At 36.7% G+C, this 57671-nt stretch carries 41 protein-coding genes and 1 pseudogene (2 of these 42 running past the window's edge); 36 read left to right on the forward strand and 6 right to left on the reverse strand.

From position 1 onward, the window contains the following. The 6 genes from pelA to B1R93_RS15215 all read left to right on the forward strand — a co-directional run. Positions 1 to 419, forward strand: partial view of a pectate lyase gene (gene pelA / locus B1R93_RS23235; RefSeq protein ID WP_207634171.1) — the final stretch only. Its footprint begins 4738 nt before the window's first position; only the last 419 of its 5157 coding nucleotides appear in the window; the start codon falls outside the window, past its left edge; its stop codon occupies positions 417 to 419. A gap of 1349 nt (positions 420 to 1768) precedes the next feature. Beyond that, the gene (locus B1R93_RS15200; RefSeq protein ID WP_088104819.1) at positions 1769 to 2203 is read left to right on the forward strand and encodes a MarR family winged helix-turn-helix transcriptional regulator; all 435 of its coding nucleotides are present in this window, start codon (positions 1769 to 1771) and stop codon (positions 2201 to 2203) included. Between the two features lie 143 nt (positions 2204 to 2346). Next, complete coding sequence (locus B1R93_RS15205) at positions 2347 to 3369, forward strand: NADH:flavin oxidoreductase/NADH oxidase (RefSeq protein WP_088104820.1); 1023 nt, start codon at positions 2347 to 2349, stop codon at positions 3367 to 3369. A 122-nt stretch (positions 3370 to 3491) separates the two neighbouring features. Then, positions 3492 to 4910, forward strand: coding sequence for an MDR family MFS transporter (locus B1R93_RS15210; protein WP_088104821.1), 1419 nt, complete (start codon positions 3492 to 3494; stop codon positions 4908 to 4910). Beyond that, the gene (locus B1R93_RS23240; protein WP_207634172.1) at positions 4900 to 5046 is read left to right on the forward strand and encodes a pepsin/retropepsin-like aspartic protease family protein; all 147 of its coding nucleotides are present in this window, start codon (positions 4900 to 4902) and stop codon (positions 5044 to 5046) included. The genes B1R93_RS15210 and B1R93_RS23240 overlap by 11 nt, the downstream gene beginning before the upstream one ends. Next, positions 5043 to 5261 carry a pepsin/retropepsin-like aspartic protease family protein gene (locus B1R93_RS15215; RefSeq protein ID WP_088104822.1) on the forward strand — a complete coding sequence of 73 codons (219 nt, stop codon included), beginning with the start codon at positions 5043 to 5045 and terminating at the stop codon, positions 5259 to 5261. Before B1R93_RS23240 ends, B1R93_RS15215 begins: the two co-directional genes overlap by 4 nt. A gap of 367 nt (positions 5262 to 5628) precedes the next feature. On the opposite strand, the gene B1R93_RS15220 is transcribed toward B1R93_RS15215, so the two are convergent. Further along, positions 5629 to 6894 (reverse strand): FAD-binding protein, encoded by a 1266-nt coding sequence (locus B1R93_RS15220; protein WP_088104823.1) that lies wholly within the window; start codon positions 6892 to 6894, stop codon positions 5629 to 5631. A gap of 386 nt (positions 6895 to 7280) precedes the next feature. Here B1R93_RS15220 and B1R93_RS15225 point away from each other — a divergent pair, with 386 nt between their 5' ends. The 7 genes and pseudogenes from B1R93_RS15225 to B1R93_RS15265 form a co-directional block, all read left to right on the forward strand. Continuing rightward, a complete protein-coding gene (locus B1R93_RS15225) occupies positions 7281 to 7703 on the forward strand; it encodes a cell wall hydrolase (RefSeq protein WP_280949503.1) in 423 nt (140 codons plus the stop codon). Between the two features lie 24 nt (positions 7704 to 7727). Next, a complete protein-coding gene (gene gerQ / locus B1R93_RS15230) occupies positions 7728 to 8192 on the forward strand; it encodes a spore coat protein GerQ (protein ID WP_088104825.1) in 465 nt (154 codons plus the stop codon). 433 nt (positions 8193 to 8625) lie between these two features. Then, a complete protein-coding gene (locus tag B1R93_RS15235; protein ID WP_088104826.1) occupies positions 8626 to 10464 on the forward strand; it encodes a heparinase II/III family protein in 1839 nt (612 codons plus the stop codon). A gap of 469 nt (positions 10465 to 10933) precedes the next feature. Continuing rightward, positions 10934 to 11293: a hypothetical protein gene (locus B1R93_RS15240; RefSeq protein ID WP_088104827.1), complete on the forward strand. Its 360-nt coding sequence runs from the start codon at positions 10934 to 10936 to the stop codon at positions 11291 to 11293. A gap of 1104 nt (positions 11294 to 12397) precedes the next feature. Beyond that, the gene (locus tag B1R93_RS15255; RefSeq protein ID WP_088104830.1) at positions 12398 to 12667 is read left to right on the forward strand and encodes a hypothetical protein; all 270 of its coding nucleotides are present in this window, start codon (positions 12398 to 12400) and stop codon (positions 12665 to 12667) included. Positions 12668 to 12965: 298 nt separating this feature from the next. Continuing rightward, entirely contained in the window at positions 12966 to 13226 is a 261-nt protein-coding gene (locus B1R93_RS15260; RefSeq protein ID WP_088104831.1) for a hypothetical protein, read from the forward strand. Between the two features lie 70 nt (positions 13227 to 13296). Then, positions 13297 to 13428 (forward strand): annotated as a pseudogene (locus B1R93_RS15265) (transposase); the annotation flags it as partial. On the opposite strand, the gene B1R93_RS15270 reads toward B1R93_RS15265, so the two are convergent. From B1R93_RS15270 to B1R93_RS15280, 3 genes are all read right to left on the reverse strand, one after another. Next, positions 13385 to 14080 (reverse strand): IS3 family transposase, encoded by a 696-nt coding sequence (locus tag B1R93_RS15270; protein WP_088104832.1) that lies wholly within the window; start codon positions 14078 to 14080, stop codon positions 13385 to 13387. The pseudogene B1R93_RS15265 and the gene B1R93_RS15270 sit on opposite strands and share 44 nt — an antisense overlap. A 180-nt stretch (positions 14081 to 14260) precedes the next feature. Continuing rightward, positions 14261 to 14620, reverse strand: a complete 360-nt coding sequence (locus B1R93_RS22750) for a hypothetical protein (RefSeq protein WP_133058666.1) — start codon at positions 14618 to 14620, stop codon at positions 14261 to 14263. Between the two features lie 137 nt (positions 14621 to 14757). Next, positions 14758 to 15450: a hypothetical protein gene (locus B1R93_RS15280; protein ID WP_088104833.1), complete on the reverse strand. Its 693-nt coding sequence runs from the start codon at positions 15448 to 15450 to the stop codon at positions 14758 to 14760. 214 nt (positions 15451 to 15664) lie between these two features. On the opposite strand from B1R93_RS15280, the gene B1R93_RS15285 reads away from it, so the two are divergent. From B1R93_RS15285 to sda, 14 genes are all read left to right on the forward strand, one after another. Beyond that, on the forward strand, positions 15665 to 16132 hold the full coding sequence (locus tag B1R93_RS15285; RefSeq protein ID WP_165763839.1) for a VanZ family protein: 468 nt from the start codon (positions 15665 to 15667) through the stop codon (positions 16130 to 16132). A 99-nt stretch (positions 16133 to 16231) separates the two neighbouring features. Beyond that, entirely contained in the window at positions 16232 to 16483 is a 252-nt protein-coding gene (locus B1R93_RS15290; protein ID WP_088104835.1) for a hypothetical protein, read from the forward strand. 34 nt (positions 16484 to 16517) lie between these two features. Further along, positions 16518 to 16874, forward strand: a complete 357-nt coding sequence (locus B1R93_RS15295) for a retropepsin-like aspartic protease (RefSeq protein WP_088104836.1) — start codon at positions 16518 to 16520, stop codon at positions 16872 to 16874. 172 nt (positions 16875 to 17046) lie between these two features. Further along, the gene (locus tag B1R93_RS15300; RefSeq protein WP_088104837.1) at positions 17047 to 17262 is read left to right on the forward strand and encodes a pepsin/retropepsin-like aspartic protease family protein; all 216 of its coding nucleotides are present in this window, start codon (positions 17047 to 17049) and stop codon (positions 17260 to 17262) included. Positions 17263 to 17850: 588 nt separating this feature from the next. After that, positions 17851 to 18789 carry a carbohydrate ABC transporter permease gene (locus B1R93_RS15305; RefSeq protein ID WP_088104838.1) on the forward strand — a complete coding sequence of 313 codons (939 nt, stop codon included), beginning with the start codon at positions 17851 to 17853 and terminating at the stop codon, positions 18787 to 18789. 17 nt (positions 18790 to 18806) lie between these two features. Continuing rightward, positions 18807 to 19625 (forward strand): carbohydrate ABC transporter permease, encoded by an 819-nt coding sequence (locus tag B1R93_RS15310; protein WP_088104839.1) that lies wholly within the window; start codon positions 18807 to 18809, stop codon positions 19623 to 19625. Positions 19626 to 19664: 39 nt separating this feature from the next. Then, positions 19665 to 21032 (forward strand): ABC transporter substrate-binding protein, encoded by a 1368-nt coding sequence (locus B1R93_RS15315; protein ID WP_088104840.1) that lies wholly within the window; start codon positions 19665 to 19667, stop codon positions 21030 to 21032. 195 nt (positions 21033 to 21227) lie between these two features. Continuing rightward, complete coding sequence (locus B1R93_RS15320; protein ID WP_088104841.1) at positions 21228 to 23048, forward strand: sensor histidine kinase; 1821 nt, start codon at positions 21228 to 21230, stop codon at positions 23046 to 23048. Beyond that, positions 23029 to 24624: a response regulator transcription factor gene (locus B1R93_RS15325; RefSeq protein WP_088104842.1), complete on the forward strand. Its 1596-nt coding sequence runs from the start codon at positions 23029 to 23031 to the stop codon at positions 24622 to 24624. The genes B1R93_RS15320 and B1R93_RS15325 overlap by 20 nt, the downstream gene beginning before the upstream one ends. A gap of 283 nt (positions 24625 to 24907) precedes the next feature. Further along, the gene (locus B1R93_RS15330) at positions 24908 to 26035 is read left to right on the forward strand and encodes a glycoside hydrolase family 88 protein (RefSeq protein WP_088104843.1); all 1128 of its coding nucleotides are present in this window, start codon (positions 24908 to 24910) and stop codon (positions 26033 to 26035) included. A 104-nt stretch (positions 26036 to 26139) separates the two neighbouring features. Then, complete coding sequence (locus B1R93_RS15335; RefSeq protein WP_088104844.1) at positions 26140 to 28002, forward strand: DUF2264 domain-containing protein; 1863 nt, start codon at positions 26140 to 26142, stop codon at positions 28000 to 28002. 434 nt (positions 28003 to 28436) lie between these two features. After that, positions 28437 to 32066, forward strand: coding sequence for a glycoside hydrolase family 30 protein (locus B1R93_RS15340; RefSeq protein WP_088104845.1), 3630 nt, complete (start codon positions 28437 to 28439; stop codon positions 32064 to 32066). Positions 32067 to 32133: 67 nt separating this feature from the next. Next, positions 32134 to 33294, forward strand: coding sequence for an S-layer homology domain-containing protein (locus tag B1R93_RS15345; protein ID WP_088104846.1), 1161 nt, complete (start codon positions 32134 to 32136; stop codon positions 33292 to 33294). A gap of 124 nt (positions 33295 to 33418) precedes the next feature. Then, complete coding sequence (gene sda / locus B1R93_RS23055) at positions 33419 to 33571, forward strand: sporulation histidine kinase inhibitor Sda (RefSeq protein ID WP_165763840.1); 153 nt, start codon at positions 33419 to 33421, stop codon at positions 33569 to 33571. An 891-nt stretch (positions 33572 to 34462) separates the two neighbouring features. On the opposite strand, the gene B1R93_RS15350 is transcribed toward sda, so the two are convergent. After that, positions 34463 to 35773, reverse strand: a complete 1311-nt coding sequence (locus B1R93_RS15350) for a condensation domain-containing protein (RefSeq protein ID WP_088104847.1) — start codon at positions 35771 to 35773, stop codon at positions 34463 to 34465. Positions 35774 to 36446: 673 nt separating this feature from the next. Between B1R93_RS15350 and B1R93_RS15355 the strand changes: the two genes are divergently transcribed. The 8 genes from B1R93_RS15355 (at position 36447) to B1R93_RS15390 (ending at position 55994) form a co-directional block, all read left to right on the forward strand. Continuing rightward, a complete protein-coding gene (locus B1R93_RS15355) occupies positions 36447 to 38720 on the forward strand; it encodes an MMPL family transporter (RefSeq protein WP_088104848.1) in 2274 nt (757 codons plus the stop codon). A gap of 128 nt (positions 38721 to 38848) precedes the next feature. Continuing rightward, positions 38849 to 39592 (forward strand): thioesterase II family protein, encoded by a 744-nt coding sequence (locus tag B1R93_RS15360; RefSeq protein ID WP_165763841.1) that lies wholly within the window; start codon positions 38849 to 38851, stop codon positions 39590 to 39592. A 23-nt stretch (positions 39593 to 39615) separates the two neighbouring features. After that, positions 39616 to 45360, forward strand: coding sequence for a non-ribosomal peptide synthetase (locus B1R93_RS15365; RefSeq protein WP_165763842.1), 5745 nt, complete (start codon positions 39616 to 39618; stop codon positions 45358 to 45360). Then, positions 45357 to 46628: an ACP S-malonyltransferase gene (fabD, locus tag B1R93_RS15370; RefSeq protein WP_088104851.1), complete on the forward strand. Its 1272-nt coding sequence runs from the start codon at positions 45357 to 45359 to the stop codon at positions 46626 to 46628. The genes B1R93_RS15365 and fabD overlap by 4 nt, the downstream gene beginning before the upstream one ends. Positions 46629 to 46647: 19 nt before the next feature. After that, complete coding sequence (locus tag B1R93_RS15375) at positions 46648 to 53652, forward strand: HAD-IIIC family phosphatase (protein WP_088104852.1); 7005 nt, start codon at positions 46648 to 46650, stop codon at positions 53650 to 53652. A 174-nt stretch (positions 53653 to 53826) separates the two neighbouring features. After that, positions 53827 to 54768 carry a ketopantoate reductase family protein gene (locus tag B1R93_RS15380; RefSeq protein ID WP_088104853.1) on the forward strand — a complete coding sequence of 314 codons (942 nt, stop codon included), beginning with the start codon at positions 53827 to 53829 and terminating at the stop codon, positions 54766 to 54768. A gap of 265 nt (positions 54769 to 55033) precedes the next feature. Beyond that, on the forward strand, positions 55034 to 55720 hold the full coding sequence (locus B1R93_RS15385; protein ID WP_165763843.1) for a 4'-phosphopantetheinyl transferase family protein: 687 nt from the start codon (positions 55034 to 55036) through the stop codon (positions 55718 to 55720). Positions 55721 to 55793: 73 nt separating this feature from the next. Next, entirely contained in the window at positions 55794 to 55994 is a 201-nt protein-coding gene (locus B1R93_RS15390) for a hypothetical protein (RefSeq protein WP_133058667.1), read from the forward strand. Positions 55995 to 56158: 164 nt separating this feature from the next. Here B1R93_RS15390 and B1R93_RS15395 read toward each other — a convergent pair whose 3' ends face one another. Then, entirely contained in the window at positions 56159 to 57025 is an 867-nt protein-coding gene (locus tag B1R93_RS15395) for an AraC family transcriptional regulator (protein ID WP_088104856.1), read from the reverse strand. A gap of 110 nt (positions 57026 to 57135) precedes the next feature. Here B1R93_RS15395 and B1R93_RS15400 point away from each other — a divergent pair, with 110 nt between their 5' ends. Beyond that, positions 57136 to 57671, forward strand: partial view of a glycoside hydrolase family 88 protein gene (locus B1R93_RS15400; protein WP_088104857.1) — the start only. 577 nt of this gene lie beyond the right edge of the window; only the first 536 of its 1113 coding nucleotides appear in the window; its start codon is at positions 57136 to 57138; the stop codon falls past the right edge of the window.

Consider the following 57671-nt stretch of genomic DNA (forward strand, 5'->3'; position numbering starts at 1 on the left):
AGAAATACGGAATGCTGATTTTAAATAGTACATTAACAAGTGATGCTGCACCAAACACAGTCTATTTAGGAAGACCTTGGCCAGCAGGTGGGAACCCTGAAGCAAGAGGCAGCGTGGTCTACATGAATACGATGATGGGAGACCACATCAAAACAGAAGGCTGGACATCGATGAGTGGCTTAGACCCAATGGATGCGAGATTATATGAATACAAAAACGAAGGTCCTGGTGCGGTAGTAAACGAGCACAGAAGACAACTAACAGACGAAGAAGCCGCAGAGTGGACCGTCGTGAACGTATTAAAAGGCTGGGACCCTAGTCAAGTGACTCCAATAGAACTACCAGAAGAGAGCAAGAAAGACAAAGATAAGAAGAAAGACAAATATAAGAAGAAAGAGAAAGACAAAGATAAGAACTAGATAAAGATTACGGTGGAAGTCTGTTATCATTGCTCGTGCGGTAGTATACGTTTCGTGGCACTGATGGAAGCAGTCCTTTTGCAAATTGAGCAAAAGGACGCAGAGATGGCCGCTTTGTACGAAAAGACAACATGCAGAGGCAATGACATTAGAACGTTTTTTCAGCGCAAAATCAAGCCTTTTATCACAAATAGCGTTACCTAGGTTCGTTAAAAGAGAAGTTTCGGTTCGTTCTCATTCTAACGAACACCAGACACGTTAATGAGCGCAAACACCCTGTCACTATGTGGCAGGGTGTTTTGTTTTTTCCATAATATAATAAAAAAGCAAGAGCTAAAAAACCCTTACTTTTTCTGAAAGCTTCCGTATTCGTCTATTTTGTTTGATGATAGAACTAAAAACAGTAGTCGTAACAATCGAGAGAACTGAGACTAAAAACCAAGTGAAAAATTGGTTACCTGAGCGCATCTTTGCACCCCTATAGGATTTCTCGATTACTTTGTTCATATTTTTGAAAAAGTATTCAATATTTCTATATTTTGGACAGGGTGCAAAGGAGCTTGAGACCCGAAGGTGTGCTCACTAATTATTCAGAAGGTTAACTGGTAAACAACGTGGCATTTACTAGTACATTCTTTGTCATTCGATGGTAAGAACTATGTCATTGGTCGTACATTTCGTTGGCTGTAATTAGAAGCACTATATATTATTAATAGAAGGTGGAGGTATGGTTCAAGAGTCAAAGATTCTTCTGATATAGTTCCATTTTTTTAACATGCAAAAAGTCCTTTGGGATTGGTCTCCTAAAGGATTTTTTTGCATTTTTATAATAATAGATTTAGACAGTCAATGTTTCCTATTAACCATCAAAATAAAATTATAGGCATGCCATTGTACAACCCATTGCAAATCCGCCTAAGCACCCTACACATAATATAAGCTTGGTGCCCTTATAGAATCTTAAGCATTGTCGTTCCTTTGTTAACAATGAAATGTTATTCCACTTAACGTTTGCATTAGAAGAAAAATATGGGGATAGTATTACATATATATCTGCTAATGAAGTAGGCTCTCAAGACGAATACTTAGGAACAAAGGTAGAATTCCATTATTGGGTTATCTTTCATAAATAAAACAGTTTGTGAACACGTGTATCAACGGAATCTAATATTGAAGAAGAGAGTCAAAAAAGCAGAGACTTTGTTGCACAATACAACAATACTATTTATCATAAAAAGTTTGAAACATTGTACTTTTATAAACGGTTGCCTTACTGAATAAGCCTTTTAGTATTCTCCCTCTAGACGAATACGTTATAATAAAGGTATCCATGATAGGTGGTGACAGGAATGGAATTAACCGATAAACATCTAATCTCTAGCTGGCTTTCGTTAAACAATCTCTACTTATCAATTTCAAATGAATTAGAAGAAGTCATGCAACATGAGCATCGTTTATCTTTAAAAGAATTTTATGTGCTTCTTTATTTATCTGAAGCTCCTCATAAAAAGTTAAACTTACAACAGCTGCAAAACAAGGTGGGCTTAAGTCAAAGTGCGATGTCTAGGCTTGTCGCTCGATTTGAGGCAAAGGGCTGCGGGGCGTTACAAAGACAGGCATGCCAACATGACCGCCGGAATATTTATACTTCGATTACGGAAGTTGGTGAGAGGAAGCTGGAAGAAGCCTTGGTCACCTTTCATGCCGCGTTAGAAAAGGCGTTACTAGAGCAGAATGTGCAAGCGGAAATGAAAGCCTTGCTGTTGATGAAGAAGGAAAGCTAAAAAATCGATGTGTCCAAATAAGCTCTTTTATTTGACGGGAGCTTTTTTTCTTTCTATTATATGCATGTGCATACATTTTATAATACTGGACATTCTTTTGTAGTCAAAAACTTGTTTGATGTTAAAAAAGAGGAGGGTTTTTCATGGAACATTTATTTACCCCTTATAAAATCAAAGGATTAGAACTGAAAAATCGTGTAGTTATGCCGCCAATGTGCCAATATTCGGTGACGAACAAAGATGGGATTGCGACTGATTGGCATTACATACATTATGTTAGCAGAGCGATTGGCGGAACGGGCTTTATTATTATTGAGATGACCGATGTCGAGCCGGATGGTCGTATTTCAGATTATGACTTAGGCTTGTGGTCAGATGAACAAATCCCAGCTCTAGCAAAAATCGTGGATGCTTGTCATCAGCACGGTGCGAAAGTGGCGATTCAGATTGCTCATGCCGGACGAAAAGCAGAAGATGCGGCTCAGCCTGTTGCGCCATCAGCGATTCCGTTTGATGAAAACTCTAAAACGCCGAGAGCGCTGACTACAGAAGAAATTAAGGAAATGGTCGAGAAGTTTCGCCGTGCTGTCGGGCGTGCGGTTAAAGCTGGGGTCGATGCGATTGAACTTCATGGAGCTCATGGCTATTTAATTCATGAATTCCACTCCGCTTACACGAATAAACGAACAGATGAGTACGGCAAGGATTTAGCGAAGTTTGGTAGGGAAGTGATTCATGCGGCGAAAAGGGAAATGCCTGAGGAGATGCCACTCATTATGCGTATTTCTGCAAAAGAATATGTAGACGGTGGATATGGAATTGAGGAAAGCATCGCCTTTTCTAAAGAATATCAAGCAGCAGGAGTCGATATGTTCCATGTTAGTGCTGGTGGAGAAGGACCGATTGCGGCTCATGGTAAGCCAGGCACACATGTCGCTTATCAAGTTCCATTAGCTCGTGAGATTAAGCAAGCCCTTAACGTACCTGTCATTGCAGTAGGAAGACTCGACGAACCTGCCTTAGCGAATGCGGTCATTGGCAATGAAGATGCCGACCTTGTAGCGGTAGGCCGAGGAATGCTAAGAAATCCATATTGGGCGTTGGAAGCAGCCGCACAGCTGAACAAGGAATCAAAAATTCCACAACAGTACCAAGCAGGCTTCTAATCGGATAAGTAGATGAAGGTCAAAATCGAAGCAAGGGCGATTCTCTTGCTTCTTTTGTTTTACGAGTTGAAGTTGATTTCTAGTAAATCTTAAAGTTGAACATAGAGTAGGAGTTTTTATAAGTGAATAATGAGAATTATAGTAAAGTACTAATTGCGGGGCTTTTGCTTGTCGGGTCTTTTATTGCGGTGTTGAATCAAACGCTGATGATTACGGCGATACCGCCTTTGATGATTGAGATGAATATTACCGCGAATACGGGCCAATGGCTCACGACGGTCTTTATGTTAATGATGGGAATTATGGTCCCGATTTCAGCGTTTTTAATTGAAAAATATACGACAAGACAGTTGTTCTTATCAGCAATGGGGATTTTCACAATTGGCACGGTGATTGCGGCGATGGCGACGAATTTTCCTGTTCTTCTGACTGGACGGATTGTTCAATCGATTGCGGCCGGGGTGATGCTTCCGTTAATGCAGGCGGTGTTTCTCTTCATCTTCCCGATTGAACGACGGGGAGCGGCAATGGGATACATCGGTCTTGTCATCTCATTTGCGCCAGCCATTGGCCCGACGTTATCTGGGGTGATTATTACCAACTATGAGTGGCGTTACATGTTTTATGGCATTATTCCTTTAGCGGTTCTTATGTTGATTGTTGCTTATTTTAGTATGAGAAATGTAACCGAGCTAAAAAATCCGAAAGTCGATCCCGTTTCGATTATGTTATCAACCTTTGGGTTTGGAGGGCTTTTATACGGATTTACAAGTGCAGGGAATAACGGCTGGGGAAGCTGGCAAACGTTACTATTCTTAGGGATCGGCGCGTTCACGATTTACGTTTTCATTAGGAGACAGCTTGGCTTGGCACATCCGATGCTCGAATTTCGTGTGTTTAAGGTGAGGATTTTTACGCTTTCGACGATTATTTGTAGCACTGGCTTTTTAGGACTGATTGGGCTAGAAACATTGATTCCGCTTTATATGCACAACATGCGTGGGTTTACCGCCATTGAAGCTGGAATTGTCTTGCTTCCTGGGGCACTCATTACAGGAATTATGGCTCCGATTACTGGACGGATTTTTGACAAATATGGCGCAAGAGTATTGGCCATTCCAGGTCTTATAATCATGACGATTTCGTCGTTTGCGTTTATGTTCATTGACACGAACACATCGATTTTATACTTAACTGTCATGTACGCGATCCGGATGTTTGGCTTCGGAATGGTAATGATGCCAGTGGATACGGCGGGGTTGAACCAAATTCCGAGAAAGCTCATTCCTCACGGTGCAGCGGTAACGAATACGATTCGGCAAATGTCGGCGTCGATTGGAACCGGCTTGCTCGTAACAGCGATGACAACGGCAGAGCGAGCTGGATCGGCTTATCCTCAAATCACGCACCCTGATATTTTTGGAGCGATCGTCGCATTTGGGATGATTGCCGGGTTAACCTTCATTACACTCTTGCTTGCGTTTAAAGTGAAGAAACCCGAGAGGACGGCGGATGAACAATGGGAGGCGAATGCGAGTTAGGGAGGGATTGGAACTAACATTTAACGAACAATTGCTTCATTTACAACGTGTCTTAGTTGATACTGGCTCAGGAAGTACAGTTGTATCAACAGACTTAGCAGAATCAATAGGGATTATAGCAGAAAAAATGACATGATATATCGCATTAGTGGTGTTGGAGGATCAGAGTTCGTGTATTCGAAAACGGTTGATTCGGTAAGAATTGGAGATATGCAAACTGAAGATTTCGCTTTAGAAATTGGTGCAATGAATTATGGTTTTGATTTGGATGGTATCATTGGATTGGATTTGTTACGACAATTAAAAGCTGTTATAAATATAGATGATTTAACATTACAGTCAAATAGCTAATGGCAAGTATAGTAGGTGCACTTCTATACTTGCCATTTTTTAATTCAGCTTATTTAACGGGTGCGATAGCGGAATAAGGCTATCGCTTTTTTAACTATTGGTTCAGAATACTTAAAGAAGGGAGTTGGGTAATAGTTGAAGAAAGGACAAATTCGAGCAATTGCTATTTGTATATTTAAGAAAAACGATTCAATACTTGTTTGCGTATTGTTTTAATAATTAGCTCTTACTCACTCATTCGTCTAGCAAAAATAATGCTCGCTTCTCAGTAGCACAGATTATTAAAAATCTGTTTACTTAGAAGCGAGCTATCACTTTCGTTCCTCATATTATATTGTCTTTTCATTTTGGGCAATTTATAACGAATTCACTTTGCGTTATTGAAAATATATTTATCCAAATAACGATTACGAAACTTCCCATTCGGGTCATACTTCATAAGAAGCTCCTGAAAAGAAGGCATCTTTTCATATAGGGACTGGATTTTTTCAGGGGAGGTCGTAAATAGTTTTCCCCAATGTGGTTTTGCTTGAAACGGTTCAAGCTTGGCTTCGATAAGCGGGAGCACCTGCTGCACGTCCGCCCATTTATCTTGCCACGTAAAGTGAATCGCAACCGAATCCTGCTTATAAGATGGACTCATCCAAAGCTCATCCTCTGCAATGGTCCGCACTTCTGATGTTAGTAGATGTGGGGTGATATGGTCACGGATTTCACTAATGGCACAAAGAGCTTCATAGGCATGCTCACGGGCAAAAATATATTCACTTTGGAGCTCTTGGCCTTTGCTAGGGGTAAAATTCATTCGAAAGTGGGGCACGCGCTCAAGCCAATCTCCTTGCACACCGAGCTGCGCTGTACAATTCTCTGCTCCAACCCCAGGTACGGGATGGAGAGGTTCTTTGGCAGCTTTTGCTCCAAAAAAGTCCTCTCCCAACGAAATAGTCTGACCATCCGTCACCTTACTTTTCAGCCACACCTGATTAAACGTATCGTCCTGCCAATCAGTAAAAAGACTAACGCTATACGCACTAGAATAAATTGTATCAAAATCGTCAGCTAGTTGTGCTAGTGGAAGATTCTCGTAAACATCCTGTCTCATTTGATAGCTTGGAACGATATCTAGTGTTAGTTTGGTTACAACACCCAATCCACCTAGTCCCACAACCGAGCCAAGTAATTCTTCCTCTGATGTTTCCTTTGAAAACGTGACAATGCTTCCATCAGCGGTGACAACTTCCATAGCGCGAACAATTGCAGCTAAATTTGGATTGTCATTACCGGAACCATGTGTGGCGGTGGCACAAGCGCCAGCAACTGATATGTGTGGAAGGGAAGCAAGGTTATGTAAGGCATAGCCATGTTGCTGAAGCTCATGGCAAAGGTCTCCATACTTAATTCCGGCTTCCACGGTTACGGTTTGCCTTTCCTTATCAATGGATAAAACCTTGTTGAGCTTTTGCAAAGATACGATATTGTCATTCGAATCGGCGATGCTATTAAACGAGTGACGCGTTCCGACTACACGTAGCTTCGTAACCTTTGAAACTAATTGTTGAATCTCTTCAACTGATTCAGGTTCATGCCAGTTCGTTGTACTATATTGAAAATTACCTGCCCAATTCTTTTTCATAGAATGAGTCCGCCTCCTTTTTTTGCATGATTAGTAAAAATTCTTAAATAGACTTCCTCATCATAATACCATGAGTCAGGAAGCAAGGGGGCGGTTCTCTTGCTTCTTTTTTTTTGTAATACGAAGCGGAAGCACCGTCCCTATGATTCTTTCTCGTAGGGTTCTGTTAGCTCGTAATAAAGCGGGGAGGAGAGCAAGCCTGACCCTAGTGCTGAATGGCTTTACATTGGGCGGGGGCAGGCACCTTTTTTAGGCAACTTTTGGGCTGAGTGACAAGTTGCCAAACTTATCTTTAGACAATAGGTTACTAATAGGCTGAAGGGGGTGAGAAAATGGGTAGACGAATAAAACATACTTCCCGTGACGTGGATGCGTTAGCGAGGCTCATGCTGTCGGAAGCGATAGGAGAAGGAGCCCAAGGGATGAGCATGGTCGGAACGGTTGTGGCCAATCGGGTGGAGGCAGACTGTGCTCCAGACTTCCAAAATTTGCGTAATATTAGGCATGCAATTTATCAAACCATCCCTGGAACTGAAATCCCTCATTTCGAGCCCGTCTTAAATGGAACGTTGTATACTCAGCGTCCCGACGAAGCTGACCTCCAGAGGGCTAGGGATTTGCTGCAAGGTTACAGGGAGCCTCGGGCCAGAATGAACTTGTGGTTTTTTAACCCTAGTCCGGGACGGCAATACCGAGATCCTTGTACCCCCACGATGCCAAGATCCCCCATGACGCAGTTTGATTTTGCACACAAAAATCATTGCTTTTATGTCGCTGTACCGGGCTATTGCCCAGAGTTTTATCGCTAAAATAAAAAAGGAGCTGAGCTTCACATGACATTTGGAAACTCTCGTTATTATCCATCGACTAATTTTTCTGGTTATTATCCGCCTTCGACAATGCAGGGTCATCCTGCACAACAACCAGGTGACTTATCTATGAATATGCCTTCTGGGCCGTCATATTCCGTCCCGGTGGTTCCTATGGGGACTGGGCAGCAATTCCCGACAGGCGTGGTGGAAGAATCATTTATCGAAAATATCCTGCGCTTTAACAAAGGGAAGATTGGTACCTTCTATTTTACTTACCAAGGGAACAACAGATGGAATGCAATGGTTTATCAAGGACGCGTGGAAACAGCTGGCCGTGACCACATCATCATCAGCGACCCGTCCAGCGGGAAACGCTACCTGCTTCTGATGGCCAATCTCGACTGGGTAGAATTTGGGGAACAAATCAACTATCCTCACACGGAAATTAGTCCGGCTGCCGCGGCGTCCATGGATACATCAATGTAAATTAGAAGAACGCGGAAGCAAGGGGGCGGTTCTTTTGCTGCCTCAAAAACGAAGGCACAACGAGTAGATGAATATTGTGTTCGTTGTGCTTTTTTTACGTTATATAAGATTGTCTCCTGTTAGAGCTATTTCTGCGATTCTAATTTTTTGAGGAAGGAAGAAAGAACTGTTCAGTGATTCATATGATTCTTCGATAAAAATCCCGATAGAGACTGGTTGATAATAAAGTAGAAATCGTACCATATAAAGTAAAAATATTGACATTACATTATCTCTATATTCATTTAAAATTGTAAGCGTTGTCGAGATAATTTATAGGGGTTTGTCTATTTGAACCGATTGCAATGTTGTTTGGAAGCCAAAAGGGTCTTTATGCTAGATAAATGTGTTAAGTTCTTGCTTTACATATTAATAAATGCAAAAGGGGGATGTAATGAATCAGAATCAAATTAGAGATTTATTAAATTCAAGTCACGTAGAAATGTCATCACTATTATTTTCAAGTAAACAAGAACAGCAAAACTGGTTTGATAGAATAAATGGGAATTGTCACTACCAGCTTATGTTAGAGGAAATAAAAAGCGAGGCGCAAAGACTTATTCATGAACCTGACCCTGAATTAACCTACTCATTATTTAAACTATTTGAAGAAACAGGTTCCCGTCTTGAATATCAACATGTTTATTTTGAAAAAAGAAGACGGTTAAATACATTTGCGCTCATGACATTGCTTGAGCCTGATAATCAACAATATATTGATGCGTTGCAAAATACGCTCTGGTCGATTTGTGATGAATATACATGGTGTTTACCAGCTCATTTAACTAATAAACCTGAAACATTAACGGAACATCATTTTTCACTTCAGAAGCAATCATCAGCAGAGCGCACAATAGACTTATTTGCTGCAGAAACAGCCTTTGCTATTAGTGAAATTGCACGGTTAACTGAGCATGTTCTTGATCCGCTGATCATTAAACGTATGTATGAAGAGGTGTATAAGAGAGTACTTTGGCCGTTTTGTTATCAAAGGTTCGATTGGGAGACAGCCACTCATAATTGGGCATCGGTTTGTGCTGGATCAATCGGTTCAGCAGCATTGCACTTAATAGAAGATACCGATGCCTTATCAATTGTGTTGGAACGAGTGTTAGAAACGATGGAGTATTATTTAAAAGGGTTTAACGATGATGGAGCTTGTTTGGAAGGGTACGGATATTGGCAATATGGATTCGGGTATTATGTATATTTTGCTGATTTATTAAAGAAGAAGACAGAAGGAAACATCGATTTATTTAAGTCAGAGAAAGTTCATCAAATTGCACTCTTTCAACAAAAAAGCTTTCTTGATAAAAACGTAACCGTAAACTTTTCGGATGCGGTTCCAAAAGCAAATGTTTTTTTAGGCCTAAGTCATTATTTACATCGAGTGTATCCAGACATTGACATTCCCGAAAAAGAGATTCGTGCGAAATATACGGAAGATCATTGCAGCAGATGGGCTCCAGCATTGCGGAATTTATTATGGTTTGATGCTCGTCTAAAAGGAAAACCTTGGGGAGATGCAACGTATTATCTTCCAAACGCGCAATGGTTTGTATCGAGATACTCATCAAGTTGTGGTCGGTACGCTTTTGCTTCAAAGGGAGGACATAATGCAGAGCCGCATAATCATAATGATCTTGGTCATTTCATGCTTTATGGAAATCATGAGGTCTTTTTGATGGACTTAGGTTCTGGTTTATATACGAGTAAGTCCTTTGGTCCAGAACGCTATTCCATTTTTTGTAATGGTTCTCAAGGACACTCGGTTCCAATTATTAATCATGTATACCAACAAGAAGGAGAAGCATCTCAAGCCACTATTCAAGAAACGATAATAGGGGAGAATGAAGAAATCTTTCAACTAAATCTTTCCAAAGCGTATGACCTCGATTGTTTAAAACGGTTATCGAGACGGTTTAGATGGAAAAAGGCTGATAAACCAACATTAATAGTAGAAGATTCATATTCTTTTGTAGAACAACCAACTTCGATTGTAGAAAGGTTTATCACGCCTATTCATACGATAGAGGAAGATGAGGATAGCATTTTGCTTATAGGGGAACAAACGTTAAGAATCGTGTTTGAGCGTGAACAATTAGAACTAAAGCAGAGCAAGATGGAATTTCTTAATCACTTTGGAGAAAAAGAAGCGTTTATTGTACTTGATTTTAGTGTTAAGAATCTAAAGAAGGAATGTGATGTGAAGATTGTCTTTCAATTTGAGTGAGAAAAGTTTTAAATCAGTCAGTTTAGCAGAACTGGTGAGAAACATATTGATAAGGACTATTATCATTAGCCTCTCTATTAGTAGTCGTTCATAAGATGTGTTTGTTTTTAGTTACGTATAGCATGAACAATTAAATTGAGAATTCGTTACTAGAAACCAAAATTGAGGAGTTCCACCAGAGTTTATAGTTCCTTCCGTTGAAGATGTAGTTTTATAAAAAAGATTGATTGTTTAAAACAAAGTTTGATTATTTAAAATAAAGTTTGCTCATTTGTAATCAAGCTTGAAAAAAATCCTGTTGTATCTTAAGCAACAGGATTTTTTCTTTTTTTAACAGAACAAAATATTTGAATAATCAATTTGGATATTTATGTTAAAATATAGAGAGTTTGTAAAAAGATGTACTTAAAGTAACGATGCAGAAGACTTTAATAAGACACAGGTTAAAATGATGAAAGGAGATTTAGATATGGGGAAGAGTTTCAATAAAATATTTATCATTGTAATAATATCGGTAATTTTTATACAAGGTTGTTCAAGTAAAAGTTGGGCTTTCCCATTTGTTAAATGGAATGATAAGAATTACGTCATTACAGAAGATATAGTTGAGGGAAATTTGGTAGGAAGAGAACTCGGAAAAGTGACAAAGTATTCTACTTCAGAAGGTTCCTATTCAGGTAACTTCTCAAACTATTATAAAAAAGGGACAAAATATTATGAAATAGTTGATACGGATACCAATGAGGCTATTGCTATTGAGGATAGTAAAGGAAACTTTATAAAGGCTGTAAATGAAGAGAAATGGTGGGAAGAAAACCAAAATAGATAACTAAAAGGTACAAGAACGATTGTTAATTTTCTTCAATTAACGGGTGCGATGCTTGAACAAAGCATCGCTTTCCTTGTTCGACTGACGAGACAGAGCATCTGAACAAGGAAGGATAGTGAAAGGAATGATTAATATTACCGATTTAATATTATATATTTTTTGTTTTGTTGTTGCATTTTTTATTAGTTCTATATACGGAATTTATGTATCTGGAAAAAAAGGGTCTTTTTTGATTTCCGCTTTTAATGCATTAACTATAAATTTAGTACTAGATTTATTAGTAAGTATATGGTGGAGATATTTTTATCTAGATGACTTTAACTTTTTTTATGGTATAGATTTTTAGGATTATTTTTAGTACTAATATCTCAGATTACTCTTGTTATAGTTCTATTTGTAAACTATAAAATAAAAACTTATGAAGATAAATTAAAAGAGTAAATTATTAGTGAGTGATGATAGGTTTTATTCTTCTTCAACTAAAGGGTGCATTCCTGCAACAGCAGTAGAGACGTTTTTCACTAACAGAGCAGAAGAGTTTAACAAAGAAATTCCTCATTTGCGGAGAGGGAGGTAATAGAAATTAAAGTAAACAAGAAAGTGTTCTTTGGTAAAATAGCTGTAATTTCGATTTTTGCTCTTATCCTTGTTGATGGTTCTGATTTATTTGATAGAACTAAAATTGAACAATTGGAAATCACAGATATATATTTTGTGGAGGAAAAAACCACAAAAAGTAACAATTATACTTATACTACACCCGAACATTATCGTTTTGTATTTGAAATAAGAAACAGGAAAGTGGAAATGCGGTATTTTAGTGCAGACCATGAAAATTATGATATCGGCGACGAGGTTATGGTGGAATACAGACTACCGATAAATATATTCAGGAAACCTTATATCCCATACTACGAATTTCATTGAAATTAGAATCTAATTCAATTAACAGCTTCTTACTTTATTAAAGTAAAGGGTGCGATGCTTTAACAAGGCATTGCTTGCCTTGTTCCGTTAACGGGCAGCATTCAATAAATATTGAAACGTTTACGTTGTTTTTTCGTAACCTTAACAGAGGATTGTAATAAGGAATGAGGTAATGAGATGTCTCTATATAAAATTGGAGGTAAAATTACATTAGTTACAATAGTGGTGTTTTTAATAGCAAGATTTTTTTTGGAGGAAATGGATCAATGGGGAACTTTGCTCTTTTTATCGTATGGAATACTTTTTCTCATAGTTTATTTTATATTAGCCACAGTTTATCTAATGTGGGGTAAAAAGGCTCTTGCAGTGTTTATGGTTATTTTATTAGTTATCTTCATAAAATGGGGAATGCTTCTTGCATCTATCATATTTGACTTAATCTTTTGATTCCTACTTGAACTCCCTCAGATAGATGCAATATACTCATAAATGCTCGCTTATTCGCAGGATTTCAAACCACATGTAAGAACAATGACGGATAAGTGGAATGAGTGTTGATCATAAAGGCTACATGAAGGCATGCGGGAATAGAGGAGGCAATCTATGCTCCATTTATTACCATATACTCCCTCAGATAGATGCAATATACTCATAAATGCTAACGGGGGCGATTGTGGAACAAGGCAGTCGCTTCTTGTGCTTTGGAGTAGAGGAATTGAGGTAAAAATATTACAAGGAGGGGCTTATGCACCCAACAGAAGTAATAGAGTTTATGATTGTAGGTATTGTTATTGCAGTAATCATAATTATTTCATTTATTTTAAAAGGTAATTGGAGAAAGTTTGGATTGGTATTCGCCACAGTCGTTCTTTTAGCATATAGCGTATTTATTATAGTTCGCCCCTATTGGATTGATGCACAAATTGATAAAAAAGTTGAAATGTTAGAGCCATATTTAGAACAACAGTATCCAAATGATGAATGGAAGATTACAACGGTTGGATAGGCTACACTTAGTTGGACAGAATTTTTAAGTTCAAGTAGACTACAATTAATACGATTGAGGAGAATCTATGATGACCAAAAGAAAACGTCGAACGTTCAGTGAAGAATTTAAAAGACAAATCGTACAACTTTATCAAAGCGGTAAACCACGTAAAGAGATTATTCGTGAATATGACTTAACCCCTTCAACTTTTGATAAGTGGGCTTGACGTGTTCTTTAAATTGACCAAAGAATGATTCCATTGGAGAGTTGTCCCAACAGTTGCCCTTTCTAGACATAGACTGACGAATACCTAATTGCTTTACCTTCTCCTGAAATATTGGATTCGTATAGTGGACTCCCTGATCAGAGTGAAGAATTGCCTCTGGATGAAATTGAACAGTGGCTTCTACAAGTTTATCAAGTGTCTGATAAACCAAGTCCATTTCTAAGGAACTAGAGATATTATAAGCAACGATTTCTTTGGTTGAACCAACTTTAACACAAGACAAATAAGCCTTCTGGCCTCTGCCATAATAAAGATAAGTGATATCCGTTAATAACACCTTACCAGGCTCCTGCTGGTCAAACTGGCGATCAAGTAGGTTCGGACAAGTACGGTGTTCTTGAGTCGCTTTAAGCATTTTTCGATAAGGTTTTGCTTGTCTTATTTTTGCTTTAAGACCAAACTTCTTCATTAACCTTCTAATTTTCTTATGATTCATAATGACAAAATAATCATTCTCTAAGAGCATTTTTATCTGAAGAGCACCTACTTTTTCTTTCTTATGTTCAAATATCCATTTAATAAGTTCAATATCTAACTCGTTCCTGATTCTTCTCTCTCTTGACGAATAGTTGTCGCTTGTAACCATGCGTAATACCCACTTTTACTTACGTTAGCTAAAGCACATAGGTAAGATACTGTCCCCTTTAATTGATGGACTCTTATTGTTTTTTCAATGAGCTGAAACTTCTCTGATGCCGTTAATGTTTCCTTTTCAACGCCTGCCTCTCTAGTTCTTCTAACTTTTTTAAGAAATCATTTTCTGCCTCTAAAAATTTATCTTAGCTTCTGCCTTTTTCAATTTCTCTTCTGCAGATAACTCTTTAGATGAAGGTCTCCCTGAACTTCCTTTTCCTCTTCGTTCTAACTCAAATCCAGCTTGTCCAAACTTTTCAAATGTGTCACGCCAACGTTTCAGACTGCGTTTGGGCTGTTCCTTACCTATAACATCTAAATTAAACCCATTCTCAATAAAAATCTGAGAAGGTGTTTTACCTGCATAATACTCTTTTACAGCCTTAATCTTAAAGGCTGAATGATAGGAAATAGATCGGTCGAATACACGGGCAACGTTGGGATTTTTCTCAAGTTCTTTCATTTGGTATTCTGTGTAGATGTTTTTACTCATAGAGATTCTCCGTTCAAAATTAATGTTTTTATACGGGTTTTTCTTCTAAAGACATGAAAAAACCCGAATAGAGGCACTTTTTTTATAAGTGTCCATTATTCGGGTTATAGTTCAGTTCTTAAAGAATTGCTATATTTTTAATGATACCTACCATTACCCATACTATCATCGACTATATCGTTTACTTTTTCTATGGCTTGCTCTACCATTTCATCAGCAATCATCACAACGTCTGTATCATATTTTTCTTTTTTTGAAACATCGAACTGAAGTTTCTCAGCATAAGGTGCTGGTTTATTCATCATATGAGCCGACATAACCTCACAGAGAAGATTGCGCCCTTCTTCGGCATTTAACTTTCCTGTACAAATATCGTGCATTACGTTAATGGCAGTGAAATTAGCAGCCTCCATATCACAGCGAGAAGATACCTCGCCCTTTGTCTTTTCCACGATTATACTACCATCAAACTTCGCAAGCTCATTAAACATCTCTTGGGGGACCTTATAATTAATAACTTGCTCGATAACATCGGTATGGGGTTGTGGAAAGTCATGTGGGATTTCATCACGATAGACAATAGTCCGTTTCCACGGTCCATTGCTGTACCAGATTAATCGACTTGGAATCGCTTCATTCGGAGGACCATATTGTTCAATTGTAAGATTTGCTGATTTCTTTGACATAGAATTCCAATTATTAATAATCATTTGAACCTTTTCCATATCTTCAACGGTTTGAGTTATCTTTTCAGCTCCGCCAAAAGTTTGCACCTTTATATCACTTGCCATTGAGATAGCAGCGGTTTTCCATTTTTCTTCTTGTTCCATAAATATTCCATCCTTTCATCCATTTAGTTATTCTTATTATTATTATTTGAAACATTTTGAAATAAATACAGTAAAAATTATGTTTCCTTATTTAACAAACGGGAGCGATGCTTGAATAAGGTCAGCACACATCTTGTTGCATTAACGAGGTAATTAACTGGTTAAGAATAACAAACATCGCATGGACATACCTTTTATTGAGGAGGTGTGTCCATTGAAGCTGTTAGTTGTTGATTTGAAATCAAAGTGGTGTGTTATTGTTTTAATTTTGTTCTATATTTCTTTGGTGTTATTCGTTAGCTTTGTAGGAGTCAGTTCGTTTTATCCAGGAAGACTTGATGGGATTTATACTGGAGTGTCACATAATTTTGTCCCTTTTGCTACCATTGGCACTTACCTATTTAATATTCATAGCTATAATTTTGATACTTGGTTTTATAATACTTTCGGTATGGTGTTACTATTTATCCCAATAGGAGTTTTAATTCCACTCCTTTTACCTAAATTAAAGAACGCTTTGACAATAGTATTAATATTGATGTTCAGCCTTACTATTGAGTCAGTGCAATACGTAACTCAATTAGGTGTGTTTGATGTAGATGATATTATGTTAAATTCATTAGGTGGACTTATAGGTATTTTGGTTTTTAGTTATTTAAAAAGAAAGAGGTTATTCAACTAAAGGGTGGCTTATCTTTAATAAGCATTGACCTTTCATTAGTGGTATTACATCTTATTTTATCATGATAAAATATAAGTAAATATTCTGGAGGTGACTCAAATGAAGTGGGAAGAGGTGTGCCAAGCGTTTCCAGAACAGTGGGTTTTAATAGAAGCTGTACAAGCATATACAAATGAGAAAAGTGAGCGGATTTTAGATGAGATTGCCCCTTTGAAGAAGTTTTCTAATTCTCCAGATGCTATGAAAGCATATCAAGAAATTCATCGAGAAGATCCAAAACGGGAATTATATGTTCTTCATACTAGCCGGAAGGAGCCTAATATCATTGAGAAAAAAATGGGTAGGTGTTAGGCGATAGTGAAAAAACTAAATTGATGATGGTTTATTGCTTAAGGATATGGAACAAAGATTTAATGGAAAATCGCTTCATTTACAACGTGTATTAGTTGATACTGGCTCAGGAAGTACAGTTGTGTCAACAGACTTAGCAGAGTCAATAGGGGGTGTAGCAGAAGAAAATGATATGATATATCGTATAAGTGGAGTTGGAGGATCAGAGTTTGTCTATTCCAAAACGGTTGATTCAGTAAAAATTGGCGATTTGCTAACAGAAGGTTTTGCTTTAGAAATTGGTGCAATGAATCACGGATTTGATTTGGATGGTATCATTGGCTTGGACTTATTACAACAATTGAAAGCTGTCATAAATATAGACGAATTATCATTACAGTCAAATAGCTAATAGCAAGTATATTAGGTGCACTCTATACTTGTCTTTTTTGTTTTGCCGCTTTACAAAAGTAAAAAATTATGTTAAATAAGTTTGTAAATTTTTTCCTCCAAAATTAAAGGGTAGCATTAGTTGAACAAGCCTTTCAACTAATGGATAGCGGATAAAATATATAAGGTTCAGAATGGGTCTAGGAGTGGATTTGCAGGATAGAATTGTCACCAATTATGGAATTGGCGGAAAAGAGCACGTTTTTAGGAAACGAGTAGACCTAATCCAAATTGGTGAATTTACAGCAAAAGAAGTGGAGTTAGATTTTAATAATTTTGGATATGACGATATCAATGGTTTACTAGGATTAGATTTAGTGATGAAAGCAGGCTATATTATTGATTTGTAAAAAACTACAATTGAATAAAAGCAACTAAGGGACCTAAGATATTGTTTAGAATTGGGTCCTTTTAATGTTAAATTTGTTGAAGGGTGCTTTAGTTGAATAAGTGGATCACAAAAAATTATCACTTTTTTATAAAAAATGCACAATGCTTTCCAAAGGAAGAATCCCGTTTATTGAACAATCTTTTTTTTAGAACGGCTTCTTTTAAGTTAAGGTAAGATGTGGGTTTGAAAGGTATTTTTGATTAAGCTTCAATGCTACAGAAGATATGAGTTCTTACTATACTGCCAAGGTTTGGTCTGGTGTTTCAAAACGCTGATAGGCTTTAAAAGGACTGTCCCGTAGATTATTTTACTTCTTACGGGATAGTCCTTTTTAATTGAAGCAATATCCACAACATGCAGGCAAGTTGCAACCTGTTTGTTTCATTATTTTAACGGAAAAGTAATATTTGTTATATAAAACGACAAGATAGTGTTATGAAAGCGCTTTATCAACTTAGTAAGATATTAATAACAAAGCAATATTCCCCCTGATATAATTCCAGTTTTCTCCCTGGAAGTAGCAATTAAGCATGAAGGAGTGAAGAACATGAATTCTACACCTCAAGTAAAAGTGTCTACAAAAACAAAAACAGATAGATGGAGGATGAAAACAAAGACAAAAGAAACATGGGCGGGTTGGTTATTTATTTCACCAATGGTAATCGGAACAACAATTTTAGTCATTCTCCCAATTATTGCAGCTTTATATATTAGTTTCACAGATTGGGTGTTTATTCGAGGAATTCAAGATTTGAACTTTGTAGGACTCGAAAACTACAGTAAATTGCTAAAAGATGAATTGTTTATCCAATCAGTAAAAAATAACTTTTGGCTTATCTTTTCAGTTCCCTTAACGATGGGTTTTGCTTTATTGTTAGCGATTATTATTAATAAGTATGTTTATTTTAAGCCTTTTTTCAAGATTGTTTATTTTATTCCTTATATCTCGAGTATCGTAGCAATTGCAATTGTTTTTCAACTACTTTTTCACCCGTCTTATGGTCCAGTAAATGAATTTCTAATGGCAATTGGGATAGAAAACCCTCCGCGTTGGCTTGCGGATTCATCTTGGGCTTTAGTCTCCGTGATCATTATTAGTATTTGGTCTTCTGTTGGGTTCAATCTTATTATCTATTTAGCAGCATTACAAAATATCCCTGTCGATTTGTATGAAGCAGCGGATATTGACGGGGCTAGTTTATGGAAGAAGTTTCTTCACATTACATTACCGATGTTATCTCCAACAACATTCTTTTTATTGATAACTGGAATTGTTTACAGTTTTAAAGCCTTTGAATTAATTGTTGTCTTGACAAGTGGAGGACCAGGATATTCAACTTCTGTGATTGTGTATTATCTTTACGAACAGGCATTTGAAAACTTGCGCTCTGGTTATGCCTCAGCCATTTCTATGATCCTATTATTGATTTTGTTAGTGATTACGGCCATTCAGTGGTATGGGCAAAAGAAATGGGTTAATTATTAATGAGAGGAGGTGAGATAATGAAACAAAATGTCTCAAAAATTGTGATTACAGTTATCATGTTGGCGATAGGGATGGTGTTTCTTCTTCCTTTTCTATGGATGATCTCAGCTTCTTTAAAGCCAGAAAGTGAAGTGTTTACTTATCCTATTCAATGGATTCCTAGTGTGTGGAGATGGGATAATTATGTAACGGTATGGGCAGAGAATTTTCCTTTGTATTATTGGAATTCTATCAAAGTTACTGTCATTACTACACTTATTTCAACGACAGTATCAGCTATGGCTGCATACGGATTCTCAAAAGTTGAATTTAAGGGCAGGAATACAATATTTGTTATTGTCCTTGCTACGTTCATGATTCCTGCACAGGCTATTTTAGTCCCTCAGTTTATGCTGTTTATGTATTTAGATTTATTTGATACCCATTTAGGTTTAATCCTGTTAAATAGTTTTAGTGTGTTAGGAACATTTATGTTAAGGCAGTTTTTTATTGCGATACATGATGATTATATAGCCTCGGCAAAAATAGATGGTGCCGGTCATTTTACTATATTTCGTAAAGTTGCTGTACCGTTAGTATTACCGGGTATATCCACTTACGCAATCTTAAGATTTATTTGGACATGGAATGATTACCAAGGACCATTAATTTTCCTTCGGTCTGACCATTTGGCGACAGTTCAATTAGGGATTTCTAGATTCGCTTCAATAAGTGGAGAAGTTTACAGTTTAATCATGGCAGGAACAGTATCAGCAATCCTTCCACTTCTTCTAATTTTCTTTTTGGGACAAAAATATGTTATTGAAGGAATTGCATTAGGTGGAGTGAAAGGATAATAAATCAAATTCAAACAATGATAAAGGGAGGTTTTTTACATGAATCTTTATATGAGAAAGAAGACAAACAAAATATTTCAAACCATTTTAGGAGCAACGTTAGCTTTAAGTTTAGTAGGTTGTTCAGGTGAAACAAATGGGGATTCTGAACCTACACCTGATGCGGGAGGTTCAGAGGATACCACTGAGCAAGTGACAATTAAGCTTCATCATTGGTATAACGAAGAACAAGATAGATGGCATGATGTAATTGCAGCGTTTGAAGAAGAATATCCGCATATTAATGTTGAATCCGTTACACCAGAAAATAATAATGCGAATGAAACAATGAAGCAAATTGATTTAGCTGCTGCTTCAGGAGATCAACTAGATGTTGTTATGATTAATGATGCGGCGAACTATGCACAACGCGTTAGTCAAGGAATGTTTGAACCACTAAATGATTATATTGAGAATGAGGGTATTAAGTATGAAGATGACTATCGTGTAGATACGAGAGTTGATGGCAATTACTACGCTTTACCAGGTAAATACAATATGAGCTTTGTCATGCTTAATGAAGACGCTCTTAATGAAGCAGGTCTCGCAATCCCTACTGATTGGACTTGGGATGAGTATATGGACTATGCGGCTGCTTTAACAAAGGGTGAAGGCTCAAGTAAACGTTATGGGACGTTCTTCCATACATGGGTTGATTATATTAAACTAGCTGCAATGAATCAAATGGAAAACAGTAACCTTGTAAAAGATGATGGTGTTACGTCAAATATTGATAGTCCATTAATGAGGAAGTCTTTAGAAATTAGAGAGCGAGGACATGAAGAGGGTTCTGCAACTCCATATGCTGATACAATTTCACTTGATTTAGCTTACCGTCCTCAATTCTTCTCAGAAAGTGCTGCTATGATTATGACCGGAAGCTGGATGATTAACGAAGCAGGTGGAAGACCAGAGGAGCCTTCAACTTTCAAAACAGCATTTGCTCCGTATCCTAAAGCAAATGAAGGTGATGAGATTACGACTCCAGCAGGTGCTGACTTTTTAACAATGTACTCTGGTTCGAAACATAAAGAAGAAGCTTTTGAGTTTATCCGTTGGTATACGACTGAGGGAATTGTCATGCAAGGGAAATACTTGCCTGATTATACAGGAGCTGATTTAAACGTAGTTTTGGACAATTTACTTGAAGGAACTCATGAGGAAATGGTTAATAAAGACTCTCTTCTTAAAACATTAGAGGTTAGTCAAGCAGCGAAAGTGAACATTCCTGTACCATTTATTGGAGAGGTTGTAACCGCATACAACAATGAAGCCGAAAAATTCCTATTAGGTGAGCAAGATCTCGATACTACTATTAACAAAGCACATGAAGCAGTGCAGAAAGTTATCGATTCAAATGTAAAATAATGATAAAATAGTAAAAAGATTAGAGGCTATCTTCAAGTCTCTAATCTTTTACATTTAATTTGAAAGCGCTCTTTTACTTCGGTATAACTCGCTAGAACTAGGAAACCAATTGTATGTTTAAACCAATACCTTTAAATACTGTCATTAATTTTTTTCAAAAAAGATGAAATGACCTTACATTAGGAAGTGAATGTCATGCATTGGTTAAGAAAGAAATGTTATGAGATAAGTCAATTATTATCATTTAGAACAAAACTTATTATCATTATTGTCGTTTGTTTAGCACTTCCAATGATGTTTAGTATGGGAAATATTATCTATACAAGCAGCAATGTAGTTAAAAATCAAACGATCAAAAGTGAAGAATATAATGTTGAATTAGCAAATGTTTATCTAAAAAGAACAGTTGACACTATTATTCAAACGATGAATTACATTCATTTTGATGAACAAATCACCAGTGTATTAAATGAAGGTCTTCATCAGTCAATTCCCCCTAGAGCCTTTTTAGATATTAATTCAAAATTAAATCATTTGACACGAAATAGTAACATAAAAATTAGTATTCACCCCGTAAATAAGAACAAATATTTTGCAAATCAGCAATATAGAGGTGAATATGAGAATGAAAAAGTAAATGATTTGGCGAATATTATGGATAATACGTATGCATTCCAAGTTTATTGGTTCAATGCATTGGATTTAATTAAAGGGAGAACTGAGGGGCAACAGGTAAATCAACATGATCAGATCATCTTGATAGGTAGAAGAATGACAAATTATAACGGTCAAACGACTGCACATATGTTTGCAGGGATCGATAAATTTGGAGTTGATGAAATTCTATCTAGCGTTGTTGCGGGTGTAGAGCGTGAAATGATACTTTTAGATGAGAAAGGGACCATTTTATACGATGAAAATGTAGAGAATATCGGTCAATCTTTTCGATATTTTGAAGAAATGAAAGAAGGCAAGACTGCTACGTTTATAAATCAGGATGGAGACAATTATTTATGTGTATATAAAAAGCTTTCATATGCAAACTGGACGCTGGTCAGTTTTATGCCTTATCAAAAAGCCGTTGACGAATTAGGAAAGACCTATACCGTTAATTTATATATCGTTGTAATTGCCCTCATATTTTTAGTTTTTGTTTTACTTTATTCTGTGACTAAATATACTCAGCCTATTGATAAGCTAGCACGTGTCGCAAAGGAAATAGAAACTGGTAATCTGCAGATTCGCTCAAATATACGTCGGAATGATGAAATTGGACGGTTAGGATTAGCCTTTGATCTAATGTTAGATCGTATAGAGGAAATGATAAGACAAATTACAACGGAGCAACGGATGAAGCGTAAGGCTGAAATGGCTGTTTTGCAAGCAAGGATTAAACCACACTTTATTTTTAACGTTTTAAATACAATCCGGATCCAAATGGTTAAAAAAGGTGATTTAGATAATTCGCGTTTAATTACTTCATTCACCAAATTTTTAAGAAGTGTTTATAAAGATGATGAATTTATTACGTTACAAGAAGAAGTTGAATATACGATCAACTATTTAAATCTTGTTAATTCGATGCGGCAACATCCAATTGACATTCAATTAAACCTGATGCCTGAGACATTAACTGTGATGGTTCCGAGGTTCTTTTTACAACCGATTGTTGAGAATACTTGCAAACATGGTCTTCGTAATCAACACGGTATCGTTTTCATTGATTCCTTCGTTGATGCAGACAATATTGTTATTTCCATATCGGATAATGGAATTGGTATGAATAGAGATGAGCTGCAACGGTTAAAAAATAACGTATTCGAAAATGAAGGCGATACCAATAACGATAATGGGAAGTTTGGGATAGGAATAAAAAATGTAGTTGATAGAATGAAACTAATTTATGGAGAAGATTTAAAAATGAGTTTAGAAGGTGAATTAAATAAGGGGATGAAAATAGTATTTAGTGTTCTCGAAAAAGGTAGGGAGGACCATCATGAAGGTAATTCTCGTTGACGACAATTTTCAGATGCTAACATTTATGGATGAGTGTATTCCTTGGGCAAGTCGTGGAATTGAGGTAATTGGAAAATGTGAAAATGGGGAAGACGCATTACAGTTAGCTAGTTATATAAAACCGGATATACTCGTAACAGATATCGATATGCCGAATATGAATGGTTTAGAGTTAATACGTAAAATGAAGGAATTATATCCAAAGATTCAATCATTAATTATTTCTAGTCATGAAGATTTTCAGTATGCTCAGCAAGCTGTACGTTTATTGGTAAGTGATTATATTTTAAAAGAAGATTTAGAGCCTGAAACATTATTAGCAGCGATTGATAAATTGGTTGGTAATATTAAATTAGAAACACAGCAATTAAATGAAAGCATTAAATGGAAGTCCTTAGTTGATCAAAACAAATTCAGTTTGAAAAGGCAATGGCTTAGAAATTTAGTAGATTCCCCATCCTTAGATGAACCTTTATTTTTGCAAAGGTGTCAAATGTATGGTTTAGAATTAACAGAAAACAGATACTTACCAGTAGTGGGTCAAGTCATGAACAAACAGAACGCGCTAGACAAATTTAAATCAACTGATTTATTAATGTATGCAGTTGATAATATTGCTCAAGAGCTTTTTGGAGAGAATTTTGAAGGCTTTGTTTATGAACAACATGAGATGATCTGGTTTTTTCCTGTGAAGGATTTAGTGAAATTTAATGTTCATGAGGAAATTAAACATGACCTATCTAAATTGCAAGAGGCACTTTTTAATTATACAAATATAGAAATGGCATTTGTTTATCATAAGCCAGTAAGGAAAGCTATCGATTTAAAAAAATCACTAGAAGATTTAATTAAGTTGAAGCATGAGTGGTTTTATATGGATGATTCAGGTGTAAGTTCACATGATATCGTGAAGGTGATCTTTGCCTCTGATGACCTATTTGATGATTATACAACAGTGCTAGAAGAGATGAGGAAAATCATTTTAGAAGAAGATGAAAAGAAACTTGTCGATTTTGTTAAGTCCTTGATAACGACAATAAACAAGCGGAAATATCATCCGGATTCTGTGAAAATATACTTTCATAAAATAGTAGTAGATATCGGTATTAGTTATTATTCTTTAAACAAAGACTCGACGATTAAGACAGAAAACATCCATAGTGAATTTCATGGGATTCAAACGGTTAAACAATTAGAGTTATATGTTATTCGTTATCTTACATCTATTATTAAAAGTACAGAAGTAAGAAGAAAGTCACAGCGTAATGAAATATGGAAAGCAACGAAATATGTAGAAACACATATTCATGAGAAAATAACGATGGAAAAGGTTGCACAACATCTCTATCTAAATCCTAGTTATTTTAGTCGGATTTTTAAAAAAGAAACAGGAGATACGTTTATTGACTATGTGAATCGTGCAAAAATTGAAAAGGCATATCACTATCTTGTTGAATCAAACAATACAGTTGAGGATATTGCAAGTCGATTAGGCTATGACAATACGAGCTATTTTATTAAACTTTTTAAAAAATATACGAATAAGACTCCGGCAGAATATAGACATACTAGTTAATTAGGAGGCCACTGAAAAAGGGTTTTTTTCCTTTTTCAGTGGCCTCGTTAATTAGTATGTCTATTCTATTGAATGAAAGGAATAAGAGCTTGTTTATGAATGAAGTCAAAATACTATCATATTCAGTCAATATAATGTCATCGAATGCAATCCATTCAATAGTAAACTAATAATGAGAGCGCTATCTTATATAGCCTAAAAGGTTTCAGGAGAAAATTCATTATCAATTTTGAAATCAATTATTTGTGATCGGTACCGTGTAATAAGTAGAAAGGGTGAGAATATGGAAAAACAACGACAGTGGGTAGATGAAGCCTGGCGAAAAATAACGGAGAAGATTAACAGAACGAGCAAAAAAATAGGTGCTAATTTTCCACATGCAAGTGTTCATGGTTCTTATGAGCTAGCTGAGCCTCATTGGTGGACTGCTGGTTTTTGGCCAGGACAACTTTGGTTAGTGTACCGTGATACGAAGGATGAATCATTAAAAACCATCGCAGAACAGTGTGAAGAGAAATTAGATAAGGTGATCACAGACTATTATCGCCTTGACCATGATATGGGTTTCATGTGGACATTAACGAGTATTGCCAGATACAAGCTGCTTGGAAAAGAGGATTCCAAACGCCGTGCTCTGTTAGTTGCGAACTTATTAATGGGAAGGTTTAATGTTAATGGTCATTTTATTCGTGCTTGGAATCCTTGGTTTGAAGATGACGATAATAGAGGTTACGCAATTATTGATTGTGCGATGAACTTACCATTGCTTTTTTGGGCTACAGAAGAAACGGAGGATCCTAGATTTAAAGCGGTAGCTATGAAGCATGCTGACACGATTCTTGAACATTTTATTGAAGCCGATGGATCGGTTCATCATATTGTCCATTTCGATCCGGAAACGGGAGAGCGAATCGAGTTTGTTGGCGGTCAAGGATACGCACCAAACTCAGCGTGGTCAAGAGGAACAGCTTGGGCCATTTACGGTTTAACATTAGCTTATGAACATACAGGACAAGATCGATATTTGCAGGCCGCAAAAAAAGTCGCCCATTTCTTTATTTCAAATTTACCTGAAGACTTTGTGCCACATTGGGATTTTCGTATCCCGGAAGAGGTGACACCATATCGTGACTCCTCAGCCGGAGCAATCGCAGCACCAGGCTTATTGTTATTAGCAGAGAAGGTGCCGCCTACCGAAGCTCCTATTTACAAGAAGGCTGGCGAAAATATTCTTCATTCTTTATATGAACATTACGGTGACTGGGAAAATCCGAATGAAGATGGGTTAATTCTCGAAGGAACGAGTCACTATCCAGAACAGAAATATTTGAAAAACCCGCTTATTTATGGTGATTATTTCTTTGTGGAAGGGGTTGCCCGCTTAAAAGGTTACACGGAGTTATTTTGGTAAGGGGTCAAAATCAATCGTTTATCGCGCTGAAGCTTTCGCCTCTTCTTTTTAAGTAGGGGCGAAAGTTCTCATTACAGTTGTTTAAAATAATGGAGGTTTTCCCTATGCAAAATTTTGATTTACCAATCTATCAAAATCCTCTTAACACAAGAGGGGATTTACGTGCTGCAATAGAGCAAATATGTAAACCACTAGAACCTTTTTTCAGTAAAGGTTATACACGTCTTCATATTGGAAATACAAGTTCAGGCTGCCCAGACCCAGTCGCGGGTATGGAAGGCTTTTCAAGGTTGCTTTGGGGGATCGTTCCTTACATAGCTGGAGGAAAGGAATATGACGGTTGGGAGAAGATTCTCCAAGGAATAAAAAATGGGGTGGACCCAACGCATGAAGAATATTGGGGCGATATTCATGATTATGATCAGAGAATCGTTGAAATGGCTGTTTACGGTTTTGCTTTGGCGCTTATCCCAGAAAAAATATGGGAACCGCTAAATGAACAGGAAAAAAAGAATCTAGCTACATGGTTAAATCAAATCAACGAGCATAAAAGTCATGACTGTAATTGGTTGTTATTTCAAGTCCTTGTGAATATCGGACTAAAAAAGGTAGGGGCATCTTACAATCAAGAAGTCATGGAAAAACACCTAAATCGAATAGAGGACTTTTATCTATCGGATGGCTGGTATTCAGATGGCGTCAATACGCATTGCGACTACTATACGTCATTTGCGATTCATTATTATTGTCTGTTTTATGCGAAATTGATGGAGGATGATGATCCGGTGCGATCACATCTTTATAAGAAACGTGCGAGTGTGTTTGCTCAAGACTTTATTTATTGGTTTGCAAAGGATGGTTCGGCCCTTCCTTATGGAAGAAGCCTGACTTACAGGTTTTCACAAGCTGCGTTTTGGAGTGCAGTGGTGTTTGCTGAAGTAGAGCCATTTCCACCCGGTGTGATCAAAGGTCTCCTCCTTAATCATGTTAGATGGTGGTTTAAGCAGCCGATCTTTAACGCTGATGGAACGTTAAGTATCGGCTATGCTTATCCTAATTTAATCATGGCAGAAAACTATAATGCACCAGGTTCACCGTATTGGGGCTTAAAAACGTTTTTAATAGTAGCCCTTAAAGAGGAGCATCCATTTTGGCAAGCAGAGGAGCAACCACTTCCGCCATTGAAGGAAATGTCTGTTCAACACGCTCCTCATCTAGTCATATGTCGTCAGGAAGAAACAGGGCATATTCTTGCTTTTAACTCGGGACATAAAGGAACAAATGACCACACTCATACATCAGCAAAATATGAAAAATTCGTCTATTCAAATTACTTCGGGTTTAGTGTACCAAGAGCGGAATGGGGCCTTGGACAAGGGGCGTTTGATTCCATGCTTGCATTAAGTGAGGGAGATAACTTATATAGAGTAAAACGGCGGGTGGAGGAATACTCCATAGAAGGAAATATCATTTATACAAAATGGAAGCCTTGGAATGATGTAATCATTAAAACATGGCTGATAGTCGGTGCTCCGTGGCATGTTCGTGTTCATCATATAAAAACCAAAAGGAGTTTAAATACAGCAGATGGAGGCTTTGCATTAGGAAAAGGAAAAGATAATTTTGTCGTAGAGGAAATGGAGACTATTCAGAATGATGGAGAAGTTATCGCTAAAAATTCCCTTGGAGAAAGTGGAATTAAAAGCTTATATGGTAACAGTACAGCGCAGCTCATTCATCCAAATGCAAACACGAACATCATGAACTCACAAACTGTTATACCTACTTTACAAGGAAAGCTAAAGCCCGGTACTCATTGGCTTGTTTCAGCGGTATTTGGTGAACCTAGCAGTGAGACTTCAACGAATGAATGGGAAAATGCTCCTCGTGTTGAAATAATAAATAATGAACTAAATGTTTTGACAGCGGATAGAAACAAAATACTTTTTTCAAACGTAATGAAATAAGGAGAGAAAGAGGGGCCGTCCCTTGGAGAGAGGAAAGCTGTTCAGTCTGCGGTAAAGCATATGAGCCTGCTTGATTTGGCGGATTCTCATTCCGTTATTTACGCTAAAACCACCGTTTTCAGCGTGGTTTCGGTTCCTCGTTCCGTTTGTTTTGAGTCAAAATAACGTCACATTAAGTCAAAATAGTTTGATTGAATCAAATCTATTAATAATATAATGAACTCGTAATCATTAAAGTTGGAGGTGAGCTACTTAAAAAGATAGGAGAGAATGGTTATTTACTCAATGGAAAAGGGGGGTTCGGATATAACTGTCAACTTTAAATACAGCATAAAATGAAAGCGCTTCATTCTGATTCTGTTTCTAATAGTTGTAGCTATTAAATGATCGGGCTGGCTTGCTAGGTAACTAATTGAGTGAAGGGGGATTTGAAAATGATAACAAACTTTAAAAGAATGAAAAGGTTTCTTGTATATTTAGCTATCGCTTCCTTGCTTTTTGGATCACTCCCTATATTGGGAGTAAAGGAAGCTAAAGCGGAAGGTAGTACAAAAACAATTACGATTGATGGAAATGATGTAGATGAATATAACCGCTTCAAAGGCTTTGGAACGGTGTCTGGTAATAATACATCTCGGCTGATGATAGACTACAAGGAAGAACATCCGGATGCATACTGGGAGATTATGAATCAGCTGTTTAATAAAGACACTGGTGCTGGTTTAGCGCATGTAAAAGTAGAGTTAGGTGGCGATATTAATTCTTCTTCGGGAACGGAGCCAGCAACGATGCGTTATGAAGATGAACCTGCAAATGTGCTAAGGGGCGCGGGATTTCAGTTTGCAGCTGATGCGAAATCAATTAACCCCAATATCACTACTGAAATTTTACGCTGGGGGGAACCGCGTTGGACTTGGAATGGTGCTGCAAACGATGATTATGAGAAAAGATATCAATGGTATAAGCAGACGATTGATGCTGTTTACGAAGAATACGGTTTTAAACTAGATTATGTTGGAATCTCTCAAAATGAAAGAGCACAAAATGGCAATGGGAGACATGAAGTAGAATGGTTGAAATACTTTACGTCAAGGATCAAAGAAGAACCAAATTATGATACAGACTACAAAGACATTAAGCTTGTTGCGGCAGATGGCTATCGTGATACAAAAACCATTAGTCGTACACTCCTTGACCATCCAGACTTAATGGATGAGATAGATATCATTAGCTCTCATTATGGCTTAGTCGGTTCTAATGAACTTGCTGAATTGCAAAATAAATTGAAAGCAGAAGGCAAAAAGCCAAAGGAAAATTGGGTGTCTGAAGGAATTGCACCAATGATTAATGCGCGTTATCGTCAGAATATGGAGCCGCATTATAAGGGGCTTGGAGGAAAAGCTGGGATTATCGATGTAACGTCGCGCATTATTTCTGTGTATTCATGGACAGGAGCAGGAGATTTACCTCTTAATGCCGTTTCCTTTGATTTTCAACCGTCCGTTGCAGCCTTTTACCCAGGGGCTTCTTATAATCCGAAGCATTTGATTAGCGCCTTTAATCCGTGGTCTGGCTTTTATGAGCTAGATGGGGGGATACAAGGAGTTCGTCATGTAATGAATTTTGTTGGTTATGATGATCGAACGACACCTGAAAATGAGCGCTGGATGTATATTAAAGGGGCAACATTTAGTGATGGAGCGTTCTTTGATGGCGGTGTAGATGTTGACACAAGTACCCATAATTATTTGACATTAAAAGATCCTAAAACGGATGACTATACAACCGTTTTTGCAAATAATACGAAGGACACTCGTCATTACAAGATTAAGACTGAGAATTTAAATGGAAAAGAACATGCACCAGTCTATGTTTGGGAAACAAGAGGTCCAGATGCGGGGCAAGCCTATGATGCGAACTGGTTTAAAAAGATTGACGTTATTACACCTGAAAATGGTGAGTATGAAATTGAGGTGAAGCCTTATTCCATCGTGACCATTTCAACATTAGATAAGGAATCTGAAGTGGAAGGATTTGAATATGAATCACAGCCAGTTGATCTATCAAAAGATACGATCATGCCTTTGCCATATACTGATGACTTTGAATATAAAAAATATGGTGTTGATGAAAAAGGCAGAGATTATGTTGAACGACGAGGAGGCTCGCCGCGTTACACTACGGATCAATTTGGTGCGTTTGAAGTGGTGAGAAAAGCAACGAAACCGATTAATAGTGGGAGTGCTGAACGTGAAAAGCTAGCCATTCCAGATGCCAAAAAACATGGAAATATGCTGCAACAAAAAATCGCTCATGACATTATTGGAGCAGAATGGGCAGTTTGGGGCGGCGGAACAGACGGAACTGCTGCTAGAGTGAATCCCAATACCGTTCTCGGGGATCACCGTTGGGTTAACTATAAAGTTTCATATGACTTTTTACTAGATACACATACACCGGAAGTCGCTGACAGAAGTAACTATGCGTTAATTGGCGTACGTCAAGTAAAAGCTGAATGGTCAGATTCTGCGGCGCCATATAATGCACGAATCTTTTCGGATGGAAGATATGAAATTCTTAAGTTAGGTGAAGTGGTTGAGAACGGCACAATTGAAGAGTTTGATAACAAGATTTGGCACAACTTAGCGTTTGAAGCGAAGGAAAATACATTTACTCTTTATCTTGATGATGAAGAAATTGCTTCTTATACGGATGAGGATTTTACAGTGATGTCTGGACGAGTCGCGTTAGGGTCTGGTTATTATGAAACCCTTTTTGATAACTTACGTGTTGAACCAATTAAAGGCTACCCGTATCAATCCATAAAATATGATAATGCACAAGGGAAGATATTTGATACAGAAGAAGAAGCGTTGAACAATACCGATACATGGAACCCACTGGGGTATGTTGGAGATTGGCAGTATTCACAAACGGGATATGGACATTTTAACCGTACACTAATGACAACGAGAACGGATTTTCCTGTTTGGAGCGGACTAACAATAGGACATCAGGACACAACAACCGTACAAGGAACACTGAACAAAGTCTATTATTCTGGAAACTGGAGTTCAAATAGTCGTAATTCTTGGGGCACTGTTGGTGGCTCTTTTGAAATAACCTTCAAAGGAAATGAGATTAGACTATACGGTGAAGCGAATCCGTCAAATGGAAAAGCTGATATTTATTTAGATGGTGAGTTAGTCGGGGAAGCAAACTATTTGAATAATCATTCTGTTGAGAAGATGGTTTGGTCTGCTTCGGGTCTTGAAGAGACAGAACATACACTTAAAGTCGTACCAACTGAGAAGTATACTAGTTTTACGAAAGTAGAAGTAGAGACAGATGACGAAATAGAAAGAATAGCTGTTAAACACATAGCACCGAATCAAATTATAAAAATAGCAGATGATTCAGAATTAGAAAATGAAGAAAATACCGTTTATGCCTACCGTGAAAATGGGAATGCTTGGGGTTCGAATAGTACGAATGCTTGGGCGAATTTTGATGACAATCCGTATATCTTTATTAATTTTACCGGTACGGGCATTGATTACCTGTCTAAAACTGGAGAAGAAACTGAATATAATTTCGAACTAGATGGTGAAGACGTCGGCAACTTTGGAGTAGGTCCAGATGGTGTGAGGTTTTCGATAAGAGGTTTGGAAGAAACGCAGCATACACTTAAGGTTTCTTTAAAGGATAATGAAAGAAAAGAAACGTTTATGGATTACCGTGGTGTGAATATTTACAGTACACCTCGGGAAAGTAATAACAGTTTCATCTTCAACTTTAAAGGTACTGGTTTCAATTTATTTGGAGCAACTCCAGATGCAGTAATTGATGTGTATATCGATGGTCAATTAGTTGATGAGGATTTTAGGATTTATTCAAAGGGTGAACGACAAACCTCTTACAATATTCGTGGACTTGAAGAGACCAAACACACTGCTAAAGTTGTTGTTAAAGGTGGTACTTTTGTTTTGGACGGTATGGATGTAATTACAGACACAAGCAGTTCTAAATCTAAGTCAAAATCAAAATCCAAATCAAAATTCTAACCTAACACCTACACTACAATCAGGACTGGTGATTGTTAATAACCGTGCTGTTAAAGTGGAATGTTGTGTGAGAGCGGATGGAAAAACAAAAGAAATGAAATCAGTAAATCATGACCGGGTGAAGGAGACTATCGATAGCCAAGATTCAATTGACCGTGTAACGGTTAAAATTGAAAAGGAAGCAGGCGAAGTGAGTGAAGTGAAAATCCCAGCGTCTATATCGAAACTTCTTGCAGAGAAGAATCCACATGCAATGATTGAAATTGAATCGAAAGAGGGCGCGTACCGTTTACCGGCTTCTGAAGTAAACCGCGTAGCACTTGCGACAGAGCTTGGTGAAGATGTAACTCTAACCATTATGGTAAATGAGGGAGAAGGTCCTAATGTAACGGTTCAAAGCACGAAAGAAAAAGTACGTTCAATGTATGTAGAATTTAAATTGTTTGCAAGTGGAAATGGGAAAGAAGTAGAAATCACGCAATTACACGACTATGCAGAGGGAGATATTCATGTAAGTGGAGAGATTAATCCACTGCGTGCAACCGTCCTAAAGCTTAATGAAAGTGATAAGACATCCGTTCCGACTATCTTTAATGAAGACGTTGCTACATTCAAGACGATGTCAAATGGCACGTTTGTCATTGTCGAAAGTGAAGTGAGTTTCAACGACTTATCTGAAACATATTGGGCGAAGGACTACCTTGAGAAGTTAGCTGCCAAACATATTTTCAAGGGAAATCCAGATGGATCTGTGAAGCCGAAAGATTCGATTACACGTGCAGAGCTAGCCGTATTAATTAAGCGTAGTTTAGCGCTGCAATCAGGTGATGCTTATACTGGAACCTTTATAGATGTAAAAGGACAAGAATGGTATGTAAATGAATTGATGCCAGTCATCAAGCGTGAAGTCGTACGTGGACTTGGAAACGGTAAGTTTGCACCAAATGATAAGGTAACCCGTCAAGAAGCCGTAGTGATGATTTCTCGTGCGATGGACATTGTCGGATTTGATGCTGCGCAATTAGATATTTCAAAAACAACGGCTATGTTTACAGACGAAGAAGCCATTGCTTCTTGGGCAAAAGAAGATGTAGAGCGCCTCATCCAAGCAAACATTATGGAAGGAAGAAATGATGGTCGCTTTGATCCAAAGGCCCCAACAACGCGTGCGGAAATGGCGAAAATGGTTGACGAGTTATTGCAGTTTGTGAAGCTAACAAATAAATAGGTTTGGACAACAGAGACTCTTTAGAAGATGTCTCTGTTGTTTACTACCTGATTATCAAGGTAACCTAACATATAACGGGACCCCTAAATAATGTTTAAATATATTAATAAAGGAGATAGTTTAATTGTCTCGTTTAAAAACATTAAGTGATAAGGTTTTATTAGACAGTTATATCGTTTCTCTTCGGTTAAATCTTGATCCGACCTTCAGAGAAATATTGCTTTGTGATATTAAGGAATGTAAGAAAAATATTCCAAGTCTTCTAGTCTCTAGCTGATAAATTTATTATATGATATTAAAGTATGGAAGAATTCGTTATAAATATCGGTATTCAGTTGCGAGCGCGTCCTACTTTTTAAATTACTATGTTTGAACAACAGAGAATCTTTAAAGGGGTGTTTCTGTTGTTCTTTTCGATTGATAATAAAGTGATGTAAGCTACTCATAAATAAGATGGCAGAACAAATGCTCGGAGTCTAAAAAAATGTTAATACAAAACATGACGTAATGGAATAGTATCTCAAACAGACGTTTCAAAAGAAGGCTTGAGAAAGAAAATTGGATTTTTCAGAAAAAGGTGAGTCTATTACTTTTAATTCCCTTAATGCTTTGTTAAGGAGCTTGTTAAAACTTTCACGTTCATAAAATACGGAAGGGGATATAGTATCTTGATGAACGAGATAAAAGCTATTTGGTGTAAACTTCGAAAATACCATAAAATAAGCTATGTTACAAAAAAATGTGTTGATTGTGGAAAGAGTTTTAAAGAAAAGGACGTTCCTTTTTAAGACTATAATTTGAAAGAGTAGATTATACAAATTCAAAAAGTAATCTTAAATACAACCATTTTGACGTTTTTTCCTTTTGACTGCAGGTAACAAATGGAGATTGAAGGTAGTTATACGTATCGAATCAAAGATGTAATTGAGCATATTAAAAATAATTTTTCTAGTCCAATTCGAAATGAAAAACTGTATAAATTTCTATTATAAGTGTTTCAACGCTTCATCGGCACTTTAAGGAAATCACCGCAATGAGCCCAATTCAGCCGTGAATATTCCCAAATGTTTGGCTTCCCGCCAAGAGAGGATATGAATCGTATGAGGGGAAAAGCGTGAAATATAGGGACGGTTCTTTTGCTTCAAAGAAGCAGGAGAACCGTCCCTAATTAGCCTATACAATTTTCTAACTCATTTATAAATAAATCTAAAAAGTGTTCAACATCTTTTTGACGGTTGAGTGGTTCATAGTAGCTAATTGTTATTGTTATTATTTTATTATACGTGCCAAAGGCAAATATTAAGCCAGGTGTGAATGCTGCTGGCGATATGATATACAGGTCATTGATTGCAACATTGCCAAATTTTAATGGATACTCCGCGATTATCCCCATATTAGAGAAGAGTGGGGAGGACTTTCCGCTTTCACTTCCTTTTTGCTTTGCATTGCGTAAGAACATTTCCACATCTTGATAGCGCATGCCTCTCATGATTTCCATACCAGCTGCATTATGGATACCTGGGTTGTCATTCTTAAGGATATTCATTACCTCTGAAACTCTAGATAAGGTTGATTCGAAGTCTTCACCTGAATATCTGGCAAGTCTCGTATTGATAGCACCGGACAAATTACAAATGGTTTCTGCCTTTTTAGTGGGAAGGTATTTCCTTAAATCAACTGTTGCAGTAACCTCCATCGGTTCTTCATTTGCTGGAGAAATCAATTCAAACATGGCTCTATAAAAAGCTGTTAGCATTAAATCATTAATCGTAATTCCATTTTCTTTGGAGTAAGAATACAATGATGAGAAAGCTGTGGTATCCAATTTTCTGATTGCAACTTGCAATGATTCTTTAGTACCTGGATAGTTTGGAAAAGCCCAGGTTGGCTTTGAGGCAATTAGTTGAGGGTTCCAGGCTGTTCGAATATCTTTAATACCTAATGCCTGATAGACTTTGCTGGCATCCCGAAGAGTGGAGAGATTTGGAGCTGGAATATAATCTTTATCTTGAATTAAGTGACTGTAGATACTCGCAAGAAGATGGATATAATCTTTTACACCTACAGCATCGCTACATGCATGATTAATGACAAGACATAAAGTATCAGTTTCTTGAGAACGGATAATTCTTGCATGAAGCAGCTGTTCTTGTGGTTCGATAGAATTGGATAAAAAGGTATGGATGGCCTCGTCTTTATTCTGATTTTCTTCTAATAAGCACCAAGTTAATTTATTGATATCCTCATATCGTTTCCAGTAAGCATTTTGAGGGTCTTCGACAAAACGGCAGCCAAGAATAGGTTCGGCATCTATAGATAATCTTACCGCTTTTTGTATGAGTTCCACATCAATACGACTCTCAAATTCAAGAATAACTTTGATTTGTAAATCCGAAGTATAATATCCTGCTATATGGTTTGCCCAATCCTGCCCACTCGCAGTGATTTCTGTAGGTGAGGATACAGTAGTTAATAACATACAAATTGCCCCTTTTAAAAGAATTTTGGTTACACATTTACAAAATATATAATCTATTAGTCCTCTAAAGCAATCTTTTTCTGTAAAATAATCCCAATTTCCTATTAACCATTCTGAATAAAAAGGTTTCAATCTACACTTTAACTGAACATAATTCAGTATGAATCACAGTAGGATTACTAGCGGGGTTCCTCATTTCTAAAAATATCAAAATAAAGCTAAAAAAACCTCTATGTACCTTATCATGTCTCCCGTTTTTAAAAATTTCAAACGATGTATAGAGACGAAATGTCCAAATGAGAACATTAGTATTATAACAAAGTACAATCTGGAATATTGTTAAAACTATGTAATTTTTTATAGTTAATTATACCCATTTACAGTTATAGAATAAATTGGTAAAAATACGATATTGGTTTTAGGTAGTTAGTAAAAATTTTAGATATTTTTCTAATATTATTTTAGCAAGTTTAGATAGAATCCTTGTTTGTTCTCTTTTTTGGAAAAAATCTAATCGTGTCAGGTTATTGGAGACAAGTAAGTCGGAATTTTGGTTAGTAATACAAAAAATATATACCTTTTTTACTATCAATTCTGAAAGGGGAGATAGATGCTAGAAAGAATTTTTGAATACGTTGTTTTACGCATTTACATATGATGAGGAGGAAGATACTTGAGTCATTTATTAGGACGTTTTGGTGGATTTATAGCTCGAATACGTTGGATCATTATTATTGGATGGATTGTATTGTTAGCTGTTGGCGCTGGACTAAAGGGGGATGTCGCTTCAAAACTTTCTGGAGGTGGTGGAGATGTACCTGGCTCCCATTCTTCAATCGTTGTTGAGGAGTTTAAGAATGAGTATGAATCACGTGTAGATGCATCACTCCTGTTAGTAGTCTCTGATAAACAGAAAGGAGTAGATTCTCAAGAATATCAAGAAAATCTGAAAGTTGCAGCTGATAGGTTGAAGGAAGAAGAAATAGTCGACGACGTTATTACGATGTTAGATGTTCCGGAAGAAGAGCGCGCAAAAATGATAGGAGAAGACGGAAAAACCAGTATTTCAATTGTTGAATTAAATGTCGATGATGAAGAAGCATCAACATTGTTACCTAAAATTCAGGAAGAATATAAAGCATATGTTGACAGTCTTGGGATAGAGTCCAATATTGTTGGAACAGCTGCTGTGTTGGGAGATATATCAACATACAGTAAAGAAGGTTTAGTAAAAGCTGAATTAATTGTATTGCCTCTAATTTTTATTATTTTGTTTATTGTATTTCGTAGCTTTATGGCTTCGTTAATCCCATTTATCGTGACAGTAGTTTCTGTAGTTGGAGCAATGAATGTGATTGGGATCGTGGCAACATATGTAGAAATCTCAGTGTTCGTAACAAATGCAGCTGTTATGCTCGGACTCGGAGTTGCAATTGACTATTCATTGTTTATGGTAAATCGTTTCCGGATAGAATTAGCGAAGGAAAATGACGTAAAAGCTGCTGTACGAAATATGATGTATACAACGGGGCATACCGTATTATTCTCCGGCATTACAGTTATTGCAGCGATGTCTGTTCTATTCATCGTGAATGTGCCAGCAATTAAAGCATTAGCTTTTGGTTCTATTACAGTTGTATGTATAGCAGTCATTGCGACGTTAACGATATTACCAGCGATCTTAATGATAATAGGTCACCGAATTAATTGGGGAAGCCTGAAATGGTTGTCTAAGTCCGAAAATGGACCTTCGAAAAATTGGGTGAAATGGTCAAATGTAGTTATGAAAAGACCAACACTATTTGTCCTTATTTCTTTAATCGTATTAATTGTCCTTGCGATTCCTTCCATACAATTAAAACTGTTTACTCCAGATGTTACGGTTCTTCCAAAGGAATCCTCTGTAAGACAAGGTTTTGAACAGCTTCAAGAATCATTTGGTAAAGGAAGATTAAGTCCACAATATGTATTGTTAAAGACAGATGGCAACGTTTTGTCAGAGGAAAACCAATTATTTGCATTTGAATTTATTGAGCGTTTGCAGGAAAAGGAAGAGGTAACTGAAGTAAATTCGATTTTAAACATTTTAAAGGATGTTCAACCAGAACAGGTTGAGAGTCTAGTTACATCAGATCAGGTTCCTGAACAAGCCAAGGAGGAACTTAATAGGTTTATAGGAAATGACAAAAAATCGATGGTTATTGAGTATTATGCGCGAGACACAGCAGCTACAGAAGAAACACGTTCATTGGTTAAATCATTACGCGAAGAGAACGTATTGGGCTTGAGCCCTCCTGAAGGAATGAGTGTATATACGGGTGGGGAAACAGCGGCAAGCATAGATAATAATCAAGAAATTTTTGATAGCTTACTCCCTTCTATTCTCATGATGTTGATTCTTATTTTTATCATTCTAATGGTGACCTTTAAAAGCATCCTTATCCCTCTTAAAGCGATTATTTTGAATTTATTATCGGTTAGTGCCACGTATGGAATTGTCGTGTTAATTTTCGTTAATGGCTATGGAGCTGAAATATTCGGAGTTGAGACGATTGGTAATATCGTAAGCTTCGTTCCTATGCTTTTATTAGCTTTACTGTTTGGATTAAGTACAGATTATGAAGTGTTCCTGTTAGGGAGAGTACAGGAAGAATACCGTTTAACAAACAATAATGAACATAGTATCTCTATCGGATTACAACAAACCGGTCCATTAATTACAGGGGCTGCAATTTTAATGATTGCTGTGTTTACAGGCTTTGCTTTTTCCGGAATACTGCCTATTCAAGCATTGGGAGTTGGTTTGGCGGTAGGTGTTTTAATCGATGCGACAATTGTCCGGATGATTTTAGTCCCTGCGACTATGAAGCTACTAGGGAAATGGAATTGGTGGTTCCCTACGTTTAAAAAGGCTTCTAAAAATAAGAATCTAATAGAAAAAGCATAAAAAACAATGGCACACAAAGGTTTTTCATCTCTAGGAAAACCTTTGTGTGATGCTTACAAAAGGCTTTTGATGACGATAGAGTATTGATTTATAACTTTTTGAGGTGAACTACTATTAAAAAAATGACGTTGTTTTGTTTTTCTTATGCCGGTGGAACTGCAACACTTTATTTAAAGTGGAAAAGATATATTCATCCAAATATTCACCTATACCCACTGGAAATTCCAGGACGCGGTACAAGGATAAATGAATCCTTATGCAACACAATTGAAGACATTGTAGATGATACTTATCGAAAAATAAGCACAATCGTTGATGATGGAGAATATGCCATATTTGGGTATAGCATGGGGAGCTTAATCGGCTTTGAACTTTGTAGAAAATTAAAAGAGAATGGTCATAAAATGCCTGTACATTTATTTACAGCAGCGTTAATGTCCCCGAATCTTATTGAAAAAAGGGAAACCATCCACACATTACCGAATGAGGAATTTCTACAAGAGCTTATCAAATTCAATGGATTTCCTAATGAAATTATTGAAAACAAAGCAATAATGGATTTTTATCTGCCTATATTGAAAGCAGATTTTGAGGCAATTGAAACGTATACGTATCGAAAAAATAAACGCAATATTGATGTGAATATTACGACATTATATGGCAAAGACGATACGGTCCAAATGGAAGAAATCCACGCTTGGGCAAATGTAACAACAGGGAAACATGTTACGTACGAAATGATGGGTGATCACTTTTTTATTCTTTCTCAAGCTGAAAGGATAAGTGGCATTATCACTGAAACGTTAGTGAGAGAAGTAAAGACCTCAATAAAAATGCATACAAATAACGAAAATTTTCAGGGATTTTACTAATAATTGTCTATTGGAGGATGAAAATGCCATACGAGCAATGGTTTCAAACATTAACAGATGCACTAAAATATCACTCCGAAAAGCAAAGTGAAAATGGAATTCGTTTTATTAATGGAGATGATAAAGAAGACTTTTGTTCATATAACGAGCTTTATGAGAAAGCACTTTATATTTTAAATTATTTACAGGAAAAGGGGATAACCCGAGGTAATGAGTTAATACTCCAAATCGAAGAAAGTGAAAAATTCATCCCTATTTTTTGGGCATGCTTACTCGGTGGGATTATCCCCGTTCCTATTTCAGTAGGCCATAATGATGAGCATAAAGAAAAATTGTTTCGAATTTGGCAGACCCTTAATCACCCATTTATCGTTACAAATGAAAAAAATGAGCAAAGCCTTAAAGCTTTTGCAGAAGCAAGACAGTATTCGATTATCGATGAAATCACAGCTCGTACACTTATGATTAAAGAGTGTTTCCAAAGTACGAAACATGGAAAGGAATACCCTTTAAGTCCTAATGATATTGCTTTTGTCCAATTTTCATCGGGCTCTACAGGGGATCCTAAAGGGGTTACCCTAACGCACGCTAACCTTCTAACTAATATTTATCAAATTATTGAAGGTGGTAAGTTCACTAAGGCAGACTCTGTATTAAGTTGGATGCCTTTAACACATGATATGGGAATTATCGGAACACATATGGTACCACTTGTTCTGAATATTCATCAATATCTCATGCCTACTGCCATATTTATTAGACGACCTGCCTTATGGTTGAAGAAAATAAATGAACATCAAGTAACAACAACCTCCTCTCCGAACTTTGGTTACAAATATTTTTTAACAAATTTTAAACACCGACTAGCAAAAGATTGGGAGTTATCACATGTACGCTTATTTTTAAATGGTGCAGAACCGATCTCACCGGAATTGTGTCATCAATTCTTAAAAAGGATGGAGCCGTATGGACTTAAGAGAAACGTAATGCTTCCGGTTTATGGGTTAGCCGAAGCATCATTGGCTGTTACCTTTTCATCAATTGAAGAATCCTTTACAACAATCCAGCTTGATCGGAATTATGTGAGCTTAGGAGAAAGAGTGAGAGAAACGACAACAGATAATGAGGATGCTGTTAGTTTTGTTGAGGTTGGATACCCTCTTAACGGATGTCATGTAAGAATTTGTGATGATAAGAATGCCTTACTAGAGGATTATCGAGTTGGGTATATCCAAATAAAAGGGGAAAATGTCACAAAGGGCTATTATAACAATCAAGAAGTATCTGAGCGGGTCATTCAAGAGGGTTGGCTAAATACAGGTGATTTAGGATTTATGAAAAATGGATGCCTCGTCATTACAGGTCGTGCGAAAGACATCATCTTTGTAAACGGGCAGAATTTTTATCCTCATGATATTGAAAGAGTGTCCGAGGACCTACAGGAAATTGAATTAGGCTATATAGCTGCATGTGGTGTCGCTAATCCACAAACGAAGAATGATGACATTCTATTATTTGTTTTATTTAAGAAAAAAGTAGAAGATTTTGCGCTGATAGCTAAGAAGCTGAAAAACTATATTAGAAAAAAAATGGGACTCGAGATTCATAGCGTTATTCCAATTAGAAAAATGCCAAAAACTACTAGTGGAAAGATTGAACGATATAAATTAGGTGAAATGTATCGGCAAGGAAAGTTCGATAACGTAAGGGAAGAAGTAAATCGTTTCCTAGAGATAACAGTAAAAAATCCTGCTGATCCTAAAAATGAAATAGAAAGTCAATTAGCGGATATTTGCTCTAAGATCCTTGGCGTTAATGATGTTGGTATTCATGATGATTTCTTTGAGCTCGGCGGTGATTCATTAAAAGCTCAGCAATTCATTAACGCAATTGAAAATAGCTTTGCTATAGAAGTGACAATTAGTCAATTATTTATAAATTCTTCAATAAGTAAGGTAAGTCAGCTAATAATAGAACAACAAAATAAGGAAGAGATATTTTTAGAAACAATTGAGCTTAAACATATTGAAGATAAGAGAGCGTTTTATCCTGCCACATCAGCTCAAAAAAGGTTATATGTGATTCAGCAAATGAATCTTCAAGATGTAACATATAACGAATCTGCTGCATTAAAAATTGAAGGCTTATTAGAGCTACAAAAGCTAGAACAATCGATGCAAGTGGTGATTAGGAGGCATGAATCGCTTAGAACAACCTTTGAGATGCATGACGGTGAGCTTGTACAAAAAATTAGTGAAGCAGTTGATTTTAAGCTAGAAAAAGTAGTTATGGACGAATCGGAATTAGCGATGTTCATCAATGAATTTAAACAACCATTTGATTTAAGTCGTGGACCTTTATTTAGAGGCTGTATCGTAACATTATCGAAGGGGGGCTACGTATTACTGCTAGATGCCCATCACATCATCGTAGATGGAACATCCCATCGTATTTTTATGAAGGAGCTTTTTGATCTTTATTCAGGAAATACGCTCCCTCAGGTCGATATTCACTTTAAAGATTATGCTCTATATCAAGAAAGACTCGAGCAATCGCCAAGGTTACAAAAAGAAGAAAATTACTGGATGAACTTATATTCTGGAGAACTGCCGATTTTACAACTACCAACTGACTTTCTAAGACGGAATATTCTGAACTTAGAAGGCGATAGAGTAGTTATAAAGGTAAATGAAGAATGGACAACAAAACTTAAACAAATGGCATTCAATCATTCTTCAACACTTTATATGTCTTTGCTCGCAACCTATAATATTTTGCTCTCAAAATATACAAATCAGCATGACTTAATCGTTGGCTCACCAATTGCCGCGAGATTAGATGCTAAATTAGAGCATGTAATAGGGATGTTTGTGAACACTCTTGCTCTGAGAAATACAATCGATGATAGTAAGTCATTTTCAGAGTTTTTAGCATCTGTTAAGGAGAATGTACTGGGTGCTTTCGAGCATCAGAATTATCCATATGAAAATATGCTAAACAAATTAGAGATTCAAAGAGATTTAAGCAGAAATCCACTATTTGATACAGTTTTTGTTCTACAAAACATGGAAAAGCCTGAACTGAATGTAGAAAATCTGATAATTGAGCAGATGCCAATTCCTAATCGAACATCAAAATTTGATTTGACAGTCGAATCTGTTGAGATAGAGGGAGAGCTGTCCTTTACATTTGAATACAGTACTAAGCTGTTTAAGAAGGAAACGATTGAGAGGCTTTCAAAGCATTTTATCGATATTTTAAAAACAGTCACTCAATTCCCTAATATTCTAGTTTCGGACATCGATATTGTAGGGAAAGAGGAAAGCCAAACGTTACTTCATACCTTTAATGAGTCAGAGACGGATTTTCCTAAAGAACGAACATTACAAGAATTATTTGAAGAACAAGTACAACTGAGACCAGAGCATATCGCTGTTAAGCTTTGTGAAAATCAGGTTACTTATCGTGAATTAAACAAAAGGTCTAACCAGCTTGCAAGGTATTTAAGAATGAAAGGGGTAGAACCTAATCAGATTGTCGGAATGATTGTAGAGCGTTCTGTGGAAATGATTATCGGGATTATAAGTACGTTAAAGGCCGGTGGTGCTTATCTACCGATTGATCCTGAATATCCCGATTCAAGAGTAAAGGATATTTTAACAGATTCAGGCACATCTTGGGTTCTTACAAGTACGAGCTTAGCTAAAAAATTCGAATTGATTTTGAAGGAAACATCGATTCAAATCATCACCCTTGACCAACTTGAACCAATGATAGCGGAGATGGATTCCTCCAATTTGAACATAATAAATAAGTCTTCTGACCTTGCACATGTCATGTATACATCAGGTTCAACTGGAAAGCCAAAAGGGAACTTGATTACTCATTCCAATGTAGGTAGAACAGTTAAAAATACGAATTACTTAGAAGTAACAGCAGAAGATATCATCCTCCAGGTATCTAATTATGCATTTGATGGCTCGACCTTTGACATCCATGGTGCACTATTAAATGGTGCAGAGCTTGTTCTGATTAATAAAACAACTATTTTAGACATGAGAAAATTATCAAACGTTATTAAAGGAGAAAAGGTTACAAAGCTGTTAATTACGACGGCTCTATTCAACACGCTCGTGGATATTAATATAAACTGCTTTGAACATGTGAAAAAGATTCTTTTTGGTGGTGAAAGAGTCTCGATCAAACATGTGCGCAAGGCCTTGGACTTTTTAGGTGAAAATAAATTAATGCATATGTACGGCCCAGCTGAAAGTACGGTATTTGCTACCTACTATGTGGTCAATAACATTGACGAGGATGCCTTAACGATTCCGATCGGAAAGCCTATTTCCAATACACAAATCTATATTTTAAATAAACATAATCATTTGCAGCCAATTGGAGTAGCGGGGGAATTATGTATTTCAGGTGAAGGGGTAGCGAAGGGGTATTTGAACCGTCTAGAATTAACAGCCGAGAAATTTGTACCAAACCCATTTTTCCCAAATCAAGTAATGTATCGTACGGGAGATTTAGCAAGGTGGCTTCCAGATGGAAATATTGAATTCATTGACCGTATTGACAGTCAAGTGAAAATTAGAGGGTTTCGAATTGAAATTGGTGAAATTGAAGCACAAATTCTTAACCATCGACATGTTAAGGAAGCGGTCGTCCTAGTAAAAGAAGCTGAAAGTGGAAACAAATTCCTTTGTGCATATGTCGTTGGTGACGACGGTTTATCGATTACAGAGTTAAAGGCAGAGCTAGCAAAGAGTTTACCAGACTTCATGATTCCTACAGCTTTTGTTGAACTAGAAAAGATGGCGATCACATTAAATGGAAAGGTAGATAAGAAGAGTCTGCCAGAGCCTAGTCATGTTTTATCTAAGAATGACTATGTTGAGGCAACAAATGCAGTTGAAAAGAAACTCGTCGAAATATGGCGGGAGATTCTTGGAATTAGAACAATCGGGATCCATGATAACTTCTTTGATTTAGGTGGAAACTCACTATTACTTGTTAGAATGCATTCTGTCATTGAAAGTGTCTATGAAGGAAAAGTTGAAGTACCCGACCTTTTCACATATACGACAATTGCGGAACTTTCAGTGTTTATTGAAAAGGGACAGGATAAGCAAACCGAGTTTCAATTCCCTTTTGTGAATCTGCCGCATGATTACTTTAATGAACAAAATTCTATCAGCGAGGATACATTATTTACGATTCAGTTTACCGAACACCTTGTTAAGAACGTAATCGAAATGAGTTTGATACTAAAGGTTGAAGTGATTGATATTTTATTAACCATTTATTTCTATTTACTATCGACCCTGTCAGAGGAGCAAGAACTTGCGGTTCAGACTATGCTGACAAATGATAACCATGCATATTCATTGAATGTAAATATGAGTGTGTCGAAGGATATTACTAGTTTGATACACCATGTGAACCAATCAAGGAAAGAACGAAACCAAGCAAATGTGTATTCTATCGATGTAATCAATAAAGCTAAGCTGAATAAAAGGAATAAGGAAATTTTACCATTGTTCTGTACGGAAGATGTCCTACGTGAACAAGAGTATCTATTGGATGTATATGACATGGTCGTTGCGACTGTTGAAAGTAGCTCTAAATTAGGCTTTATTGTCCAGTTTAACGGTAAAAGGATGCAAAAAGATAAGGTGAGAAATCTAGCAAATGGATATATGAAATTAATAGAGTTGTTGGTTAATGATTTTATTGAAAATACAAAAGAGGTGTTACGATGACAAAGGTTGCGCTGTTATTTCCAGGACAAGGGTCTCAATATATTGGAATGGGTAAGAAGCTATGTGAGGATTATCAAGTAGCTGCTCAGACCTTTGATGAGGCAAATGACATATTAGGCTTTGACTTAAAAAAAATCTGCTTTGAAGGAAAGATGGAGGAGCTAACGAAAACCGATATCACGCAACCAGCACTTCTTACAGCAAGTGTAGCTTCATTTAGAGTCTACATGGAGGAGATTGGTGTTACACCACAGTTCTCTGCAGGACACAGTGTTGGGGAATATGCTGCATTAACATGTAGCGGCGCGATAAGCTTTGCAGATTCCTTAAAAATCGTAAGAAAAAGAGGCCTGTTAATGCAAGAGGCCTCGGAAAAAGCATTAGGTAAGATGGTGGCAGTAAGAGGACTTTCAATCGAAGCAGTTGAGAAAGTCTGTAAGATACTATCTACCACAGACATGCCAGTTGTGGTCGCTTGCTATAACTCCTTAAAGCAGAATGTCATAGCAGGTCATAGCAAGGCAGTAGAACAAGCGGTAAACCAACTGGAACAATTAGGAGGAACACTCATACCGTTAAAGGTAAGTGCTGCCTTTCATAGTCCAATGATGCAGACATCTGCAGATGAATTGCGCTATGAGCTAGATAGGGTATTCTATGATTCACCAAAGTGGGAAGTTATCTCAAATGTAAGTGGTTTACCATATACAGATAATCTAAATATGATTGATTCTTTAACAGAACAAATGGTAAAACCCGTTAGATGGAATGAAACGATGATGTACCTTCAACAGCAGGGTGTTGGGAAATATATAGAATTGGGACCGAAAGCGGTATTAAGCAATTTATTGAAGGATAATGATCGAAATGTTAAAACGTATTTAGTTGAAGATAAGCTTGATGTGACTGAGTTGCTGCAAGACTTTGACTTGGAAGGTAGACTTGCAATCATGACTAAATGTTTGGCAACAGCCGTTTGTATTAAGAATCGTAACTGGGACTCTGTCGCTTATCATCAAGGGGTTATTGAACCATATCAAAAGGTAAATCAGCTCTATGAGGCACTTCGCCAAGAACAAGTAAAACCGACTGATGAACAATTATACTTAGCTTTTGACATGCTTTCATCTGTTGTCAGAACGAAGAAAGTACCAATTGAGCAGCAAAAGGAACTATTCAAAAGAATAGTTGAAGAAACAGGGGCTCTTTCTATTTTACATGGTTTAGAAGAATCTGAATGGGTAAGCGAAGAAGAATTAATACTTTAGGATACGGGGGAGTGCCGAAATGTTGAACCTAGATGCAGTTAAATTAAGTGAATTATTTAATCAAGACTCAAATCAAACGATCGAAGAAGTTTCTGGAAGAGATATTGCAATTGTTGGGATGGCTGTTCAATTACCAAGTGCACGAAATGTAGATGAATTTTGGAAAAACTTAAGAGAGGGAAAGGATTGTATAACCGAGTTTCCGAAAAATAGAGAAAAGGATGCAGCTGCCTATTTGAATTTTATTGGCATGGATGAAGATAAAATCCAATTTGGAAAAGGTGCATATCTTTCTGACGTTGACTCGTTCGATTACTCATTTTTTCAGCTTTCTCCGAAGGAAGCTGAACTAATGCACCCTGATCAAAGGTTATTTCTAGAGACGGCGTGGAAAGCAATTGAGGATTCTGGGCACAGTGGAGACAGAATAAAAGGCAGTAAGACAGGGGTATATATTGGACACAGTACAGTACCATTTACGGATACGTTATATGATTATTCCCGATTCATTGCTGAAAACGATGAATCGCTAATCCCGATGGCATTACCAGGAAATTTACATTCAATTATTGCGAGTAGGATTTCATATATATTGGATTTAAAGGGTCCGAGTGTGGCGGTTGATACAGCATGCTCATCATCCTTAGTTGCTGTTCACTTAGCGTGTCAAAGCATTCGTAACGGTGAATGTAATATGGCCATCGCGGGAAGCGTTAAAACGAATCTGTTTCCGTTGAATTCGAGAACAAAGCTAGGTATTGAAGCTTCTGATGAAAGAGCTAAAACTTTTGATGATAGCTCAGATGGAACAGCAAGAGGAGAAGGCGTAGTAGCTATTATCCTGAAACCACTTAGTCATGCTGTAAGGGATCGCGACCAAATTTATGCAGTTTTAAAGGGAAGTGCGATGAACCAAGATGGAAGTTCAATTGGGATTACAGCTCCAAATGCAGTAGCACAAGAAAATGTCATAGCTGCGGCATGGGAAAATGCAGGAATTGACCCTGAAACAATCGCTTATATTGAAGCGCATGGTACAGGAACTGCATTAGGGGACCCGATTGAAATAGATGGAATAACACGTGCTTTCAGCAGGTATACCGATAAAAAGCAATTTTGCGGGATTGGCGCAGTGAAAACAAATATTGGGCATTTGGACAATTGTGCAGGGATTGTAGGCTTAGTTAAAGCAGCTTTAGCATTGAAAAAAAGAGAGATTCCACCAACCTTGCATTTCCATTATCCGAATAGGCTAATTCCATTTGAAAATACTCCTGTCTACGTAAATAATGTTTTAAAACAATGGGAAGATGAAGGTTTTCCACGAAGATGTGGGGTTAGCTCTTTTGGTCTTAGTGGAACAAACTGCCACATGGTTTTAGAAGAAGCTCCAGTTACACAGAGCAAGAAGGAAGTTACTTCTAAAAATAAACATGTTTTAACATTTTCAGCAAAGAGTAAAGCCTCACTAACGAATTTGATTGATGATTATTACCAATTTAGTCTAAATGAACAAGACGAAAATATGGCAAGTCTCTGTTACACGTCTAATACTTGTCGAGGTCATTATAACTATAGAGTGTCCTTACTAATTGAAAATGTCACAGAATTGCAAGAAAAGCTTAAATGTCTAATCGACCATGAATTAAAAGGTGCAAAAGAAAAGAACATATACGTTGGGGAACATAAACAACACTTAGAAGAGAAAGTGAAGAAGAAGTTAACTCAATCTGCAAATGAAAAAATAGTAGAATATCTCGATTCAGCGGAAAAGGATTTTTCACTATTGGAAGAGATTTGTGAACTATATTGTGAAGGTGCGACCATTCATTGGAATGAGTTTTATAGTAAAGAAAGAATATATAAACGCTCTGTTCCTACGTATTCCTTCGAGAAGAGACGCTGCTGGTATGAGATCGATTCTTCAAAGAGAAAGATTAGCATCATTGAAGGAACCGAAGTACAAAAAGAACAACATGTTCAGTTTAATCTACTCAGTAAAGATGGAGAAGAATATACAGAAACAGAGTATAAGGTAGCCGAAATTTGGGCAGAAACACTTGGCTTTGATGAATTGTCAATTCATGATAATTTCTATGAATTGGGTGGGGATTCAATTATTGCGACTCGGATCATCAATTCAATCAATCAAGTATTTAAAGTAAACTTTGAGGTAACTAGTTTACTAAGATATCCTTCCATTAAAGAATTAGCCCATTTAGTAGAGGAAAACAGAGCAGAAGGTAATCAGGAAGGACGGATCAGCTCGATAGTCCCTGTTGAAAAAAAGGATTACTATCCAATTTCAACTGTGCAAAAACAGGTATTTGCACAATCTCAATATAAACATATTGGAATTGCATTAAATATGCCAATTGTGTTGGAATTTAAAGGATTGATTGATATAGAACGGATAAAGTTCGTGTTTGATGAATTAATTCAAAGACACGAGGTTTTCAGAACAAGGTTTTTATTTGCAGATGGCGAAATTGTTCAGCATATTTCTGATGATTCAGACTTCGATATGGGGTTATGTGAAGTAGCTGAACAAAAATTAAATGAGAAGCTGACAGAGCTTGTTCAACCTTTTAATCTTGGCGTAGCTCCTCTTATAAGAGCGACGTTACTGAATGTAGCAAATAAACGACATGTATTATTTTTTGACATGCACCATATTATTTCTGATGGGAAATCCTGTGACGTATTTATTAAAGAATTAATCAGCCTTTATGAAAACGAATCACTTCCAAATCTTGAGGTTCAATACAAGGACTTTGTTGAGTGGCAGGAAGAGTATTTACAGACCGGAAATCTAACAAAACAAGGTGAATATTGGAAAGGTGTTTTAAATAAAGATTCAATTGAACTACAAATTCCAATCGACTTTGAAAGGGAAGCAGAACATAGCTTTAAAGGAAGTACAATCGAGTTTCATATCCCTAGTGAAACAACTGAAAAACTGATGAATTTTGCAAAGAAAATGAATATAACGACGAATACATTGCTATTTGGTACTTATACTCTCCTTCTGAATGAATATAGTAGCCAAAGCGATATTACTGTCGGGACGATTGTTAATGGAAGAAATCATCATCAACTCGAAAGTATGCTAGGTGCTTTTGTCAATCTGTTGCCAATTAGAAACCAAGTAAATCGAGAGCATACGTTGAAGGAATTTTTAACGTCTTGTAATGAAGTATTGCTGGGTGCCTATGAAAATCAAGAGTATCCATATACAAGAATGATAGAAGAGAATGAGATAAAAACAGAACGAGGTAAAAATCCATTATTTAACACAGTCTTTGTGTTACACAATGAATATAGTATGGACCGCTTGCCAGAAGTAACAGGCATCCCATTTACTGTCCGTTCTCTACCAACAAATACGTCAAAACTAGATTTAAAATTAGATGTATTTGGAAGTGTCTCTCATGAACTACTTTGTTTATTAGAATACAATACAAAGTTATATAAAGAAGAAACGATGCAAAGGTTTAGTATCCATTTCACGCAGCTTTTGGAGAAAATGATTTTACATTTTGAACGAAAGCTGGAAGAGATTCAAGTATTAACTGTTGAAGAAAAGGCAGAGATTGCAAAGAAAATTGACAATCAAGAAAATCAAAGTAAAAAATCAATCAATTTAGCTATTAGTGCAACATTTACAGCAGAACCAATTGAGCCATATATCAAATGGTGGGGCGAGCAATTTAACCTGGATGTAAACATATCATTTGCTCCATATAACCAGATTTTTATGGAACTATTGGATTCAACTAGCCTATTATCTACTAATAAAGATATGAATCTACTATTCGTAAGATTTGAGGATTGGATTCGAGCGTCACAATCAACAGATGATGATTATCTATGTGAAGAGCTCTTTAGAAACTTTAATGAATTTGTCTCACTACTTAAGAACAAATCTAAGCATGTTCCTTATTTTGTAGGCGTATTTCCAGTTGCAACTCATTTAGGATTAAGTAAGAAAGTTTCCGACTTTATTCAAACATTGAATCATACGTGGATCAAGGTACTGAATGAAACTGATAACGTCTATACGATTGATTTCAGTACATTAAATAAGTTATATAACATTGAACAAATATTTGATGCTGTTAAAGATACAGAGGGGCATGTGCCATTTAGTGACGAATATTATGCGGCAATGGGAGCCATGGTTATACGAAACCTTCAAGCCTGGAAACATCAACAATTTAAGGTCATCATCCTAGATTGTGATAATACGTTATGGCAAGGTGTTTGTGGAGAGGACGGGGCAGTAGGCGTCCGAATTGAACAACCGTGTTTAGAGCTTCAGAAATTTATGTTAAAGAAATATGAAGAAGGCATGTTACTTGCCATCGTCAGTAAGAACAATGAAGAGGACGTTTGGGAGGTATTTGAAAAGAATTCAGAAATGCTTCTTAAAAAAGAACACTTTGTGAATTGGAGAATTAACTGGTCACCTAAATCACAAAACATAAAGGAAATTGCTGAAGAACTAAACTTAGGATTAAACAGCTTCATCTTTGTTGATGACAGTCTGACGGAGTGTTTGGAAGTTATGACGAACTGTCCAGACGTATTGAGCTTACATCTACCTGAAAATGTGAGCGAGATTCCTGCTTATCTGTCCCATGTTTGGGCTTTTGATAACTTAGTTGTAACAGAAGAGGATAAAAAGCGTACAGAGATGTATGTAGCTGAAAGACAGAGAAAAGCAGTCCAAGAAGAAAAGATGTCAATCATCGACTATTTAGTAGGTCTTGAGTTGAAAATGAGCATGAACAAGGTAGAAATATCACAAATCACAAGGGTTTCTCAATTAACTCAAAGAACAAACCAGTTTAACTTGAGTACAAGACGGAGAACAGTCGAAGAGATTGAACAGTTGCTAAAGCAGACGGAAATGAATTGCTGGGTGATTGAAGTATCAGATCGGTTTGGCGACTATGGTCTTGTTGGTGTAGTTATCACAAAAGAGGTAAATCAAACATTGTTCATTGATACATTCTTGTTAAGCTGTAGAGTATTAAGTCGATGTATCGAGGATTCGATATTAGTAGGTCTAAATAAGCATTGTCAGGAAAGAGGCCTTTCATTTGTTGAAGCAAGCTTCTATCCTACAGCTAAAAACAAACCATTTAGAGAATTTATTAACAGAACAAACTGGGATATGGTTGAAGAGACAGATTCTTATCAATTATTTCGTTTGCCTGTTGCGAGTTTGCCTCAATCCATTGAAGTGATTGATACTTATTTTAACGCAAACTATGAAAAGGCAGCACCTGCTGTTACGAAAGAGAGAACGATTTCTGTAGATGATTATCAATCTGCTGATAAGAGGTCTACTAGTCTAGTATCAGGAACAATGACCGGATCGTGGGAAGTAAATACAACAAATGACGAACAGTTAACACATTTGCATTATTTCGTACCACTTAAACATTACACAGCTGATGTACTTGTAAAATTACCGAAACAAGACATGATCCAAAGAGAAGCAGTCGATTATGAATATGTTGCTCCACGAAATGAAGTGGAGAAAAGGATTGAAGAGATTTGGAAAGAGGTTCTAGGTATAGAGAAAATTAGCATACATGATTCCTTCTTTTCTCTTGGAGCATCATCATTAGATGGGATTCAGGTTATTTCTAGAATGGCGATGAACTTTGATGCACATTTAAATGACATATTCATTCATGACACGATCGCCAAACTAGCAGAAAATGTACCATTTAAACAGGACCATCTATTACAGCAATTTGAAAAAATGGAGCAATTAGCCAATGAAACATTGAATACAGATTTATCACAAGTTCCTGCTGTCACAGAAAAGATGGAGAAGTATGTTCAACAAATTGAAAAATATCGCGATATGGATTTAGACGAATTGATCGAGTATAAACATATTTTACTAGCTGGGGCAACAGGCTATTTAGGAGCACACCTGTTAAAGGATCTGTTAGATAATACCTCTAGTAAGATTCATTTATTGATTAGAGGTGGAACACTATCAGAGGCCGAAAATCGACTGAAGCAGAAAATGGCATTTTATTTTACAGCAAATACGTATGAAGCATATCAGGATCGAATCGTTATTTACAATGGTGACATTTCACAAAGGAATCTCGGGTTATCTCACGAAGTATATAATAAGCTTGCAGATGTAATCGATTGTGTCATGAACTCTGCTGCAAATGTCAGTCATTATGGAAAATATGAGGAGTCCTATGAGATTAATGTAATAGGAACAGAAAGACTGCTAGAATTTGCTTTTACAGGTCAACAAAAGGACGTCCATCATTTGTCGACACCACTTGTGGCACATGGAAAAATTGATGAAGTCGATCATTTCGTCTATACCGAGTATGACCATTTTGTCGGTCAACGAGATGAAAATGTATATGTAAAAAGTAAGCTTGAAGCAGAAAAGCTGATCGAGCAAGCAAGAAAGAATGGACTTAACTGTAATATTTATAGAGTGGGGAATCTGAATTACAACACAAAAACAATGAAATTCCAGGAAAACATAGAGAGCAATGCTTTTTACACAATGGTTAAATCTTTTATAAAACTAAATATGGTACCAGCGCTTGAAGCTAACGGTTTAGATTTTTCATTTGTCGATTATGTAAGTAAAGCGATTATTCTTTTATTTAATCGTAAGAATATCATGAATGAAACCTTCCATGTCTATAACCATAATCGGATTAGTAGTCATACTCTGGGACATTTCATTAAGGAAGCAGGTTATCCTGATATTCAAATTAGTAAACTTGCTGAATTTAACGCCTATGCATTTGCGAATTATCAAAATTCAGAATTAAAGGAACATATCGTGAATATACTTGTTCATGCTGCGATTATGGGGAATTTAAACGATACGAATTTTATTACACGCTCAGATAAAACAAACATCATCCTAGAAAAATTAGGTTATCAATGGATAGAGCTTGAAAAGGACCATATTGAAAAAATGCTAGAATACTCACAGGCAGTCAACTTTATTACAAATTAAAGCAGTGCCTATTCATTAAATTAAGCCTAGAAGTAATTAGCTTCGTAAAATACCTTCTAATTACTTCTAGGGTATCCAATTGAAGCATAATAGGTGTAGAGTGAGTAAATCTAGAGATTCAAAGAATGTAGGTAAAACATAAGCTGGCATAGATGATTCATAAAGGAGAAAAGGATGAAAGTATTAATATTTGGCTCAGGTGTAATTGGTACAATTTATGGATATGTGTTGGAGAAGGCAGGAAATGAAGTTACTCATTATGTTCGTCCTAGTAAAGTTGAAAGTTTGGCAAATGGAATTAAGCTTGACCTAATAGACGGTAGAGATAAATCTGCAAAGATAAATTCGACCTACAACCTTCAAGTGATAGATTCCTTTCCGAACTTAGACCAATATGATTTAGTCATTGTTAGTGTTAGGCACTATCAATTAGAAAGTGTACTGCCTTTGCTTGCTGAAAACATGGGCAAAGCAGATATTTTATTCTTTAACCACACGTGGGATGAGATTGAAAACATTGACAAATATATCCCGCGTCAAAACTATTTATTAGGTTTTCCAGGCGCTGGTGGTGGCTTCGTTAAAAATGATGATATCGTACTTAACGGAGCATTAATGGATAAAGTGTATCTAGGTGAGGTAGATGGAAGCCATTCGCAACGCTTAGAAAAAGTGGTGAACATGTTTAATCAGGCAAAGATTAAAACAGACATCCAGAAGAATATCCTTCATTGGCTATGGGTACATTTTGCTATTAATGCCGGACTCGGTAGCGCCATTCTGAAGTCAGGGAATGCATTAGGATTTATGAGTAGCATTTCGAAAATTCGCGAAGGAGTTCTGTGTGCCCAAGATGCCTTCGAGGTATGCAAATCTAGAGGAGTCGATGTCAAATCTCTTTCAAATGCTAAGCCATTCTCTCTTCCTTCTTGGCTAGTGGCCTTTACTTTCTGGATTTTGTTAAAAGTCGATAAACCACAACGACGTATCTTTGAATATTACGATGGTACGGAAGAAATGAAAAAAATATACAATGACCTAACAAAAACAGCTGAAAAGAATAAAATTCATATGCCTTATTTCTCAAAAATGAAAAAAAGCATCGCACAGGCATAGGAGCTTTAGTCTTAAAATAATCAGGCCCGTTTCACTTGGTGTGTGGAAGGAAATAGAGCGACGATCCTTTAGAAAAGTCTAAGAGTGTTATGATAACATTCTTGGGCTTTTAGTTTGGTCTAAAGCAGATGATTTATGATTTAGACAACGAAGTACAATGAACAGTTATGTTGAAAAGCTTAAATATTCAGTTACTGGACGGAAAAATCAAAAAAACAAGTCTATTGACCATTTCGGATGTCAGTATGGAAATAGGGGGAGTAGCATGAATTGTTTTGCCATTCACTTAAAGCAGCCTTTACCTGATAAAATGAAACATTCATTTTTAGAAATAGTCGACGATGACCTAAGAAAGAAATTAGCTCGTAACAAAAGGAAAAGCGACTTTGAGTTGAGGTTATGCACACATGTCCTGTTACGTATGATGATTAACCGCTTTTATCAGTATGATGTTAACAAATTAACCTTTGGTAAAAACCTTTACGGAAAGCTGTATATCGAACAAGCTGATATCCACTTTAATATCTCACACTCACACGAATGGGGCATATGTGTGATTGATCGTACCCCTGTTGGAGTAGATATAGAAAAGGTTAAGCCAATAAATGTTCAAAGTATGATGAAATGTTTTTCAGAAAGTGAACAAAAAACACTTCTTCAACTCCAAAAGACTGATCAGATCCAAGAATTTTATCGGATATGGGTATTAAAGGAAAGTTATCTTAAAAAGCTAGGTGTAGGCTTGTCTAAAGCACTAAACTCCTTTGCATTTCATACAGAGAATAATAGAGTTATTGTCCAAGATAATCAAGATGTTGATGGAACACATTATTTTTATGAAGAAAATCTAGACAAGCATTATAAGGTAGCAATTTGTGCTGAACATAAGGACTTCCCAGAACATGTTTCGGTTCTTTCTATTCAAGAGTTAAGTGAGTATATAGCTGATTGAGCAAGGGCAAACAAGGGACGGTTCTTTTGCAGGGTCTATCTCTACAAAGCTTTTGTATGATATAGAAAAAGAGTTGAGGAAGACAATTGAGGTTCGAACAGAATCAGTACCTGAGGCATTTGCAGCATTACAAAAGGGAAATACAGAGTTACATGATGAACTTGTTAATGAAAAAATAATTAAACTATCATTAGACTGTGGTAGTGGTTTTGGTACAGTTGTCCATGACAAGGGCCTTAACAAGCTTAAAAGGAATAACAAAACCAATATTTGAATCCCCAACTTCTCTAGTAAACTTATGAATGTCTCTGCTTTCATTGGACTATCATATCTGCACACGAGGGGGCCCCTTGAATCAATGGAGATGGAGCCATTCGCTAGTCGCCAGAGGAGGAAATAAAAGACTACTTAATCACCTTCAACTTATATTTGAATTAATTATATTTCCCTTTGAGAAAGTCTGTACTGGTGCGGTGTTGTTCCAATTACTTTTTTAAAGAGTTGAATAAAGTAAGACACGTTGAATAGACCAATATTTTCAGCAATGATTTCAATTGGAGCATTGGTAGTTTGAAGTAATTGACATGCTTGTTTCATTCTGCGAACAATGAGATACTCTGTCAAACTACTACCAGTCTCACGCTTAAATACTCTTGACACATACGATTTTGATAAATGAAGTTCATCTGATAAGCGCTCTAAATCAAATGGTTCCATGTAATGTTCTTCAATCCATTGCATAATCATTTCAGAATAATGAAAAGGACGTAAATGATAAAATGAATTATCATTATCTACATGGTCTATGTTTTTACGAATACAAGAAAGCATTTGCATGAGAAAAAGCTGACTATCTTCCTGCCAATCATTTCTGATTATTGAATGATTCAAAGCCTTATATATTTCTGAGACATAATGATAATCATTTTCTAAATCAAACGCTTGTTGGTTTAAAATCCCTTTCTGCAAACGGTCAAATAGTGTATTTAAGGTAGGGAATAAATGAAGATTTTTACTATGGCTTAGTGGGTCGAAATGAAGAATGCTCCTTTTATAGGGTGTATGTTGTGAGACTTCAACATGCACCTTATGTAGTTGGAATGGTTGAAAAAAGAAAAGCATTCCTCTTTTAATATCATAGGTTTGTTGATTAACAATGACCCGCCCTTGCCCACTGTGTACGAAAAGCAATTCGCATCCTTGGTGCCAGTGATAGTAACCTTGAAAATCGTTAACAGACACCCTACGATAAACAAGATGAAAAGGCATAAAATCAAAAGGAATATGTTCAAATAAAGTCTTCATACTGCCCCTCCTTGTTAGAACAATAGAACGATACTTTTTGTAATTATACAACAATTTTCAACTATGAAAACGGTTTAATATGAAATTATATTAAAAAGGAGGAATGATCAATGTCTACATTTAAAGAGGATGTTGTATTAAATAAATTAGCAACGAAAGTCGAACGGATGATCGAACAGATTGGCGATAAATCTCCACATGTTGCAGGAAATGATGGGGTATATGATGATATGCCCCATGAGTGGTGGACTTCAAGTTTTTGGCCTGGTATCTTATGGGTGATGTACGATATGAATGGAAATGAAAAATTTAAAGATGCTGCAATGGATTGGGATGAGAAGCTAGAAAAATGTTTCCGTCAACATCCTGTAAAAGTGGACCATGATGTAGGCTTTCAATTTTTACTAACAGCTGTTATAAAAAATGAGATTTTAGATAATGAAGAAAGCCTGAGGATTGGATTAGAGGCAGCTAATTACTTAGCAGGCCGTCTCAACCCAGCAGGTGGATACATTAAGGCCTGGAATCATGACAAAACAGGTTGGGCCATTATTGATTGCATGATGAACATCTCCTTATTATTTTGGGCTAGCCGTGTTACTGGAGATCCTCGATATAAACATATCGCTCAAATCCATGCTGATAC

Source organism: Halalkalibacter urbisdiaboli, from assembly GCF_002156385.1.
In the GTDB taxonomy this organism is placed as follows: Bacteria; Bacillota; Bacilli; order Bacillales; family Bacillaceae_D; genus Halalkalibacter_A; species Halalkalibacter_A urbisdiaboli.

Excerpts from the sequence above, each read along its gene's own strand:
- B1R93_RS15200 (WP_088104819.1), top strand. The coding sequence starts at position 1,769 with ATGGAATTAACCGATAAACATCTAATCTCTAGCTGGCTTTCGTTAAAC.
- B1R93_RS15205 (WP_088104820.1), top strand. The coding sequence starts at position 2,347 with ATGGAACATTTATTTACCCCTTATAAAATCAAAGGATTAGAACTGAAA.
- B1R93_RS23240 (WP_207634172.1), top strand. The coding sequence starts at position 4,900 with ATGCGAGTTAGGGAGGGATTGGAACTAACATTTAACGAACAATTGCTT.
- B1R93_RS15215 (WP_088104822.1), top strand. The coding sequence starts at position 5,043 with ATGATATATCGCATTAGTGGTGTTGGAGGATCAGAGTTCGTGTATTCG.
- B1R93_RS15220 (WP_088104823.1), bottom strand. The coding sequence starts at position 6,894 with ATGAAAAAGAATTGGGCAGGTAATTTTCAATATAGTACAACGAACTGG.
- B1R93_RS15225 (WP_280949503.1), top strand. The coding sequence starts at position 7,281 with ATGCTGTCGGAAGCGATAGGAGAAGGAGCCCAAGGGATGAGCATGGTC.
- gerQ (WP_088104825.1), top strand. The coding sequence starts at position 7,728 with ATGACATTTGGAAACTCTCGTTATTATCCATCGACTAATTTTTCTGGT.
- B1R93_RS15235 (WP_088104826.1), top strand. The coding sequence starts at position 8,626 with ATGAATCAGAATCAAATTAGAGATTTATTAAATTCAAGTCACGTAGAA.
- B1R93_RS15240 (WP_088104827.1), top strand. The coding sequence starts at position 10,934 with ATGGGGAAGAGTTTCAATAAAATATTTATCATTGTAATAATATCGGTA.
- B1R93_RS15255 (WP_088104830.1), top strand. The coding sequence starts at position 12,398 with ATGTCTCTATATAAAATTGGAGGTAAAATTACATTAGTTACAATAGTG.
- B1R93_RS15260 (WP_088104831.1), top strand. The coding sequence starts at position 12,966 with ATGCACCCAACAGAAGTAATAGAGTTTATGATTGTAGGTATTGTTATT.
- B1R93_RS15270 (WP_088104832.1), bottom strand. The coding sequence starts at position 14,080 with ATGGTTACAAGCGACAACTATTCGTCAAGAGAGAGAAGAATCAGGAAC.
- B1R93_RS22750 (WP_133058666.1), bottom strand. The coding sequence starts at position 14,620 with ATGAGTAAAAACATCTACACAGAATACCAAATGAAAGAACTTGAGAAA.
- B1R93_RS15280 (WP_088104833.1), bottom strand. The coding sequence starts at position 15,450 with ATGGAACAAGAAGAAAAATGGAAAACCGCTGCTATCTCAATGGCAAGT.
- B1R93_RS15290 (WP_088104835.1), top strand. The coding sequence starts at position 16,232 with ATGAAGTGGGAAGAGGTGTGCCAAGCGTTTCCAGAACAGTGGGTTTTA.
- B1R93_RS15300 (WP_088104837.1), top strand. The coding sequence starts at position 17,047 with ATGGGTCTAGGAGTGGATTTGCAGGATAGAATTGTCACCAATTATGGA.
- B1R93_RS15305 (WP_088104838.1), top strand. The coding sequence starts at position 17,851 with ATGAATTCTACACCTCAAGTAAAAGTGTCTACAAAAACAAAAACAGAT.
- B1R93_RS15310 (WP_088104839.1), top strand. The coding sequence starts at position 18,807 with ATGAAACAAAATGTCTCAAAAATTGTGATTACAGTTATCATGTTGGCG.
- B1R93_RS15315 (WP_088104840.1), top strand. The coding sequence starts at position 19,665 with ATGAATCTTTATATGAGAAAGAAGACAAACAAAATATTTCAAACCATT.
- B1R93_RS15320 (WP_088104841.1), top strand. The coding sequence starts at position 21,228 with ATGCATTGGTTAAGAAAGAAATGTTATGAGATAAGTCAATTATTATCA.
- B1R93_RS15325 (WP_088104842.1), top strand. The coding sequence starts at position 23,029 with ATGAAGGTAATTCTCGTTGACGACAATTTTCAGATGCTAACATTTATG.
- B1R93_RS15330 (WP_088104843.1), top strand. The coding sequence starts at position 24,908 with ATGGAAAAACAACGACAGTGGGTAGATGAAGCCTGGCGAAAAATAACG.
- B1R93_RS15335 (WP_088104844.1), top strand. The coding sequence starts at position 26,140 with ATGCAAAATTTTGATTTACCAATCTATCAAAATCCTCTTAACACAAGA.
- B1R93_RS15340 (WP_088104845.1), top strand. The coding sequence starts at position 28,437 with ATGATAACAAACTTTAAAAGAATGAAAAGGTTTCTTGTATATTTAGCT.
- B1R93_RS15350 (WP_088104847.1), bottom strand. The coding sequence starts at position 35,773 with ATGTTATTAACTACTGTATCCTCACCTACAGAAATCACTGCGAGTGGG.
- B1R93_RS15365 (WP_165763842.1), top strand. The coding sequence starts at position 39,616 with ATGCCATACGAGCAATGGTTTCAAACATTAACAGATGCACTAAAATAT.
- fabD (WP_088104851.1), top strand. The coding sequence starts at position 45,357 with ATGACAAAGGTTGCGCTGTTATTTCCAGGACAAGGGTCTCAATATATT.
- B1R93_RS15375 (WP_088104852.1), top strand. The coding sequence starts at position 46,648 with ATGTTGAACCTAGATGCAGTTAAATTAAGTGAATTATTTAATCAAGAC.
- B1R93_RS15380 (WP_088104853.1), top strand. The coding sequence starts at position 53,827 with ATGAAAGTATTAATATTTGGCTCAGGTGTAATTGGTACAATTTATGGA.
- B1R93_RS15385 (WP_165763843.1), top strand. The coding sequence starts at position 55,034 with ATGAATTGTTTTGCCATTCACTTAAAGCAGCCTTTACCTGATAAAATG.
- B1R93_RS15395 (WP_088104856.1), bottom strand. The coding sequence starts at position 57,025 with ATGAAGACTTTATTTGAACATATTCCTTTTGATTTTATGCCTTTTCAT.